Annotated in this window: 36 protein-coding genes (1 of these 36 running past the window's edge); 21 read left to right on the forward strand and 15 right to left on the reverse strand. The window is 41.8% G+C overall.

Annotated elements, in window-relative coordinates:
- Window positions 1-1559 carry the 3' portion of a TonB-dependent receptor gene (locus tag IH597_10940; protein ID MBE0662968.1) on the forward strand. Its footprint begins 793 nt before the window's first position, so only the last 1559 of its 2352 coding nucleotides appear in the window; the start codon falls outside the window, past its left edge; it ends in the stop codon at window positions 1557-1559.
- 11 nt (window positions 1560-1570) lie between these two features.
- Complete coding sequence (locus IH597_10945; GenBank protein MBE0662969.1) at window positions 1571-2452, forward strand: DUF4249 domain-containing protein; 882 nt, start codon at window positions 1571-1573, stop codon at window positions 2450-2452.
- 178 nt (window positions 2453-2630) lie between these two features.
- Here the strand turns inward: IH597_10945 and gcvP are convergent, their stop codons facing one another.
- Both gcvP and IH597_10955 read right to left on the reverse strand, forming a co-directional pair.
- The gene (gene gcvP / locus IH597_10950; GenBank protein ID MBE0662970.1) at window positions 2631-5513 is read right to left on the reverse strand and encodes an aminomethyl-transferring glycine dehydrogenase; all 2883 of its coding nucleotides are present in this window, start codon (window positions 5511-5513) and stop codon (window positions 2631-2633) included.
- Window positions 5514-5784: 271 nt separating this feature from the next.
- On the reverse strand, window positions 5785-8085 hold the full coding sequence (locus IH597_10955; protein MBE0662971.1) for a sodium-translocating pyrophosphatase: 2301 nt from the start codon (window positions 8083-8085) through the stop codon (window positions 5785-5787).
- Between the two features lie 480 nt (window positions 8086-8565).
- Here IH597_10955 and IH597_10960 point away from each other — a divergent pair, with 480 nt between their 5' ends.
- The 3 genes from IH597_10960 to IH597_10970 all read left to right on the forward strand — a co-directional run bounded on the left by IH597_10960 (window position 8566) and on the right by IH597_10970 (window position 11755).
- On the forward strand, window positions 8566-9156 hold the full coding sequence (locus tag IH597_10960; GenBank protein MBE0662972.1) for a bifunctional nuclease family protein: 591 nt from the start codon (window positions 8566-8568) through the stop codon (window positions 9154-9156).
- A gap of 204 nt (window positions 9157-9360) precedes the next feature.
- Window positions 9361-10797, forward strand: a complete 1437-nt coding sequence (locus IH597_10965) for a Na+ dependent nucleoside transporter (GenBank protein ID MBE0662973.1) — start codon at window positions 9361-9363, stop codon at window positions 10795-10797.
- 166 nt (window positions 10798-10963) lie between these two features.
- Entirely contained in the window at window positions 10964-11755 is a 792-nt protein-coding gene (locus tag IH597_10970; protein MBE0662974.1) for a thymidylate synthase, read from the forward strand.
- A gap of 15 nt (window positions 11756-11770) precedes the next feature.
- Here the strand turns inward: IH597_10970 and hydF are convergent, their stop codons facing one another.
- The gene (hydF, locus tag IH597_10975; GenBank protein MBE0662975.1) at window positions 11771-13006 is read right to left on the reverse strand and encodes a [FeFe] hydrogenase H-cluster maturation GTPase HydF; all 1236 of its coding nucleotides are present in this window, start codon (window positions 13004-13006) and stop codon (window positions 11771-11773) included.
- Window positions 13007-13010: 4 nt separating this feature from the next.
- The gene (locus IH597_10980) at window positions 13011-14456 is read right to left on the reverse strand and encodes an aspartate ammonia-lyase (GenBank protein MBE0662976.1); all 1446 of its coding nucleotides are present in this window, start codon (window positions 14454-14456) and stop codon (window positions 13011-13013) included.
- 219 nt (window positions 14457-14675) lie between these two features.
- Between IH597_10980 and IH597_10985 the strand changes: the two genes are divergently transcribed.
- The 4 genes from IH597_10985 to IH597_11000 all read left to right on the forward strand — a co-directional run bounded on the left by IH597_10985 (window position 14676) and on the right by IH597_11000 (window position 18201).
- Complete coding sequence (locus IH597_10985; protein ID MBE0662977.1) at window positions 14676-14966, forward strand: hypothetical protein; 291 nt, start codon at window positions 14676-14678, stop codon at window positions 14964-14966.
- 186 nt (window positions 14967-15152) lie between these two features.
- Window positions 15153-16307, forward strand: coding sequence for a hypothetical protein (locus IH597_10990; GenBank protein ID MBE0662978.1), 1155 nt, complete (start codon window positions 15153-15155; stop codon window positions 16305-16307).
- Window positions 16308-16378: 71 nt separating this feature from the next.
- Complete coding sequence (locus IH597_10995; protein ID MBE0662979.1) at window positions 16379-17635, forward strand: FAD-dependent oxidoreductase; 1257 nt, start codon at window positions 16379-16381, stop codon at window positions 17633-17635.
- Window positions 17636-17757: 122 nt separating this feature from the next.
- Window positions 17758-18201 (forward strand): OsmC family peroxiredoxin, encoded by a 444-nt coding sequence (locus IH597_11000; protein ID MBE0662980.1) that lies wholly within the window; start codon window positions 17758-17760, stop codon window positions 18199-18201.
- A gap of 101 nt (window positions 18202-18302) precedes the next feature.
- Here IH597_11000 and IH597_11005 read toward each other — a convergent pair whose 3' ends face one another.
- The 4 genes from IH597_11005 to IH597_11020 form a co-directional block, all read right to left on the reverse strand.
- Window positions 18303-19118 (reverse strand): class I SAM-dependent methyltransferase, encoded by an 816-nt coding sequence (locus tag IH597_11005; protein MBE0662981.1) that lies wholly within the window; start codon window positions 19116-19118, stop codon window positions 18303-18305.
- A 178-nt stretch (window positions 19119-19296) separates the two neighbouring features.
- Complete coding sequence (locus IH597_11010) at window positions 19297-19614, reverse strand: DUF2934 domain-containing protein (GenBank protein ID MBE0662982.1); 318 nt, start codon at window positions 19612-19614, stop codon at window positions 19297-19299.
- 389 nt (window positions 19615-20003) lie between these two features.
- Window positions 20004-20753: a PRC-barrel domain-containing protein gene (locus IH597_11015; GenBank protein ID MBE0662983.1), complete on the reverse strand. Its 750-nt coding sequence runs from the start codon at window positions 20751-20753 to the stop codon at window positions 20004-20006.
- Between the two features lie 122 nt (window positions 20754-20875).
- Window positions 20876-21427: a type 1 glutamine amidotransferase gene (locus IH597_11020; GenBank protein ID MBE0662984.1), complete on the reverse strand. Its 552-nt coding sequence runs from the start codon at window positions 21425-21427 to the stop codon at window positions 20876-20878.
- A 399-nt stretch (window positions 21428-21826) separates the two neighbouring features.
- Between IH597_11020 and IH597_11025 the strand changes: the two genes are divergently transcribed.
- Entirely contained in the window at window positions 21827-22030 is a 204-nt protein-coding gene (locus IH597_11025) for a dodecin domain-containing protein (protein MBE0662985.1), read from the forward strand.
- A 40-nt stretch (window positions 22031-22070) separates the two neighbouring features.
- On the opposite strand, the gene IH597_11030 is transcribed toward IH597_11025, so the two are convergent.
- The gene (locus IH597_11030) at window positions 22071-23411 is read right to left on the reverse strand and encodes a sigma-54-dependent Fis family transcriptional regulator (GenBank protein ID MBE0662986.1); all 1341 of its coding nucleotides are present in this window, start codon (window positions 23409-23411) and stop codon (window positions 22071-22073) included.
- A gap of 63 nt (window positions 23412-23474) precedes the next feature.
- Window positions 23475-25754, reverse strand: a complete 2280-nt coding sequence (locus tag IH597_11035; GenBank protein ID MBE0662987.1) for a response regulator — start codon at window positions 25752-25754, stop codon at window positions 23475-23477.
- A 223-nt stretch (window positions 25755-25977) separates the two neighbouring features.
- Here IH597_11035 and IH597_11040 point away from each other — a divergent pair, with 223 nt between their 5' ends.
- Window positions 25978-26832, forward strand: a complete 855-nt coding sequence (locus IH597_11040; GenBank protein ID MBE0662988.1) for a universal stress protein — start codon at window positions 25978-25980, stop codon at window positions 26830-26832.
- Window positions 26833-27146: 314 nt separating this feature from the next.
- Here the strand turns inward: IH597_11040 and IH597_11045 are convergent, their stop codons facing one another.
- Window positions 27147-27563 (reverse strand): hypothetical protein, encoded by a 417-nt coding sequence (locus tag IH597_11045; protein MBE0662989.1) that lies wholly within the window; start codon window positions 27561-27563, stop codon window positions 27147-27149.
- Between the two features lie 149 nt (window positions 27564-27712).
- Window positions 27713-27898, reverse strand: coding sequence for a CsbD family protein (locus IH597_11050; GenBank protein MBE0662990.1), 186 nt, complete (start codon window positions 27896-27898; stop codon window positions 27713-27715).
- Window positions 27899-28442: 544 nt separating this feature from the next.
- Between IH597_11050 and IH597_11055 the strand changes: the two genes are divergently transcribed.
- Both IH597_11055 and IH597_11060 read left to right on the forward strand, forming a co-directional pair.
- Window positions 28443-29576 (forward strand): AI-2E family transporter, encoded by a 1134-nt coding sequence (locus tag IH597_11055; protein MBE0662991.1) that lies wholly within the window; start codon window positions 28443-28445, stop codon window positions 29574-29576.
- A gap of 25 nt (window positions 29577-29601) precedes the next feature.
- Complete coding sequence (locus IH597_11060) at window positions 29602-31233, forward strand: hypothetical protein (protein MBE0662992.1); 1632 nt, start codon at window positions 29602-29604, stop codon at window positions 31231-31233.
- A 120-nt stretch (window positions 31234-31353) separates the two neighbouring features.
- On the opposite strand, the gene IH597_11065 is transcribed toward IH597_11060, so the two are convergent.
- The 3 genes from IH597_11065 to IH597_11075 form a co-directional block, all read right to left on the reverse strand.
- On the reverse strand, window positions 31354-31713 hold the full coding sequence (locus IH597_11065) for a hypothetical protein (protein MBE0662993.1): 360 nt from the start codon (window positions 31711-31713) through the stop codon (window positions 31354-31356).
- A gap of 598 nt (window positions 31714-32311) precedes the next feature.
- A complete protein-coding gene (locus IH597_11070; protein MBE0662994.1) occupies window positions 32312-32506 on the reverse strand; it encodes a lmo0937 family membrane protein in 195 nt (64 codons plus the stop codon).
- The gene (locus IH597_11075) at window positions 32496-32720 is read right to left on the reverse strand and encodes a hypothetical protein (GenBank protein ID MBE0662995.1); all 225 of its coding nucleotides are present in this window, start codon (window positions 32718-32720) and stop codon (window positions 32496-32498) included. The genes IH597_11070 and IH597_11075 overlap by 11 nt, the downstream gene beginning before the upstream one ends.
- A gap of 445 nt (window positions 32721-33165) precedes the next feature.
- Here IH597_11075 and IH597_11080 point away from each other — a divergent pair, with 445 nt between their 5' ends.
- From IH597_11080 to IH597_11115, 8 genes are all read left to right on the forward strand, one after another.
- Window positions 33166-34104, forward strand: coding sequence for an NAD(P)-dependent alcohol dehydrogenase (locus IH597_11080; protein ID MBE0662996.1), 939 nt, complete (start codon window positions 33166-33168; stop codon window positions 34102-34104).
- Window positions 34105-34332: 228 nt separating this feature from the next.
- Entirely contained in the window at window positions 34333-35454 is a 1122-nt protein-coding gene (locus IH597_11085; GenBank protein ID MBE0662997.1) for a hypothetical protein, read from the forward strand.
- 353 nt (window positions 35455-35807) lie between these two features.
- On the forward strand, window positions 35808-37379 hold the full coding sequence (locus IH597_11090) for an AbgT family transporter (GenBank protein MBE0662998.1): 1572 nt from the start codon (window positions 35808-35810) through the stop codon (window positions 37377-37379).
- 43 nt (window positions 37380-37422) lie between these two features.
- Window positions 37423-37878, forward strand: coding sequence for a DUF1801 domain-containing protein (locus IH597_11095; GenBank protein ID MBE0662999.1), 456 nt, complete (start codon window positions 37423-37425; stop codon window positions 37876-37878).
- Window positions 37879-37913: 35 nt separating this feature from the next.
- Window positions 37914-38342 carry a VOC family protein gene (locus IH597_11100; GenBank protein MBE0663000.1) on the forward strand — a complete coding sequence of 143 codons (429 nt, stop codon included), beginning with the start codon at window positions 37914-37916 and terminating at the stop codon, window positions 38340-38342.
- Between the two features lie 14 nt (window positions 38343-38356).
- A complete protein-coding gene (locus IH597_11105; GenBank protein MBE0663001.1) occupies window positions 38357-38815 on the forward strand; it encodes a hypothetical protein in 459 nt (152 codons plus the stop codon).
- Between the two features lie 83 nt (window positions 38816-38898).
- Complete coding sequence (locus tag IH597_11110) at window positions 38899-39666, forward strand: DUF1295 domain-containing protein (protein MBE0663002.1); 768 nt, start codon at window positions 38899-38901, stop codon at window positions 39664-39666.
- Window positions 39663-40613: a calcium/sodium antiporter gene (locus IH597_11115; protein ID MBE0663003.1), complete on the forward strand. Its 951-nt coding sequence runs from the start codon at window positions 39663-39665 to the stop codon at window positions 40611-40613. The genes IH597_11110 and IH597_11115 overlap by 4 nt, the downstream gene beginning before the upstream one ends.
- Window positions 40614-40891: the final 278 nt, after the last annotated feature.

A 40891-nucleotide genomic window follows, 5' to 3' on the forward strand; every position in this document is an offset into this window, starting at 1 on the left:
CATCATTCATTGTTTCCGGTCGACGAACCTATCTCGACGTGCTTGCCCGGCCTTTTATGCCTAAAGATGAAAAATTTGGTTATTATTTTTATGATCTCAATGCCAAAGTAAACTATACCATAAATAATAAGAATCGACTGTATTTAAGCGCTTATGCCGGTAGGGACAAATTCTTTGCCAGGTTCAAAGACTTTTATTCTACCAACGATGCGGGCATGTATTGGGAAAATGCTACAGCCACCCTGCGTTGGAACAATCTGATCAACCACCGCTTGTTTGCAAATGCATCGCTGATATTTAGCCAGTACAGGTTGAATATTTACGTGAAAGAAAAATACGACAACAATTGGTTTGAACTTTCGTATGCATCAGGCATCCGCGATCTATCGCTGAAATACGACCTGCATTACTCACCACATCCTAATCATACCATTAAAGCTGGCCTGATTTCTACCTTTCATCACTTCACACCCAGCGCAGTAGTTTTAAGAGATGATTACCTGCTGGAGTATGAGGAAAACGTTAAGGCTATTGATGTACTTGAATCGGGGCTTTACATCGAGGATGAAATAAAACTGGGTTCGAAAATACGTGCCAATGCGGGCATGCGGCTTTCGCATTTTGTTGATAAGGATGCCAGTTATATCAATCCCGAACCCAGGGTAAGTTTGAGTTATCTTTTACCAAAGGAAATTGCCATCAAGGCTTCCTTTGCGACTATGAACCAGTATGTGCATGTGCTTAGCAATACCGGTATTGGCCTTCCCACAGATCTTTGGGTTCCAAGTACAAAGAATGTACCTCCGCAGAAAAGCCGGCAGGTGGCGCTTGGTTTCGCCAAAGACCTTAAGGATCAGAACCTGGAAGTATCCATTGAAGGCTATTACAAAAAATCAGACAACACACTGGGCTATCGCGAAGGTGCCAGTTTTCTTTTAATTGGCGACCCTACTGGCGCCGAAGAAGTAAACTGGGAAAACGAGGTTACATCAGGACAGGCCTGGGCTTATGGAGCAGAGCTTTTAATTCAGCGTAAAACCGGGAAATTGACTGGTTGGATAGGATACACTTTATCATGGGCTGAGCTTCAGTTTGATGAAGTGAATTTCGGCAAAAAGTATTTTGCTCGTTACGATCGCCGTCACGATATTTCTGTGGTAGCCGTTTATGAGATCAGCGAAAAACTCATATTTTCAGGAACCTGGGTTTATGGGACCGGCAATGCCATTACTTTACCAATTGGTGAGTATTGGTCATATCCTCACTCGATGGGCCAATACGATGGTTTCAACCCCGGTTTTTGGTGGGGCAATGTGAACGATTATGGCGGAATAAACAATTTTCGGATGGCGCCTTACCACCGTCTGGACCTTGGCATACAATTTATCCAACAGTATGAAAACTGGAGGGGAACCTGGGAACTCAGCGCATATAATGCTTATAACAGAAAAAATCCGTTTTTCTATTATATAGGCTATACCGGTGCTGACGAGCGCGCGCTCATGCAGGTATCTATCTTTCCTATTATTCCTTCTTTATCTTATTCAATCAAGTTTTAAACACCAGCATTATGAGAACCAAGAGTCTATTATATATTTTTGCCGTCGGCATCATTTTTTGGGTTTCCTGCGAGGAGATTGTAGATAATGTAGATCTGCCTGAAGCCAAACCAAAGTTGGTTGTGTATAGCTATATCCAACCAGGTACTGATACGATTACTGCCCAGGTTTCGCTATCAAGGCCAATTACCGAACCATGGAGTTATGAACAGCCTTTCCTTGACGATGCTGAAGTAAGTATTAAAGTGGATCAGGGGCAGGAAATTGCGTTGCAATTTGATCCAAACACAAACCACTATTTCTCAGCCGTTGGCGCTTCATTTATTGAAGTGGGAAAAAAGTATGAAATAAATGTAAAATCAAGAGATGGCAAAGAAGTAGCTGCAGATTGTGTGATCCCTGCACAAAATACCTCTCTGCGGATCGTAAAAATAGATTCTGTAGAAATTGAAAACAGAACACGTTACCGCTTCCGGTTCGAATTTGACGATCCAATCGGAGCACCCAATTATTACCGACTTATTCCTAAAGCCATCATGAAATCTGAATGGGAAGGCGTAGAGTATATTTATGAATATGACGCCAACTTCAGTTACGGTGAACAATACATTGCTGTGAAAGAGAGAGATGGCGAAACTTTTATTCTTGAATGCGACATTGAAGTGTGGACCGATCCAGGCTGGAGCGGCGGTGAAAGGCTGGCAGGAGTTAAAACTTACCTTCTTTCAACCGATGAGCATTATTATCACTATCATCACTCCCTCGAAAACTACGAACCTGATAATCCGTTTTCTGAACCTACAATCATTTATACAAATATGAACAACGGACTTGGTGTGTTTGCCGGGTACAATCCGTTTGTACTGGAGTATTGGATGGATGGGCCGAGATAGTTTCACCAAACTATAAAAACGAGGCTGCCTCGAAATTTCTGCGTTTGCTGGTTTTTGTCATCCTGAGTGTAACGAAGGATCTGGTTTTGAAGCTAAGAAGAGATCCTTCACTTCGTTCAGGATGACAAGATTCGACCTTTTGAGACAGCCTCGATTTTAGATGAAACTGTTTAAAAATCTATTTCAACATTTCCGTTGTTGGTTCAAAGGTGCACACCAGGTTGCGGTCGCCAAAGGCATCGTCAATACGTGTTACTGAGGGCCAGTACTTATCTTTTTTAAGGTAAGGCGTCGGAAATGCAGCTTTCTCCCTTGAGTAAGTATGGTTCCACTCAGTTGCAACAACCATTTCACAGGTGTGTGGGGCATTTTTAATCACGCTGTCCTGTAAGGCAACTTTTCCATCTTCCACTTCGCGCATTTCATCACGAATGGTCATCATGGCATCACAGAAGCGATCGAGTTCTGATAATGGTTCGCTCTCGGTAGGTTCAACCATAAGCGTTCCGATAACCGGAAATGCCACGGTGGGTGCATGAAAGCCAAAATCCATGAGCCGTTTGGCAATGTCAATTACATTCACCCCGCCTGAACGGCTAAAGCAATTACAGTCAATGATCATTTCATGCGCTACCCATCCGTTTTTGCCAACGTACAATATCTTATAATCACCTTCAAGCCTGGCTTTAAGGTAGTTTGCATTCAGCATGGCGTATTTCGTAGCTTCGGTCAAACCTTCGGCGCCCAACAGCTTGATATAGGCATATGAGATTGTAAGGATCATTGCACTTCCATAAGGTGCAGCAGCAACAACCATTTCGTTTTGCTTATTGCCCATATCCACTACCGGATGCGTTGGAAGGTAAGGAACCAGATGGCTCGCCACACCAATAGGGCCGGCTCCGGGGCCACCTCCACCATGTGGAATTGCGAAAGTCTTGTGCAGGTTCAGATGGCAAACATCTGCGCCGAGTATTCCGGGATTGGTGAGCCCAACCTGCGCATTCATATTGGCGCCATCCATGTAAACCTGGCCACCGTTTTCGTGAATAATGTTTATAGCATCCAGGATTCCTTCTTCATACACTCCATGGGTGGATGGATAGGTGATCATGGCAGCCGCAAGATTTTCACGATATTTTTCTGCCTTTTCTTTCAGATCTCCAAGGTCAATATTGCCCAAAGGGTCTGTTTTAACAACAACTACATCCATGCCTGCCATGGCGCAGCTGGCCGGATTTGTTCCATGTGCCGAAGCGGGGATCAGACAAATATTACGGTGGCTTTCACCCTTTGCTTTAAGGTATTCACGGATAACCAGCAAGCCTGTATACTCACCGGCAGCTCCTGAATTGGGTTGAAACGACATGCGGGCAAAACCGGTGATTTCGCAAAGATCTTTTTCAAGTTGTTCAATCAGCAGGTGGTATCCTTTGGCTTGTTCAGCAGGAACGAAGGGATGTATTGATCCAAATTCAGGCCAGCTCATCGCAAACATCTCTGAAGCTGCATTTAGTTTCATGGTGCATGAACCCAGGGGAATCATAGTGCGGTTAAGCGCCAGGTCCCTGTTTTCAAGCTTTTTCATGAAACGCATCATCTCTGTTTCATTATGAAAACTATTGAAGTTCTCATGGGTAAGATATTGACTCGTACGTTTGAATTCCGAACCAAATGTTTCAATCTTTCTGCATTCAACCGGATCGCACACAAATGTTGTGAAAGGCTTTGCTGCTGCATTGGCAAAGATTTCGAGAATCTTGTTGATGTCCTCCAGCGTAGTTACTTCATCAATGCTAATTACCAGCATTGTTTGGTATATGTAGCGGAAGTTCATCTTGTTTTCAAGTGCAACTTTTTTGATTGCTTCCATCGAAACACCGCCAGGCAATTCAAAACACAGCGTATCGAAGAAATTCTGGTTGAGTTGTTTGAACCCATACTGCTTTGCTTCATTGCCGAGCACCCCGGCTAAAATATTGATATGCCTTGCAATCTCCATAATGCCCTTAGGCCCATGATATGCAGCCCACATTCCCGACATGATAGCCAGCAGTGCCTGTGCAGTGCAGATATTGGATGTTGCGCGCTCGCGTTTAATATGTTGCTCTCGGGTTTGAAGGGCCATGCGCAAAGCCCGGTTTCCATTGGCATCAACAGAAACACCGATGATGCGTCCCGGAAGGTGACGTTTATGATCTTCTTTGGTAGCAAAATATCCTGCATGCGGGCCGCCAAATCCCATTGGAAGGCCAAAACGCTGGCTTGATCCCACTACAACGTCAGCGCCCCATTCTCCCGGAGGAGTGAGCAGCGCCAGACTCAGCAGGTCGGCGGCAACGGCAACGGCAATTCCTGTTGATGCTGCTTTTGCAGCCAGATCGCGGTAATCATAGATTGCACCTCGTTCGTCAGGGTATTGAACCATGAGGCCAAACACTTTTTCATTCAGGTCGAAGTTTTCATGGTTGCCAATCTGAACCATGATATCAAGGTGTTGAGCGCGGGTTTTCAGCACGGCAATTGTTTGTGGGAACATCCTTTCGGAAACCAGAAATACATTCGCATTGCTTTTGACTTTGTCGCGTGGGCGGGCATTGTACAGCATAATCATGGCTTCGGCAGCGGCAGTACCTTCATCCAGCAGCGAGGCATTGGCAAGTGGCATACCGGTGATATCGCTGATCATGGTTTGGTACATCAGCAATGCTTCAAGCCTACCCTGCGAAATTTCAGCCTGGTAAGGTGTGTATGAAGTGTACCAACCCGGATTTTCAAGTATGTTGCGTTGAATTACACCAGGCATAATGGAATTGTAGTACCCCATACCAATAAACGACTTGAAAATTTTGTTTCGTGCACCCAAATCCCGCAGATGGTTGATGAGTTCAAACTCGTTGAGACCTGCGGGCAGGTTCAATCCTTTTTTTAATCTGATAGCGGCTGGTACCGTCTGGTCAATGAGTTCGCCGAGAGAGTTAAGCCCCATGAATTTAAGCATCCTGGCTGCTTCATCCTTGCTGGGCCCATTGTGTCTTTTCAGGAAGTTGTCTGTGATCATTACTGTGTGTTGATGTTTAAGAGAGTTGATGTTTTGAGGCTGTCTCGAAAGGTTGAATCTTGTCATCCTGAACGAAGTGAAGGAACTCTACATATCTGTATATTGGATTCTTCGCTGCGCTCAGAATGACAAAAAACGATAAATATAGAACTTATGAGCCAACCTTATTGTTATGTTCAAGTTTATAATCTTCAATAAAAGTAGTTCACTGTTAATTGCTCACTGCCAACTTCATTCGGAATTCCGGGTTTTGCGTTCTCGATCCTTTTTTTTATCCGAAAATCCTCTGAATCAATTCAACAATAAGCCTGTTAAGACCTATGGTGGTTCCAACAAAAACAATACTTACCATGCTCATAAGCTTAATCAGAATGTTGATACTGGGACCGGAAGTGTCTTTGAATGGATCGCCAACGGTATCACCAACAACGGCTGCTTTGTGAGGATCGCTTCCTTTTCCGCCATAAGCTCCGCCTTCAATATATTTTTTGGCATTATCCCATGCACCTCCTGAATTTGCCATCATGATAGCAAGCACAAATCCGCTGGTTAGGGCTCCGGCCAGCAATGCAATTACAGAAGCGGGCCCGAATAATATTCCGACAACAATCGGTGTGATTACGGCCATCAGCGATGGTGTGATCATTTCGCGTTGTGCTCCCTTGGTACTGATAGCAACGCAACGGGCATAGTCAGGTTTTTCTGTGCCAAGCAGGATGCCGGGAAATTCCTTAAACTGCCTTCTTACTTCTTCAACCATGGCTTGTGCGGCGCGGCCCACTGCTCCCATTGACATAGATGAAAAAACAAACGGGAGTACAGCGCCTATGAACAGACCAATCAATACAAGTGGATCCATCAGGTTAACAGTAAGATGCCATAACCCATCAGAAAACTCCAGGAAGGAATCATATCCTGAATCTTCAGCGCTGGCAATTGCCGCATCCCAGTTATCAACATTAACAGTGTTCAGATGGAGTGCTTCCATAATTTTGTGGCCATACTCTGCGAGCAGTGCGAGTGCTGTGAGCGCTGCACTTCCGATGGCAAATCCTTTACCTGTGGCAGCCGTTGTATTTCCAAGCGCGTCAAGTGCGTCGGTACGCTTGCGAACCTTTGGATCCATATGTGCCATTTCGGCGATACCACCTGCATTATCAGCTACAGGGCCGTAAGCATCGGTAGCAAGTGTGATTCCCAGCGTGCTGAGCATACCCACAGCCGCCAGGCCAATGCCATACAATCCAAACATTCCGGCACCTGCGAAATAATAAGCACCTAGTGTTGCGATCACAATAGTAATTACTGGAATAGCGGTGGATTTCATGCCTAGGGCAATTCCACCAATAATAATGGTAGCCGGCCCGGTCAGAGCTGTGCCGGAAAGATTTTGCGTTGGCTTATAATTATCGGATGTATAATATTCTGTGAAGTAACCGATTACGTTACCGGCAATCAATCCAACCATCATTGAACCCCATAACCCTATATTGTCCATTCCCACTATCCACCATACAATGAAGAATGAGGCGACGGAGATTATGGCAGTTGAGCTATAAATACCGGTGCGTAAAGCCTTGAGCAATGTTTTTTGGGTAGCATTATCATCTGCTTTTACAAGAAAAGTTCCTATAATTGAAGCCAGGATTGCTACTACAGCTATCATTCCAGGCAATAATATGTACTGATAAACCAGGGCTTCCCTGAGTGATTCTTCCCAACCGGAAGTTACAGCCAGCGCTGCAACAGCGCCCAGGGCCATGGTAGCTACTATCGAGCCTACATAGCTCTCGTAAAGGTCGGCGCCCATACCTGCAACGTCTCCTACATTATCGCCAACATTATCGGCTATGGTTGCCGGGTTGCGGGGATCATCTTCCGGAATGCCGGCTTCAACTTTGCCTACGAGATCGGCGCCCACATCGGCAGCCTTTGTATAAATTCCCCCACCTAAACGGGCAAACAGCGCCATTGCTGAAGCTCCCATACCGAAGGTAATCATGATGGGAGGTATTTCACCGAGAGGAACCACAAAAACATAACGCAGTAGAATGTACCAGATGGCAAGGTCAAGCAGGCCAAGGCCAACAACGGTCATTCCCATTACGGTTCCCGAGTTAAATGCAACCCTAAGACCTGCGTTCAAACTTTCGCTTGCAGCCTGGGCTGTTCTTGCATTGGCTTTGGTAGCTACCCGCATACCTATATAACCGGCAAGACCCGAAAAGAAACCACCGGTAATGAAAGCTATAGGTACGAACTCAGAAAGCCATCTTTCGCCGGTGAGAGCTGGAAGTACCCACGATATGAATCCTAATAAAACAAAAAGTACAAAGAAAAAGATACCAACAACCTTGTATTGCTGGCGAAGGTAAGCCATTGCACCTTCCTGAATGTAATTTGAAATTTCCTGCATCCGTTCAGTGCCCGGGCTTTTTTTGTTAACAGATTTTGCCAGAAACCAGGCAAATACCAGTGCAACAATCGAACCTATTGCGATCAAATACATCAGATCAAATCCTCCAATAGTTTCAGATGCTTGTGCGGAAGCAGCAAACGGCAGAATTGCCATTGCCATCAGTAAGAAGAGCTGCTTTTTACTCATAAGGTTTGGTTTAAATTGGTTAAAGGTTTACTTTGAATAATTTCGGTTTGGTTGTAAGTGTTTCATAAATATTGATGAATGCCGCTTTATATAGCCTGGCCATGAAACGCGGGCAAAAATAGCAAAGTATTTTATAAATTGTGCCTGGAACCCAACGCAAGTTTTTAAAAGATATTCAAACAGCCGGATGCCTTATGCACTATTCTAATTTATAAACAGCGAAGTCCTGTGCTGATATATGAAGGAACTTCTTTTTACGCTGCCATAATCATTAATAATCCACAATAGCAAAAAAATAAAAAATTTTTAGGGTCTAAAAGCGTTTCTGCAATATTGCTTACTTTTACAACCCTTAATAATTGCTGCGATGTTCAACAATTGGCCGTAACAACTTGTTTTGCTTGTATCGAAAAATCATTTTCCAGAATAATTTGTAAAGACAACAGGATGAGAAAGATTCAATTGGAAATAAAGGGAATGTCTTACAGCCAATCGCAAACAAACGCCTATGCTTTGATCTTAGGTGAAGTGGATGGTAACCGAAGGTTGCCAATCATTATTGGCGCTTTTGAAGCACATGCCATTGCCATTGAGCTCGAAAAAATTAAACCAGCCAGGCCATTGACCCACGACCTTATAAAGAGTTTTGCCTCCACATTCGAAATTGAAATGAGCGAGGTGGTGATAAACAAATTTCAAAAAGGCGTTTTTCATGCTGAACTGATTTGTTCAGATGGTAACCGGGAAATGTCTATTGATTCACGCACTTCCGATGCCATTGCCCTTGCCATCAGGTTCAGCTGCCCGATTTATACTTACGAATCAATCCTTAGCGAAGCCGGTGTTATTGTTGACGATGAAAACGAGGAGACAGCCCAGGAAGCAGAAAAAGAAAAGGAAAGGGCCACCCACGACCTCAGACAATTTAACCTTAGCGAATTAAAAGCCATGTTGCAGCAATCAGTTGAAGCAGAAGAATACGAGAAGGCATCAAGGATCAGGGATGAAATTAAAACCCGTAAAGGCGACCCTACATAAAACATATGCAATTACAAGCTTTAGCCGAAAGCCAACTAAGAGTTCGCAAACATGAATAAACCGGGTAAGATAAGAATAACAAATACCTAATTCAGTATTACATTTTAGTGATCTTACTCACCAATACCATCATTAACTAATTCTTAACCCGATCCTATGAAACATAACCGTAAAAGTTTGCCGCTTGTTATCGCGTTGATACTAATGGTAACTGTGGCTTTTGCCTCACAACAGCAGGACAGTATTGTTCAAATTGCTGATACGACAATTCAGGTGGATCAAATTGAGGTTTCGACTGGTTCAGAAACATCATCTATTTTATTGTCAGATGCCGAAGGCGTTACAGGAATGAAGCTCATTACAATCCTTCGTGGAATGCTAGGCCTTGTTGTGCTTCTTATTATTGCTTTTTTGTTGAGTTCGAACCGCAAGGCCATTTCCTGGAAACTAGTGGGTATTGGATTGTCTATCCAGGTTGTGTTGGCCATAGGCGTGTTGAAAGTGCCATTTATTATGAGCTTCTTTGAGTTTATAGGGAAGATATTTATAGTCATTCTTGACTTTACCCGCGTGGGAAGTGAGTTTCTGCTTGGTGGTTTAATGAATGTTGATGCTTACGGTTTTATTTTTGCTTTCCAGGTGTTGCCTACAATCATATTTTTCTCGGCTTTAACCAGTTTGTTGTTTTACCTCGGCATCATACAAAAAGTGGTTTACGGACTAGCTTGGCTTATGACCAAAGCTATGCGCCTATCGGGGGCTGAAAGCCTGTCGGTGGCCGGTAATATTTTTCTCGGCCAGACTGAAGCGCCACTTTTAATAAAAGCTTACTTGCCTAAAATGACAAAAAGTGAAATGCTGCTGGTAATGATCGGAGGGATGGCTACCATGGCCGGAGGAGTATTGGCAGCTTACATAAGCTTTTTAGGGGGGACCGACCCCGTGCAACGGCTCATGTTTGCCAAGCACCTGATCACTGCATCTGTCATGGCAGCGCCGGGAGCGGTGGTGGTAGCAAAAATGCTGGTCCCACAAACCGAAGATATTGACCGGACCATTGAAGTAACTAAAGATAAGATTGGCAGCAATGTGTTGGATGCAATATCGAACGGAACCGGCGAAGGCTTAAAACTTGCCGTAAATGTTGCAGCCATGTTGCTTGTGTTTTTAGCTTTTATTGCGATGGCAAATTTTATTTTACTCAAAACCGGCAATCTTTTGGGTCTGAACCCCATGATTGCAGAATTCAGCAATGGGCAATACAATGCTTTGTCGTTGCAGTTTATTCTGGGTTATGCTTTTGCTCCACTCATGTGGTTGTTAGGAGTAGCAACCCCTGATATTACCCTGGTTGGCCGCCTGCTCGGTGAGAAACTGATCATGACAGAGTTTATTGGCTATGTGAGCCTTGCCGAGCTGAAAGAGGCAGGAGCATTTGCTTCGGGTAAATCAATCATCATGGCTACCTATATTCTTTGTGGTTTTGCAAACTTTGCTTCCATTGGTATTCAGATTGGCGGAATTGGCTCCCTTGCACCAAACCAACGCGTATTACTTTCAAAATACGGGATGAAGGCGCTGGCAGGAGGAACGCTTGCTTCCTTGTTTTCAGCAACGATTATAGGGATCATACTGGGGTGAGGTTCCAGGTTCCAAGTTCAAAGCCCCAAGCCCCAAGACATAAGGAACAAGACACAAGACCAATAACCAGCAACCAGTAACCAGCAACCAGCAACCCGTAACCAGCAACCAGTAACCAGCAACCAGCAACCAGTAACCAGCAACCCGTAACCAGTAACCAGCAACCATGCACCAATACCTCAAACTTCTTGATCATATTTTAAAGAACGGAGTCAGTAAAAGCGACCGCACAGGCACAGGAACCTTAAGTGTGTTTGGTTACCAGATGCGGTTCGACCTGGGCAAAGGTTTCCCGGTTCTTACCACCAAAAAACTTCACCTGAAGTCAATCATTTATGAATTGTTATGGTTTTTGAACGGGGATACCAATATAAGGTACCTTAACGACCACGGAGTAAATATCTGGAATGAATGGGCCGATGCAAATGGCGATCTGGGTCCTGTTTATGGCAAGCAATGGCGAAGCTGGCAGGCTGAAAATAAAGTTATTGACCAGATTTCGGAAGTAATTGTGCTTATCAAAAACAACCCCGATTCACGCAGGATGATCATCAGCGCCTGGAATGTTGCGGAATTGGAAAGGATGGCTTTGCAACCCTGCCATGTCCTGTTTCAGTTTTATGTGGCGGGCAACAAGCTTTCGTGCCAGCTTTACCAGCGCAGCGCCGATGTTTTCCTTGGCGTTCCGTTCAATATTGCATCTTATGCCTTGCTTACAATGATGATTGCCCAGGTCACCGGATTAGAGGCCGGAGAGTTTATTCACACTTTTGGCGATGCTCATCTTTATCTGAACCATCTCGACCAGGCAAGGCTTCAACTTACTCGCGAACCCAGAAATCTGCCTCAGATGCTTATCAACCCCGATGTAAAAGATATTTTTGAATTTAAATTTGAAGATTTCCAGCTTACCGGTTACGATCCCCATCCGCATATCAAAGCCAGTGTTGCAATTTGAAAAGATTTTATTGCTTTACAGGTAGTCTGCTTTTTCGCTGTTTTCACCCAGAAAAGGTGCGACGGCACGATTATAAATTCCATGTACGAACGCTATGGCCATCCCGTAATTGGTTACAGGTATGCCAGCATCCACAGCAGGTTTGAGCCGGTTAATCAGTTGTTTGCGGGTGATCACACAACCACCGCATTGTATTACAATGGCATACTCATTGATGTTGCGGGGCAAAGATGAAAGACCGGCTACCACTTCGTATTCCAGTTTTTTGCCGCTGAAATTGCTTAGCCAACGCGGGATCTTCATCCGCCCGATATCATCGCAGGAAACATGATGGGTGCAGGATTCCAGGATCAGCACCCGGTCGCCATCCTTTAATTTAGCAAGTTTTGGCGTTCCTTTCAAATAATTTTCAAAATCACCTTTTTGCCTTGCAAGCAAAATGCTGAAACTTGTCAACGGAATATCCTTAGGTATCGAAGCATCCGCTTTAAGAAAAACCTGGCTGTCGGTGACTACCAACGCTGGTTTCGGGTTCATTCGTTTGATGAAGGCATCCACTTCGCGTTCTTTTACAACTACCGCTACGCCATCATGATCAAGTACATCGCGGATTACCTGCACCTGGGGCAGGATCAGGCGACCTTCGGGAGCTTCAATATCAATAGGTGTAATCAACAGCACAACATCGCCGTAAGAGATCAGGTCGCCAACGATTGTCTTTTTTAACAACGCAGATTCCGGCATCAACCTGCGCATCAGTTCCACCAGCATTTCTACCTGCCACTTATCGTTACTGGCAGCAATGAAATCCACAACTGTAACTTCGTAATCGGTTCTGATTTTTCCAATAAATACGGGATTCGCGGGAGCCAGATCTGATTTATTGTGAACCACAAAAAACGGGATATCATGTTCACGAAATTTTGCCACCAGGTTTTCTTCATGCTCATTCCAGGCGTTGTTAGCGATCACAAGAATAGCCAGATCAATGGTTTTGAGCGCTGCTTGTGTTTTTTCGATTCGCTTCCCGCCAAGTTCTCCGGTATCGTCAATACCGGCGGTATCCACCATGATCACCGGGCCGAGGCCATGAATTTCAATTGATTTTTTAACCGGGTCGGTGGTGGTGCCGGCCACATCGCTTACAATGGCGATATCCTGCCCGGCCAGCGCATTGATGAGCGAGCTTTTGCCATTGTTGCGGCGGCCGAAGATGCCTATATGCGGTTTGGTTTCCCTTCCTTTTGCCATGATCTTATTCGTCGCTTAAATCGTTCAGTGAGTAGCCAAGTTTTAGCAGGTTATCGGGTTTGAGGATTTGATGGAGCTTTTGTTCCGGAAGCAGATCAAGTTCCTGGTTCGCATGAAAAATATCCAGACCTTTCGTTTTCATTAGCTTTGCCAGTTCACCTGCTTTGTGATAGCCGATATAAGGAAGCAGCGCTGTGCTGATAGCCGGACTTTGCATCAGCCGCTTAATTGAAATTTCCACATTCACTGTAAGATCCTTGAGTAGGTTTTCCTTCAGGATCGAACCCATTGCAATGAGCAGTTTAAGGCTTTCGATCATTGCATGGCCGATAGCTGGTAAATAGGCATTGAGTTCAAGGCAGCCCTGAGCACAAAGATTGGTGATCAGGTTATCATTGCTGTAAATTCTTTGGGCGCTGCTAACCACAAATTCCGGAATCACAGGATTGACTTTACCTGGCATAATGCTGCTTCCGGCTTGTTTTTGCGGAAGGTTCAGCACAGGAGTTCCACTAAGGTCCGATCCCAGCATTCGCAAATCGGAAACCATTTTTTCTAGGTTCACAGCATGGGATTTGAGCGTGGCGTGCACTTCAACAAAGGCATCCTGGTTGGATGTTGTATCCGAAAGATTTTCGCCGCGTGTTACCGGCAAACCCGTGAGTTTTTGAAGTGTTGGAACTACTTCCATGATAAAAAAGCGGGGAACTGCCAACCCGGTTCCAATTGCGCTGCCACCCAGGTTTACCACCTTGATGCGTTCAAAACATTTGCTCACTCGCCACCAGTCGCGCGAAAGCGCTTCAGAGTAAGCGCTGAAAAGTTTGCCAAAAGAAGAAGGCACAGCTTCCTGCATTTGTGTGTAACCAATGCGTAGCACGTCACGGTATGCCTGCTCAAGCCGTTCAACCTCGGTTCGCAATTGATTGATAACTGTTTCCAGTTTATTGAGCAGCAACATTATCGCCACTTTCAATGCTGTGGGAACCACATCGTTGGTAGATTGAAACAAATTGGCGTGCTCGATCGGGTCAATAACTTTGTAATTGCCAGGTTTATGACCGGCTTTCATCAAAGCAACATTGGCAATGATTTCGTTCACATTCATATTGATGCTGGTTCCGGCACCACCACTAATGGCCGGAACAATAAAATTCTCAAAATGCTTTCCTGCAATTACTTCGGCAGATGCTTCTATCAGGTAATCAAGGATTTTATCATCAGGTAAAGTTATCGGGAGCCCTTTTTTGCCATAGCGTTCGCGAGCAGCATGACCAAACTGTTTTCCGGTGAGATAGCAGGACTGTTTCACAAATCCTAAGGCTTTATACCATTCCAGCGGGAAAGGGGTGAGATCGGGGAAATTATTTTTTGCCCGCAATGCATGAATACCATATAGGGCCTCTTCAGGAAGCTCAAGTTTACCGATGAAATCTTCTTCTGTGCGCATGTTGTTGCGTTTGATGGACAAAAGTAAGGATTATTGAGCGATAAGCGATTTGGGTTTACCACGCATAGGCTTTTTTGCAGAATCGCAAAATCACCTATGGTCTAGATAAGTACGAGCAACAGCTACAAATAGCTGCCCTTGTTTATCTGTTTTGTGATTTGTTTTGGTTCGAAGTTTGCAAAACCTCGCTGACAAACCTTTAACCAAAACTATATTGTTATGTTAAATTATCACGAACCAGTTGAAGAACTCAGCAAGGAAACCAGAGATTTTTCGAGGGCTTTGGTAAGTCTGAAAGAAGAAATTGAAGCCATTGATTGGTATCAGCAACGCATTGATGCTGCCGGTAACGAAGACCTTAAAGCTATTTTGGAACACAACCGGGATGAAGAAATAGAACATGCCTGTATGACCCTGGAATGGCTAAGACGTAACATGCCAGGGTGGGACGGACAGATGCGAACTTACATTTACAAAGAAGGAGAGATTATAAGTAAGGAACAGGTTTAGCCAGAAATCACCAGTAATCTGGAAATAGGGACACTAAAATAATTCGTAAAGGACCTTCTCTCTATTTGGCTTCGACTTCCAGGGATGATATCAGGTATTGTAGAGATTTCTACACAACTCAATATATCTGTTGGGGAAATTTTGCAACCTACGGCTTTGAAAATTGTTTCTTTAAAAACTACCACGATGGACAATATAACTATTGACAAATTCAAAGAACTAGCAACAGTTCACGAACCTCATTGCATTAGCATATTTATCCCGGCCCACAAAGCCGGGCAGGAAGTGAATCAAATGCTTGATAAGAAGAATATGAAAAATCAGGTAAAGCGTGTTCGCGCTCGGCTCGAATCGTACAAGCTTAAAAACCAGGAAATAGACAAGATTCTTCAGCCAGTAGTTAAACTGGTTGAAAACAATGGGTTCTGGAAACAGCAGTCAAACGGCTTGGCGGTATTCAGAAATGCTAGTCTCTTTCATTACTTTACATTACCTGTTGAGTTCGAAGAAAATATTTATGTAGCGGATCATTTTAATCTTAAACCTTTGATGCCTTATTTGAATGATAATGGCAGATTTTATATTCTTTCACTAAGCCTGGGAAGTGTCAAATTATTTGAGTGCCATCCTCACCGGATCGAAGAATTAGTGCTAGGGGAGATGCTTCCTAAAAATATGGAAGAGGTTGTAGGTTCTGATATGAAAGAAAAGAACCTTCAGTTCCGTACTGGTCAGACAGGCACAAACCAGGCATTGTTTCATGGCCACGGAGCTGGCAAAGAAGATGGGAAAGAAGAAATCATTAAGTATTTCAGGGCTATAAATGAAGGAGTGTTGAAGGTTCTGCAGCAGAAGAGCGATCCGCTTATTGTTGCCGCGGTTGACTTCCTTGTGCCTTTGTATCGTGAAGTAAATGCTTATAAAAATCTGGAAAACGAATTTATTGCAGGCAATCCTGAACATGAGCAGCCAACGCTGCTTCATGAAAAAGCGAGGCTTTTACTTAAGGATTATTTCAACAGCCGTAGAAAAGAAAAGTCTACGGCGTTTGAACAGGCAATCTCAAATGAAAAGGCATCCGTTAATGCAGCGGACATAATCCCTGCAGCAGTGCACCAGCGGATTGATACCTTATTCATCTGTAAGGGCAGCGAGATGTGGGGAACATTTGATGAGGCCAACAATGAGATTAATATTCAGGATAAGATAGCTGAGCAGAGTGTGTGCTTACTGAATATGGCTGCTGTGAACACAATACTGAACAATGGCACTGTGTTTTTTATGGATCCGGAGAAGATGCCTGATCCCAATACTGAACTAAATGCCATCTTCAGGTTCTAAAAAATATCCAAAGTATAATTTTCAGAACCAGCATTTGTGCCTTACTCTATAAAAATTTAAATATCAGACTGATGAAAAATTACAAATATATCATCATTGGCGGCGGAACTACCGCGGGATATGCAGCAAAAGAATTCGCTGAACAGGGTATTCAAAAAGGAGAGTTGTGCATCGTTTCAACTGAATCCATCCTGCCAATGAATCGGCCACCATTTTCAAAAGGCTACCTCAGAGATGGTAAGAATACTGAGGAAATTCTGATAAAGGAAAAGGAATTTTATCTTAAAAATGGGATTGATGTATTACTTGAAACAACTGTTAAAGCAGTGAACTTTGGACATAAAAAACTTGACTTAGGCGACGGTCAAGTACTCGGATATGAAAAATTGCTGATCGCTACCGGATCGCAACTAAAACGACTCAATATTGAAGGCAAAGATTTGGATAATGTTTTTTACCTCAGGAGCATTAAGCAATCCGACAACATAAGAGAACAAGCCGCTAAGGCTCAAGAAGTAGTTGTTGTGGGAGGAGGCTATATTGGCACTGAAACGGCAGCTTCTCTAAATCAAATGGGCCTTGATGTGACCCTTGTATTACCTGAAGAAAGACTGCTTTCAAAATTTGCATCGGCAGATATTGCTGCATTTTTTCAGAATGCGTTCGAGAAAAAAGGAGTGAATCTGGTATTTCGCGAAAGCGTAATAAAATTTCATGGAAATGAAAAAGTTGAATCGGTAGAACTTACATCTGGCAAAATGTTGGAAACTGATATGGTTGTGGCTGGCATTGGTGTGAGACCCAACATCAATATCTTTGAGAACTCCGGCCTTAACATTAACAAGGGCATTGTAGTAAATGAATTCTGCGAAACCAATATTGAAAATGTATATGCTGCCGGTGATGTCGTTGAATTTCCTGATTTGATTTTTGGGAAAATTAAAATTATTCAACATTGGGAACATGCCTTTGAACAAGGGCCTCATGCTATAAGGGTGATGACCGGTAAGCGGGAACCATATGTTTTCCTTCCATTCTTTTTTTCCGATGTTTTTGAGTATTCCTATGAATTTTTCGGTGACACCGAAGATGCTGATGAGGTATTCAACAGAGGCAATCTGGAAACCGGCGATTTCAGCACCTGGTGGTTCAAGGGCGACAGGCTGGTAGCCGCCTTTATAATGAGTTCGCGTCCTGAAGAAGAAGGTAAGTTAGCCCGTGAATGGATCACCAACAAGAGAGATGTTGATAAAGTTAAAATCATGGATAGCGGTTCTGAAATGAATAAACTCGTTGTAAATACCGGTTTGTATGAAAATGAATTTTGATTTTCCACATCGGCATTTATGGTTCCATTATACTTAGGAAATGTTTTAATTTTATCGGTGAACCCAATAAATCGGATTAATATCTAAATATTTTAAAATCAATTAATTTAAAAAGTGAAATTATGAGTAAACATTATGCAAATGCCAGTTGGAACAAGACCCTTGTACAGGGCAACGGAAACTTCAGGCTCAAAACCAGTGGATATGAAGGCAGCCTCAAATTTTCTTCGCGTTTTGAGGATAATAAGGATGCGTCGAGTCCTGAGGAATTAATAGGTGCAGCCCATGCAAGTTGCTTTTCAATGGCGCTTGCCCACGCCCTCGACAAAGCCGGTTTCAAACCCGTAAAGATAGAAACCGAGGCCGTAGTTACGCTTGCCAAAACAGGAGATTCTTTTTCTATAACCGAAATCCTGCTTAAGACCAAAGGCAACGTTCCTGCTATTCATAAATATAAATTTGAAGAAATCGCTAAAGATGCCAAGGAGAATTGCCCGGTATCAAAAGCGCTGAATTCAATAAATATAGTGTTGGAGGCTGAGCTAATCGTTGCTAAAGATACCTAGCCTGTTGATTCTTTATCTCTCTCTCGCTAAGAAGGCTAAGGAAGTTTAGAGTGTTTAGAAGTTTAGAGTTTAGGATGTTTAGAAAGTTGAGCAACTTGAATTTATTCCGGTTTTCTTGCAACACTCAATAGATGTTTTGCTTGGTTAACCATGTGAATATCCTCGCAATGTTTAATAATGAAATTCATCCAGGGCTTTTTGAGATCCTCATCAAGCTGATGATATAATTCAAAGCGCTCACCAAAAATGCCTTCGACCCCTGCCAGGTGCAGGGGTTCGAAGCCAGTTTGCTCCATGAGTACGTTCACCTCTTCGGGATGTACGAAGTATGCATTCGTAAACAACTCGGTATCTTCCACGAAACGATCATCCGATCCGGTTTCCCAAAGTTTTTTAGCTCCATCAGGATAGCGCACGCCCATCGGATTATGTTTCAAACCATAAATCATTGCGCAAATTCGGGTCATAAAGGAAGAGAAAACGAACCCACCCGGTTTGAGATGTTGAAAGGCCAAATCAAGAACCTTCAATCGCTTCTCTTTACTGATCAAATGATACAAAGGGCCAAGAATAAGAATCCCATCCCATTGTTTATGATCCCATTTTTTACTATCCAAAGCATCCGACCGGTTAATGAAAAGCAAATTCCCGTGGCTGTTCAAACGTTGCTTCACAAGCTTTATATTGTTGTCTGACAAATCATTGAGCCCCAGTGAATATCCCTTGTTCAGCAGTATCTCAGCTATGCGTCCCGTTCCACACGCTACATCAAAAATTGAATCTCCGGGTTTGAGGTATTTATTCACAAAATGCATGGTTACCGGAATCTCAAAAGGATGTTCATCGAGGCGGGCATCTTCGTCCTTAACATGTTCATTGTAATAGTCCCTTACCTTGTTTTCAGTTTGTTTCGGCATAATTTTTTTCGGGTTGTATAAAATAAGCTGGTTGAGAAAACTGCGAATTTAAAGCAAAGACACAATTACAGTGTAAGGCTTGGTTTATCCTCAATTACCCTGAAACTACCAGGTCTTAATATCTCAGGGATTTTAGCATGCTTATCCTCTACTGTTAGGAAAGTAAATACAGTAATGATTACAAATTTTGAGAGTAATTATCTGTTTTCCATTTATCATCCTTGATTTCTCTTTCAGCCTGTAACCAATTTTCCATTTCAGAATTGGCTGCATTGTCTTTCTCATGAGAAATCTGATGAGCTCTTTGGCGAATTTTTTCCTCTAAATCCACCTGATGTTCGCCGGTTGGAAATACACTCTCAGCAGTTGTATCCTTGTTGCCACTTTTCTTTTTCGAACCAGTTGGTTGCTTAGTAGGTTTCATTGCCTTTGATTGTGTATCTGCGACGGATGGTTTTTGTGAAGCGGATTTTGTAGCATTTGATTTGCGTTCCATATGAATAAGGATTTAGTGTTAATTTGTAAGATCATTGATGTTAATGATTTCTGCTTCCTTTGGAGAAATCCATTATCTCCTTATGGTAGGAAAGACAAATGTTATACCAACCAAAATTATTAATAAGAAGATAAAAGATGTAATTGTTCGGTAAGCATTGTTTACAGCAAAATCGCTGTTTATCTATTAAACAGTGCTTGTATTGGATGATCACTATTGTGGATTTCCCGGCTAAAATGTAGAAGCAACGCTACATTTCAGTAATAAAGTGAATTTCATTTATGCCAGGAAAGCAAGGGAAGAATACCAGATAATGCCTGTGTATAACATTTGCTGATTACTGGGGCATATCTTATCCACTATAAAAACCTGGGGTTATTGCAGGATATTTACATTAGCCTGTTTCGCTGATAATATTCTGATAGTTCATGTTCATACGACATTTCGATCGGCTGGTCAGAATCATAATCCGGAGCGTCTTTGATTGTATCAGTAGTCAGATTTATTTTGACTTCCCGGTTCGCATAGCTGATTTCTTTCATCCAGTCAACGGCAAGCATTACCTTTTTGCTCCATGGCAGCCAATTGCTTGTATCCACAATCAGGTATACAAGCTGCCAATCGGCATCGTCAACAATAAGGTCTTCAACGTGGCCGAGGGTATCATCAGTTGCCCGGATATTATATCCTTCAACATCCTTGAAACTTCTGAGACTTGAATTCATAGCTTTCTCACTGATTTGTTTATTTTTGGGCACGTTCAGTGGCCTGGCCGGAAAATATGCACCTGAAGGCAAAGGAGGAACATACCCTGCACCCCAATACATCGGATAGCCATAATGTTCGTAAAGCTTCTGTTCGTATTCACGCGAAATTGTTGGTATTTCAGCCGGCGCGGGACTGAGTCCGATCTTTTCTTTTGAGGTATTCAATAGAATTTGATTATTCTCCCAATTTGGGTTAATGATAACATCAACCGGCAATATGACTCTTTTGTCGTTAAAGAAACCTCCGAAGTCAGCCTCAAGATATCTGACTGCCCAGTTGTCTTCATCAAAAAGGAAATCCTTAATTTTCCCTTCCATTCCATCATTTGTTTCAATGGAATAACCTATTAGATTTTTCAAACTGTGTTTCATTGTATTACGATTTTAGGTTTATGAAATTTATTTTGATTGAGTAAAATCAGGTTTCAACGCTTGTGAATGATTGCTGATGAGAAAGGTTTATAGTTATCAGTCATTCATTTTTGTCGCAAACCTCATTCGTCTTTCGGTCTTAAGTAGGAAATGATATGGTCTGCAAAATTCGAAACATCTTCCGCACCCATGGCCGTAATAAAGTTGTTGTCATTTGCAACGCTGTTGCCCTGGTAATCGGCTCCGGCATTGATCATATCCGTTTTTATAGCATGGTGTGCAGTCATTTTCCTGTTTTTTACCAGGTCTGCTTCTATCAGTAATTGTGGTCCATGACAAATTGCAGCAATCAGTTTCTTTTCCGCATTAAATTTCTTAACAATCTCAATTGCTGCTTTATTTCTCCTTAAACGATCTGAATTGATAACACCGCCCGGCAAAATGAGCGCATCGTATCTGCTGGGATCTGCATCATCAATCAGGGCATCCGACTTAAAATCTCGACCCCATTGTTTTTTATTCCATGATTTTAGCAGGGAACCTTCGGCAAGTATATGAACTGTGAAACCATGTTTTTCAAGTTCTTCTTTAGGAACCGTTAGTTCAACTTCTTCAAATCCATCGGTTGCCATGATAGCAACACTTATTTCTTTCAAGTTTTCTTGTTTTGTCATATATGATTGAATGCTTTCTTTGACGGGTAATGAAATAATCATTCCAAAGCTCGCCAACTTGCCATTGTACGACATGTGCCAATAATTACAGCGTATTCGGCCAAGTTCTCAGAAAATAAAATGAGATTCGCCCATTAAATGATGTAAGAAGAATAAACACCCCTAAAGACTGGTATCATAAAAAAGAGAAAATTATTTCAGTGTAAAAGGTTTGCCACGATTCACACAATTCAATGTTGAAACATTTCTACAAGAGTGTTGAAAATAGTATTCAACTCCACATAATCTTTTCCGGCAACAGTTAAATAGAGCAGACTTCCATAGAGTTAAAGTCGCTTTAGGATTTATGGCACGGTTTTGCAACAAAGCCTGAAAGTATTAACCAAAAAAGTAGAAATTATGAAAATGGTAAAAGTAATTGAAGTTATAGCTTCATCGGATAAAGGTTTTTCTGAAGCAACTCAAAATGCTGTAGATGAAGCCGGGAAAACCTTAAAGAACATCAAATCAATCTATATTAAGCATATGCATGCAAACGTTGAAAACAACCGGATTGTGTCCTATGCTGTGAATGCAAAGATTTCTTTCGAGATTGAGAAATAGAACTTAGCTTTGGGCTGAGGGCTTGGGGCTTGGAGCTTGTTTAAAGTTCAATCCCAAACCGGCGGAGCTTATTATAAAGTGTTTTTCTGTCAATGTTTAATAATTTGGCGGCTTCTGATTTGTTATAGTTCGCTTCTTTTAGCGCTCTTTCAACCACCAGCTTCTCTGCTTTTTCAGTAGCATCTTTAAGATCAAGATATGCATCATTCGATTCATCAGTATGATCTGATTCTTCTTGATGTGTGCTTAATTCCAAAGGCAAACAGCTTAGGTCAACGACTGAATTGCGGGTCACAAGTACACTGCGTTTTACTACATTGCGCAATTCGCGAAGATTACCATACCAAGAGTATTTTTTAAATACAGTAGCCACCTCATCGTCGAAACCTGTCACTTCCTTTTTTAAATCGCGGTTAGCCTCTTTAATAAAGTGATTTGCGAAAATTAAAATATCATCGCCACGTTTACGAAGCGGAGGAAGCTCAAGTTTAAATTCGTTGATCCTGTGATAAAGGTCTTCACGAAAGTTCCCATTGCCTGATGCTTTCAATAAATCGCTGTTGGATGCTGAAATTATGCGAACATCAACATCAATAGTCTTGCTGTCGCCTACGCGGGTAATTACCTTATGCTGAATTGCCCGTAATAATTTTACCTGGGTTTCGTAGGTAAGGTTGCCAATCTCGTCAAGAAAAATGGTACCGCCATTGGCTTGTTCAAAGTATCCCGATTTATCGGATATTGCACCGGTAAAGGAACCTTTTATATGACCGAAAAGCTCACTGGCTGCAAGTTCGCGGGGTATGGCACCACAGTCAATAGCCATGAATTTTTTATTCTTGCGGCTGCTGTTTTGATGGATTAACCTGGCTATATATTCTTTTCCAGAACCGGTTTCACCCTGTATCAACACCGACATATCTGTTGGAGCCACCAGCCTAGCCTGGTCAATCACCTCAAGCATTTTGGTACTTTCACCAGTAATAAAAACATCTTCAGTTGCTACCTGATTACTTACTTTTACCTTGATGGCACGCCTTATTGTATTGCTTATCTCTTCAGGTTGAATAGGTTTGGTAACATAATCAAAAGCTCCGGCCTTTATGCTTTCAACTGCTGCCCGAATTTCGGCATAAGCTGTCATCATAATAACCATTGTATCAGGCGATCCCTGGCGGATAAATAACAAGAGTTCTGTTCCATTGATGTCAGGCAAGCGTATATCGCACAAAACAACATCAATTCGCTCAGCGTTTAGAATTTTAAGTGCCGGTTTTCCTCTTGAAGAAGTAAAAATCTGATATCCTTCTTTCTTAAAATAGTTTTCTAGCAAATTAACAATAAAAGGATCATCGTCTATAATTAATATTGAGGTTTTCATTGCCAGGGTTATTAAAAGTTTATTTGTAAAGGTAATACTATAATTGCCATAATAGTTTTTAAATCAACGCATTTCATTTCTGGCCTTTCGTATAACTGCTATTCCCGCCTCTATTTTACTCATCGCATTTTCAATAAGAACAGGATCGTGGCTGGATACATTCCTTAAATATCGGTTTTCTATTGCTTTAAGCAGTGAAGTGGCTTCTATAAAACCTAACTGCTCGAAGGCGGGTGCAAGACGATGGGCCGCTTCAGCAATAGATTGGTAATCATTGTCTGCGAATGATTTTTTTATTTTTTGCAATAGGGTTTCTCCATTATCAAGAAAAGTGTTGAACATTAAAATTATAAATTCTGTATTCCCTTTGGCGATTTTAAACAATTCACTCAAGTCAAATTCTGAAGCCCCTTTTAATTTTGGTATGCTTGCATGAACGCATGAGGCTGCATCGTCCGTGTTATTCGAATGGATCAGGATTTTTTCATAAAATTCATCTTCTTTGAAAGGTTTAAGTATTACGTCGTCCATACCTGCTTGTATATACTGTTCTATATGCCTTCTAAGCACATTGGCAGTCATAGCTATGATAACTGAAGGTCGGTGGTTTTTGAACTTACTCTCTATGTTTCTGAAATGCAGGGCAACATCAATACCGCTTGTGCCAGGCATATTGATGTCGAGAAAAACCAGGTGATAGCGACCCGGGATGAATAGTTTGATTGCTTCTTCGCCTGATGAGGCAAAATCGCCCTTGATCTTATTGTTGCTAAGGATCACGCTTCCCAGCAGGCGGTTCGCAGGATCGTCGTCAACAAAAAGAACATTGACATGACTGAGCGAAATCCGTGGCAATGAGGTTTTTTTGTTCCGAATTTGATTGTATGGTTTGGTTGGCCTCTTGAATGTAAGTGAAAACGAAAAAGTTGAACCTTCACCCAACCGGCTTTTAACGCTAATTGAACCACCCATGGATTCAACAAGATTCTTGCTGATTGTAAGACCCAAACCTGAACCAAAGTAATTGCGGCTGATAGAGCCATCACCCTGCTGAAAGGGATTAAATATCCTTTCAAAATTCTCTGGTGCGATACCAATCCCGGTATCCGTAATTTCAAAAAGCAATGTTAGTTCCTCAAGGCTGGCACTAATGGTTGAGCAACCGAGCGTTACACTTCCTTTTTGGGTGAACTTTAGAGCGTTGTTTAAAAGATTGATGAGAACCTGCCGGAGTTTGGCAGGATCACCACACAATACTTCATCCAAAGATAGATCTGAATGGATTTGAAAGTCCAGGTTCTTCTTTTTTTGCCGGACTTCAAGTACATCGGTTACAGCATTAATCACTTCTGAAAGCCTAAATGGTTCATCTTCTACTTCAATCTGGCCTGCTTCAATCTTTGATAGAATGAGGATATCGTCAATTAATGATAGCAGATGCTGTGATGAATTCTTCACCACATCCATATAAGAGGATTGTTTTTTTGAGAGTTTAGTTCTCCCCAACTGATCAGTAAAACCAATGATTGCATTGAGTGGCGTTCTGATTTCATGCGACATCTGTGCTACAAAATTGCTTTTGGCCTTATTGGCAGCCTCTGCTTCTTCTTTTGATAGCTTTAACTTGTTTTCTACAATCTTGGTTTCAGTTATATTCTGCAGAATAATTACACACAAATTCTGATTTTCATAATCTAGCAAGGGCGTTAGTTGCACTGAATAAAAGTGAGTTCCATGATTGAATTCCCTGCTCACAGATGTGCCATCAAAAGCTATTTCGAGAAGTGGCAGCAGTACGTCAATAATACTCTGTGGAAGCCGGTTCAAAAGATTTGTAGTTTCGCTGTGAACAGAAAACTTTTTACGTTTCCATCTCTCATCCCCAACACTGCACTGTATCTCCATACTCTTATTAACCAGCAACATCATGAGGCCGGGAACATTTTCAGCCAGGATTTTGTAATAGTGCAGTTTATTAAGTTGTCGCTCATTTTGTTCAAGAGCCTCGTCCAACAAAAAACCCGATTCAATATATCTGAAAGTAACATGATCCTGTACATGTTCAAGTATGCTGAACTTGGATATCAGCTTAACAGTTTTGCCATTGTTGCCTAAGTGCTCGATCAACTGTACAAAGAACCCTTTTTCCTCCTTTTGCAGGATCCGGCTTAAATGCTTCGCAATTTGGCTTTCGTTAGCAGGTACAATGCTACGTATGGATCTGCCGATCAGTTCTTCAGCCGTTGTATAGCCCAACTGTTGAACCGCAGATGCATTGATTTTACTTATTTTCCACTCTGAATCATAAACGATCACCGGGTTGGGTAATACTTCAAGATCCATGTGTCTCATAATAGAAGTCCTTCAGGGAAAATAACACTCTGCACTATTGCCTCGCTATATTAACCCGTGAATGTTGAAATTGTTCTACAAAAAGCATCATCACTCATTATAAAAACCAGATTTAACACACAGGTATAGAGCAATCTACATACGTTGTGAACAAATCATTTTATGTGGTACAATATTAGCAGCTATTATATCAACACGTTTTAAATATAAATTCATGGACTTGAAGAATATACTAATTCTAACAGAGCTTGACGCATTATCAGCAAAGGTTACCGGTTTTGCAATCAATCTGGCCGTACAAATGAGTATTCCGGAAATAGTGCTTTTAAATGTGATCATACCGGCAAATACCCCGGCTTTTTCAGCATCAGGTGATGTTTTTACGTCTGAAGGAAATATGGCCGACCATTTCAATCTGGCTTTGTTGGAAAAGCACCAGCGACTTGTGAATGAAGAAGCAGCCAGGCTCACAAATGAAATGGTTCAGGTAAAACCAATTGTAAGATTTAATAACAGCAAAACCGATCTGAACGGATATATGGAAGAATTTCAGGCTGGATTATTAGTGTGTGGCAGCCGGGATGAAAACACTTTTCTGGAAAAGCTTTTTGGTTCAGATAGGGAAAAGATCATCAGAAAGGTTGATTATCCTGTGATTTTCTTAAAAGAGGATACAGATACCGACGAAATAAATAACATACTTGTGGCCATTGATATTGACGAAGAAGATCAAAGCGGCCTGAAAGAAATAGTAGGTTTTGCCCATGCCCTCAAGGCAAGGATGCAACTACTTCATGTGCTTACTGATGAAGCCAACTCATCGGAATATGCCATTGAAAGACTACGTACTCTGGCAATTAAAAATATGTTTGGCCATTACGATATCAATGTGGTGAATAACGATAGCCTCGAAAACGGAATTCGCAACTTCGTGAGGAAAAATAACCCGGAAATGATTGCCGTGCTATCGCAGGGGAAAGGAAAGATCAAAAAATTGATCTTCGGCAGCAACACCAACAATATCATTAAAGAATCGGACAAACCGGTTTTTGTGAGTAAGCTAAACTAAAGTGAGAACTTCTCAAAACACCTTGCTCTGCGACTTCCACCCTGTCAAATTGCAATCATTGTTTCGCAATATCTTTATGCCAAGCAGGCTAACAAGAAAGTATACCCGAGAATGTAAGGATCCAATATTTTGAAGAAGCAGAAACGGCCTGGGACTGGCTGAGTTCCTGATTACAAACTATTTCCTTAACGCAGTACTGTCAAATACGGTCAGGAAGTTAAATAAAATAGCGAAATTCTGATCCAACATATGGAACAGAATTCCGCTTTGGTGCTTAGATTTAAATTGGTAAACCTCCGTAGATCTGCTAATGGCTATTCAAACCATTGCTCGATATCCTGGATGGTTCTTTGAAAGCCATCTCTTACTGAAGCATATGTATTCTCAGCTGCAGTACTCACATCATCCCAGGTATCATTAGATGCTTCTCTCAAATCATCCATGGCTTCCTCAAGTTCCGATCTTTCATTTAACAATTCTTCTCTCGCATCTTCAAGCTTTTCCCTTGCCTCTGCTGTTGCGCCTTCCATTCTCCTGTCAATTTCTGCAATCCGCGCATCAATTTCATTTTTCAGATTTTCATATCTGGCTAACAGTTCATCGCGCTTTTCCGCACGTTCTTCCTCCATTTCAGATGTTTCCCTGCCTTTTTCGTTTTCAAAATTACACGATGACAGTACGACGGCTGAAATGATTATGAGCAAAATGCTTAATTTACTTATGGTTTTCATTGGTAAAGGTTTTTAATTATTTACTGTTTTAAATATGTTGGGGATGTCTCAAAACTTTGACGCTTTTGTAATCCTGATCAGCCGCAGCGGATCAGATGACAAGAATCGCCTTTTAAGACATCCTCCGGCAACTTAATTTCTCAAAGAGATTAGAGCGATCTTACTTCTTTGATAACTTCGTCACGTGATTTGCCAATTTTCTTCTGGAGTTTTCCCAAAAGCTCATCTTCTTTGCCTTCGGCATACGTAAGATCATCGTCTGTAAGGTTTCCATACTTCTGCTTAAGCTTGCCTTTCAGCTCATTCCAGTTTCCTTTGATTTCTAACTTGTCCATAATTTCAGAATTTTAAGTGTATAATATTGACTAATTTTTTAATCCGGCTTTAACTAATTGAAAACTCTATGCCATAAGTGATGATAGCGATTTGCCCTAAACATATAGTCGCCTGATTACAGTGTGTTTTCATCCGTTTTCAAAAGACTGTGCTTTACAGCCTCTTTAATTTGTTGAGGACTATATTCTACATGATAGGGGAGATAAGTAAACAAATAAACAATGTCAGTATGCGAACCGTTTATTTAATTATTGACTACCAGGTGAAAGCAAGCGTTCAAGGGCAGCATTATTCTATTATTCAGGCTTGATAAAGTTCTTTGTAAGTATTCCGTTTTCAAAAGATTATATCAAATTGGCTTGTGTTTTTCAAAAACTTCTCTGAACCCTGCCTGAAAAGGGAAATAACTTCATGTTTCGATCTGCATGTTTTTCAGCCTGATTTTTATTGCAGGCGGTAAATAACAAACCAATGATCATTAATTGTAAGATGACTGGTTATGAACTTCAAGAGTGACACGCAAAATAACTTCACCCGAATATCATGAATACACTGATTGATTCTGATAGCAATGAAAAACGCTATTTGATAGCAAGAAAAATTACCTACTTCTTTTTGGTTATAATCCTTTTTATATATGGTTTGATCGCCATCCGCAACTTTCTCTACCCAGTTGCCTTCGGATTATTATTTGCATATCTGCTTTATCCTATGGCTAGGTGGCTCGAGAAAAAAAAGCTGCCACGCATATTGGCCAATATGATTGTGATTATTGGCTCTCTGGCTATTTTGGGTACCCTGATTTTATTTGCTTATCGCATGGTATCATCCGTTGCCAGCGAACTACCGGAGCTTTTTGAAACCGGAATTGAAAATCTCTCGGAAATGCTTGCTGATATTGTATCTTATTTTGGCTTCGACAGAGTGAATACACAGAAACTAATACAGGATCAAAGTTCCTCTTTGTTTGAATCGAGCGGGAAATATCTGGAAACTGTTTTTAATGCAACTAGCTCCACCATCGTGGCTATAGGATTAATGCCGGTGTATATTTTCCTGTTCCTGTATTACCGGACAAAGTTTATGTATTTCTTAATAAAGCTTGCGGGAAATTCATTTAAACCGAATATGATTGGAATCTTACGGGAAACAGCCACGGTAATGGTTCAATACATCTCAGGCGTTTTTATTGTTGTTCTTATCCTTTGTGTAATCAATTCTTTAGGCTTGTGGATCATTGGTCTAAAACATGCAATTGCACTGGGCATTATTGCAGCACTGTTCAATTTCATTCCCTATTTCGGAACCCTTCTGGGTGGCATTGTGCCTCTTTTATTCGCGTTTCTTATTGAGGGGAATCCTGGTATGGCCTTCAGGGTGGTTTTGCTTTTTATTTTTATACAGTTTATTGAGAACAATTTACTCACTCCTAATATCGTTGGTGGCAATGTTAAGATCAATCCATTTTTTGTAATTACAGGTCTTTTTGCGGCCAGCATGGTGTGGGGTATTCCCGGAATGCTTCTGGTTGTACCTTTCCTGGCAATTATGCGTATTATCTTCTCATATAATGATGCATTAAGGCCGTACGCATTTCTACTGGGAAATGAAGGAACCAATAATTATTCAATTACTTTAAGCAAGATCAAGACTGTGTGGTCGAAAAAAAAGCAATAAAAACCTTCTTTTCTAATCATCACTTATGAAAAAATCAAAAATATTACTTCTGGTTATCGGCAGCCTATTCGCCTTGGTGCTGGTAACGATGCTTCTGTTACATGCTTTTCTACCGGGAATATTCTCTGAGAAAATTGAAGAAAAAATCAGAACGGCATTGAGCCCGGAGTCAATTGATCTTTACGAAGTTAACGCAGGTACTTCAAGTTTCAGTACTTTGTTTCAAACAACAATTATTTCAAGTATCCGGATTATCCCTAAAGCCATAGCATTTAGTGAAAAAGACGCAGGTTTACTTCCGAACCAGATATTTGAAACAGAAGTCCACAACCTCAGCATTTCTTCGGTGACTTTGATTTCTCTTGCACTTGGAAGGAAAAACGTGAAGGTTAACCGATTCTCCACCGATAGTATTTTCTTAGTCGTATACACCAATGAAGCTGGGAAAAAGGAATCTAATTCTGCGCAAAGTAATAAAATGGAACAACTCTCCCTGAAAAATATATGCACAGGTAAACTCAGAATAGAACAACAATCAGTAGCTGATACATCAAGGCAGGTTCTACAAACAGGCGCAGTTGATTTCGGTGCTGTGATCAACTTCTACGATGAAGGTCAAAATTATTTTTTGAACCCGGGGATAACGGAACTTTCCTTACGGATATTGGATGCAACCACTTTCTCATCCACCGGTTTATACAGCTTCAGAATTGACAGCATATCCTTCGATGGCAACGGTCAAACCACTGAGCTGACTGGGTTGAAAGTTATCCCCCGTTATAGCAAACAAGAATTTTATAAACATTTGCAATTTCAAACCGATCGCTTCGATATTGGAATAAATCATATCAAAATTTCAGGTTTCAAGCCGGATGAATTTATCCAGGATGGCGCAATAGTGATTTCAGAGATTGAAATGAATGGAGGGAACGTGGAAGTTTTTCGTGATCGCAAGGCACCTTTTAATGAACAGCAGCGCCCGGTTATGCCTGTAAGCCTGATACAAAATGCAGATTTTGGGCTTTTTGCAGGCAAAATTCTGTTCAATGATTTTGATATTGTATACGCAGAACTTCCAGCCGATTCAGATTCAGAAGGCAAAATTCCGTTTGAGCAGCTAAGCGCTGTAATCAGTAACATATCCAATCTCAAGGATTCATTGGCTTCAGACAGCAGCATGACCATTCATGCTGAGGCTTTGATCTTTGGCGAATCAACGCTCAGCGCAGAGTTTAAATATAGTCTTACCGATTCTACGGGCACTTATGAAGCAAAAGGAAGATTGGCAGCACTCGCTTTTAAGGTAATTAATACGGCAGTTTATCCCCTCACAGGTGTGAAGATAAAAGCGGGCATGCATCAGAATTCATCGTTTCACTTTTATGGAAACGATGTTAGGTCGGTTGGAGAACTCAGGTTGAAATATTCAGATCTTGAAGTTGAGTTAATTCCGGATGGAAGAAAAGTGTTTCAGGGCATTGTAGGTTTTGCAGGCAGAAAGGCCTTATATCATCCGTCAAATCCGGGAAAGAACGATGAACTTAGAATCGGCAGGATTGAGTTCGAACGCGACGTCAGTCGGTTCGTGTTTAATTATTGGTGGAAATCTTATCTTTCGGGGATAAAGAATTCTGTGCTAAGGGATCTTGTAAAATAAATATCAGTCAAATTGATTTTCCGGCAGAGCCTTCTAATTTTCAGGAAAATGCAACGGATCAACAATATATGGTAAAAAAAAGAGCTGAAAATCAACTCCTTTTTTACGTTTAAGCGAACATTAGTCCTGCTTGTGGTTATTGTTATCCTTATCTTTCTTAAAGAGTTCGCCATTCTTATCAAGTTTTACGGTACGTGTTTCGTCTGTACCTGGCCTGGTCAGTGTAATTTCATAATATTCACCAGCACCATCTTTTTTCGTGACAAGGTATGCGGTTTCCTGAACTACCCAGCCTCTGTAATCTGTGCCGGTCATAGCATCTCTTACTGCCTGTGGCAGTTCCGCGTATTTTACTTCTGTTCTTTTGTCACCATCCTGATCAAGGGCGATGATATTAGCAGTTTGTCTGAAATCATTTTGGATTCCAAAAGCACTTGTTATAACTGCAAAACTGAATGCTACTAAAAATAGGGTTTTCATAATTATTAAGTTTTAAATGTTTAAAAATAAGAACTACTTAACATAACTCAATAGGGATGCCAAAAACCATATGATTGCATAAGTATCAGTAAGTCTGTGTGATATGGAGTTATTGCTCAAAAATGAATGAATGTAATTGTTGGGGACTTCTGCAACAGTTGCTGGTGATTTTCTACAGACTTGCGAACCTTTTGATGTCAATCCGTGCTATCTTACTTTGGTAAATAATTGGTATTTAATATCTTGACTTTCATTACTTAGTATAACATTGCCTTGCTCTTCTATTGGTTCAAGACCCTGGCAAATGACCTCCCAATCTTGTTCCCAGGTTTAAAAAGAAATGTTCAAATGTTCTATGGTTCAACTGTTCTATGGTTCTATTGTTCTATTATTCTACTGTACTATTGTTCTATTGTTTGTACTGTCGTTTTTTTCTCACCGTAACCATCCTAAACGACCCTATAGTTAAAAAAAGAGGTTCCTTTCCTCATTATCAGGAAAGGAACCTCAGGAATTTGGGTTGCTAACTAAGGAGGGTTATATAGAAGTTAGATTCACCACAGACATTTATGTTTCAAGACTTATCACTGCCTTAAGGTTAATCTAACCGGTTATGTTTATAGCCTGGCAACACTTCTCTTCCTCTGATCAATCTGCGTAATATCGAAATTACTGCCAGGATTAATAGAATATGAATAAGTTGTCCCAGCCCGAATATGAGGAATCCAAGTGCCCAAAACAATATGAGCAAAACTGCAATGAAATATAGAAATCTGATAACATCAGGTTTTATTGGTTTTACGTCTAAGTCCGGCAAGGTAAACAATGCACCCTGCCATGAGTAAAGCTACACCCGACCAGCGTGGGCAAACGAGGCCGCTTTCTGTTTCTTTAACAATTTCTTCATTCATGTCATCATACGTGGTAACTTTTCTCTTAATAGTTAAACCAGACATGATGTTAAGAATGTTGCCGATAACGATAAGAACTATTCCTGTTTTTTTCATAATCGCTGTATTTTTTATATGGTTATTAATTTTTGTTTTTATCGTGTTAAAGAAGGGTGCGCTTCGAACCCGTCCTCGATACTGAAATTTGTTTCGTGGGATTTTACAACACCTGAAAACACAAGTCCGGTAACTAAAATTAAAAAGCCTATCGTCGCACTTCTCATAACAATTGATTTTGTGTTTAACAATAGTGCAATGGTAACGTAGTTAAATACTATGCCAGATTGTTATAGCTGTAAAATACTATAGAACCCATGATCCTCAAATACAAACGTATAAAGGCGGTTCGTGAAGAATTAACGATGATGTGGTATTGATCTAAACGTGGGAAATATTCTACAATCCTGCCACAATTTGAGGGGCCTGGTTCGGAATATCTCCTTAATTACACTGTTGTGAGGCCACTTCCTCCTATCTTTACAATCAATTTAAAACTTAAAATATGAAAGCTTTAGTTATCAATCGCTTTGGCGAACCAGAAGAATTACAGATTCAGGAACTCGGAATACCCATGCTCAAAGCGGGAGAAGTACTTGTGCGTGTGCATGCTGCCGGGATCAACCCAGTGGATTACAAAATACGAAATGGCTCAATGAAACTAATCACCGGTAAGAAGTTTCCACGTATCCTGGGTGGCGATGTTGCCGGGGTGGTGGAGCAGGCCGGGGAGAGGTCGGCATTCCGCCCGGGTGACAAGGTTTTTGCCATGCTCTCAATAACTGGCGGGGCTTATGCTGAATTTGTTTGTGTGAAAGAAAACCAGTTATGCCATATTCCTGAAGGTTTCAGTATGGTTGAAGCAGCCGCCGTGCCACTGGCTTCACTTACCGCGTTGCAGGCATTCTGGAAAGGCGATGGGATCAAACCCGGCGACAGCGTGCTTGTAAACGGGGCTTCAGGTGGTGTGGGCTCTTTCGCCGTTCAGATCGCTAAAGCGTTGGATGCCCGTGTAACCGCTGTTTGCAGCACAAAGAATGTTGATTTTGTGAAGAGCCTTGGCGCAGATAAAGTGATTGATTATGAAAAAGAAGACTTCAAAAAGCTGGATGAAAAGTTCAGTGCCGTATTTGATGCCGTTGCAAAGAGTTCGTTCAGAAAATGCAAAAAGTTGTTGACCGATGATGGCAAGTATGTTTCTACGCTTCCCAATAATGGGCTTTTCCTGAGTCAGGCGTTTAATTTTACAGATAAAAAGAAAGCCTATTTCATTGGAACCAAATCATCAGGCCATGACCTTGCGATTATTGCCGGTTTTATGAAAAAGCATTTGTTAAAACCATATATTCAACAAAGCTTTCCGCTTGCCGATGGCGCCGAAGCCCACCACCTGATCGAAACCGGAAGGGTGAGGGGCAAGCTGGTGTTGAAGGTGATTGAATAATTGGGATGGATGGATTGCCATCAATTGTAGCAGACCAGAATATTTGAGTTCCATTCAAGCATCATTGATAATCGCGTCAGATTTGCCAGCGAATTTTCAGCAGAAGTTATTTGTACATTCATAGTTGGCTTTGGAGATTGTAAGACAGACGGACATGAAGCAACAAAAAGGTTAAAGAATTCTGATAAGAAAATTGGAATCATTGATTAACCAAATAATCTGATTGAAATGAAAGTAAAATTATTCCTGATCGCATTTGTGATGTTCACTTTGAATTCCATTTGCCAATCGTTTGAATTGACGTTTACGGCAGATTTCAATAATTCTTACGTCCAGCTCGATAGTGTTAAAGTCCACAATCTGACTCAGCAAACAGAATCAATTCACATCTGGCCAGATACTGTTTATTACATTGAAGTCTTTTCAGGGGATGAGTTCTTATTGATTGGCTATTCAGATGATTTTAATGTTGGCCTCCAGGAATATGAAATTGATTCTGACAGGTTTACATTGTTCCAAAATTTTCCGAACCCTATGGTTAATTCTACAATAATCACATTGTATATTCCAGGAAAAGGTGACGTTTGTCTGGACATTTATGATATGCTCGGAAGAAAATTAAATTCTTACAACCGGACTTTAGACAAGGGAACGCATAGATTTAAATTATCATCCATTTCCGAAAAAATGTTTTTTGTTTCTGCACAATGGGAAAACACAGTACAGAGTATTAAAATCCTGTCACTTAGCCCGCAATCTGGAGCAAACTCCCTGTTAGAATTTGTCAGCAGTAGCGGGAACGTTCCTGTATTCAAAACAAAGCCACTGAACCAAGGTATCTCAATAGAGTCCGGAATTTGGGATATTCCTTCACAGAGTAAAACCTATACCTTTCAGTTTGCAAAGAATATACCTTGTATAGAGCACCCGACGGTTTCCTATGAAGGTAAAGTCTACAATACTGTTCAGATATTAAGCCAATGCTGGTTGTCAGAAAATCTAAATGTTGGTTCAATGATAAACGGAGATCTGGAACAGACTAACAATGGTGTAGTAGAAAAATATTGTTTAAACAACGTGGAAGACAGTTGTAGCATATATGGCGGTCTTTATCAATGGAATGAAATGATGAACTATAATCAAGCCGGTGACACCAATACTATATGCCCACCGGGTTGGCATGTTCCAACCGACATTGAGTGGCAAATTCTTGAAGGGGTTGCAGATAGCCAGTATGGAATTGTAGATTCCATTTGGACATCTAATTGGTTGTACAGAGGATTCGATCAGGCTTTGAACCTGAAATCTACAACGGGATGGTATAGCTATGGTAACGGATTGGATATATAAGGATTCTCTGCCAAACCGTCGGGGTCACCATATCCACAAAATTATATGTATTATGCTTCGTTTTGGAGTTCTTCAAAAAAGTGGAATTACTATTTATATTGGTTTCGCAGGTTCGCTTATTTCGAGAATGGTTTGCACAGAGGTTCTACCTCCGGGCAAAATGGATTTTCGGTTCGATGTATAAAAAATCAATAAGTAAATTTTCTAACCCAACTGAACCAGCCTTACATTTTGTGGTTATTAAACATGTATTTTGTTCGATCTGTATGATCCTGCGAATATGTGTTTATAACCAGGACGCCTTGCTCAGCATTGTCTGAGCGCCTTGGTTTCACCACAAAACCCAAACCCGGATGACTGAAAAAAAGGAGAAGAAAGATTTCGTTAAACGTATGCTCGATACACTGGAGGTTGTCGGGAATAAACTGCCTCAACCTGTTACACTTTTTGCCATACTGATGGGCGTCACGCTGCTGCTGTCATGGATATTCGGTGGCATCTCCGTAGATCATCCCGGCAAGGCTGCTGGTCTGCTTGATCGTGATGGAAATCCGGTTGGCGCTATCGAAGTAATAAACCTTTTATCGCGCGACGGTTTCCAGCTAATTATGACTAGAATGGTAAGCACCTTTGCCAACTTCCCGCCACTGGGACTGGTGCTGGTAGTGATGCTTGGCATTGGCGTAGCCGAATACACCGGCATGATTTCGGTGGCTTTGCGGCTTTTTGTTTCAAAGGTTCCTCGTTCGGTCATCACTTTTTCCATTGTTGTAGCCGGCATGCTTAGCTCTGTGGCTGCGGATGCAGGTTATGTGGTGCTGATACCCCTGGGTGGGGCCATCTTTCTGGGTTTGGGAAGGCACCCGCTGGCAGGCATTGCAGCGGCATTTGCCGGTGTTTCGGGCGGCTTTGGCGCCAATTTTATTCCCACCGGCCTCGATCCTATGATTGCGGCTTTTACTGAACCTGCCGCCCAGATCATTGATCCGGATTATACTGTGAACCCACTTTCAAACTATTACCTGATGGCTGCCTCTGTGCCACTGATAGGCCTTGCAGGAACCTGGATCACAGAAAAGATCCTTGTGCCACGACTTGGCGAGTACAAGCCACCCAAAGATGTTGTTATCGAAGAACAGCCTCCGATTACAAGCCGTGAGCGCAAAGCCCTGACATGGGCCATTTTTACAAACTTCCTACTTTTTGGTGTTGTATTGCTAACTATCATTCCGGCTGATGGACTGCTGCGCGGCGATATCAACCCCGAAACAGGTTCCCGCAGCATGCGCCCCTTTTACGACTCGCTGGTACCCATTATGTTTTTCCTCTTTCTTTTCACCGGAATGGTTTACGGGATCGTGGCAAAAACCATCAAAAGCGATAAGGATGTTACAGATATGACCGCCAAAAGCATGTCAACCATGGGCATGTACATTGTGATTGCGTTCGTGGCTTCGCAGTTTGTGGCATATTTTAACTGGTCGAACCTTGGGAGTGTATTGGCTGTAGAAGGCTCGGGTGCGCTAAACGCCATTGGTTTTACGGGCGGGCCATTGCTGGTAGCATTCATCATAGTGGCATCAATGGTAAACCTGATCATGGGCAGCGCTTCGGCCAAATGGGCCTTGCTGGCGCCGATTTTTGTTCCCATGCTGATGCTTACAGGATATTCCGCTGAAACCGTGCAGGCAGCCTACCGTATCGGCGATTCTTACTCAAATATCCTTACGCCGCTGATGCCGTTTTTCCCGTTAGTCATTGTGTTCGCACAAAAATATGTGAAGGATGTGGGCATAGGCACGCTCATTTCAATGATGCTGCCCTTTGCGATTGCTTTTGCTTTGATCCGCATTCCAATGTTGTTGTTATGGATTTGGGCGGGATTGCCATTGGGTATAGAAGGGCCAATATACTATACCCCATAAGATTCTGAACAATTGCTTTGATCAAACAATTTAATTTTGTTTCATGAAGATAACTACAAACACCGTTGACGAATACATCAACCAGTTGCCTGAAGACAGGCGGCAGGTATTGAGCAAATTGAGGCAGGTTATTCTTGAGAACCTCCCTGATGGCTTTGTTGAAGAAATAAATTATCGCATGCCAAGCTATGTTGTTCCGCATTCCATTTATCCTGCAGGTTATCATTGCGATCCTAAAGTTCCACTGCCTTTTATAAGCTTTGCTTCCCAAAAGAACCACATCTCATTTTACCACATGGGTGTTTACACTGACCCAAACCTGCTGGAATGGTTCGCACAGGTATTTCCAAAACACAGCAACAGCAAACTAGATATGGGCAAAAGCTGCATCCGGTTTAAAAAACCGGAGCATATTCCCTTTGGGTTGATTGCTGAACTTCTTGGTAAGGTAACGCCAAAAATGTGGATCAAAACTTACGAAAGCCAGCTAAAGAAATAATTTTATTTTTGCTATTCACAAAAACTAGAAATCTTATGAAAACATTAAATACATACCTTACTTTTAATGGGAATTGCGAAGAGGCTTTTAATTTCTACAAATCAGTGTTTGGCGGTGAGTTTTCCTATCTGGGAAGGTTTGGCGAAATGCCGGACGCGGAAAATGTTCCTGAAAGTGCGAAAGACAAGATCATGCATGTGTCACTTCAGATCAGCAAGGAAACCCTGCTGATGGGCAGCGATGCATCCGAGGAATATGGAACGGTAGTTACTTTCGGTGACAATATCTCACTCTACCTTGGCGCTGATACCCATGAGGAAGTGAAAAGCATCTTCGAAAGGTTGTCATCGGGTGGAACCGTTACGATGCCACTTGAGAAAACCTTCTGGAGCCCCTTGTTTGGCATGCTAACTGATAAATTCGGCATCAATTGGATGCTGAGCGTGGAAGAAGAAATGCCCTGAAAAACTGTAGTCTTATGAAAAAAATACTGCTTGTATTCATGCTGATTGCAGGAATTGCCTATGCAAATGCCCAGCAACCAAAAGCAGAATATGACCCGGAGCTGGCCAAGGAACTTGGAGCCGATGATTACGGCATGAAAACCTATATGCTTGTAATTCTGAAAACCGGTTCACAGGTAATTGAAGATAAGACGGTACGCGACAGCCTGTTTGCAGGGCATATGAAAAATATCTACCGCCTGGCAGATGAAGGTAAACTTATCGTGGCCGGGCCACTTTTTGCTAATGAGAACAATTACCGTGGAATTTTTATCCTTGATACCGATTCAATTGAATTGGCAAACGAATGGGTGCAAAGCGATCCGGTGATCCGTGAAAAAGTGTTGGATGCAGATATTTATAAATGGTATGGCGCTGCTGCTTTGCCATCTTATCTTGAGGTTCAGGAAAAGGTAACGAAAACAAGTTTTTAATTTCGAATTCCAATTCCGGGAAGCTTTTCCGGTCGAAAATACTATTCCACATCTTTTTCGTTTATAGTTGCAAATTTGTAAACATGGCACTCAAAGAAGAATTTGAAAAATCCGGAATCTGGCTTTTCAGGCACAGAAGTCATTTGCCACTCCTGGTCTTAGGGGTTGGCGCTGTTATGGTAATCCGGACAGAGGTGTACCCCGAAACCTTTATTCTGGAAGAAACGCCGTATGAAATTTACTTTGAGATGTTTTGCCTAATGGTCTCTATCTTTGGCCTGGCAATCAGAATTTTCACGGTAGGTTATACACCACCGAATACTTCGGGCAGAAATGTGAAAGGACAAGTTGCCGAAAGCCTCAATACAACCGGTATTTATTCAGCGGTGCGACACCCATTGTATCTGGGTAATTTCTTCATGTGGCTGGGTATTGCCCTCCTTACAGGAAGTTTATGGTTTGTTATCGCATTCATCCTTTTTTATTCGATTTATTATGAAAGGATCATGTTTGCCGAAGAGCAATTTCTTTCAAAAAAGTTTGGTATTGCTTATGATACATGGGCAAGCCGTACACCCGCCATTATCCCATCTTTCAGGAAGTTCGAACCCGCAGGCGCTAAGTTTAACTGGAAAAAAGTCCTGAAGAAAGAAAAGAACGGCTTACTGGCCGTATTTCTCATTTTTGCAATGTTTGATGTTATCGGCGAATTGATTGAACACCGTGAAGATTTTAATTATTTTTTAATGCTCATGATGTTGTTTAGCACCCTTCTATATTTCATTGTCAAATTACTCAGAAAACACACTTCCTTGCTCCAGGAAGAAATGTTATCCCAAAATCAAGCATGATAATACAGTTGCTTTTGTTGGTAGCCGGCCTTTTACTGCTGGTGAAAGGCGCCGGCTGGCTGGTTGACGGCGCGACAGCGCTGGCTAAAAAATACAACATCCCTGACCTGGCCATTGGTTTAACCATTGTAGCTTTTGGCACTTCCGCCCCTGAATTGGTTGTAAATGCATTTGCCGCATCCAACGGATTTGACGGTATCGTTTTCGGCAATGTAATTGGCAGCAACAATTTTAATCTTTTTGTGATCCTTGGCATTTCAGGACTGATCATGCCACTTGCGGTTCATTCCGGAACGGTTTGGAAAGAAATTCCTTTGTCGTTGCTTGCAGCGGTGCTGCTTTTCCTGCTTGCAGGCAATTTTAGTTTGGGGGCCGGCATACTTTCCCAGATTGACGGACTGATACTCTTATGCTTCTTTGCGGCCTTCCTGTATTATGTTTACAGGCAATTACGAACCGACCCTGCAAACATTGAAATCAAACATAAACATGTGGCCGGGCATATTATTTTCTTTCTGCTGGTAGGCGGCCTTGCCGGCCTGGTTGCCGGAGGAAAATTTGTTGTTGACAGCGCCGTGAAAATAGCAAGCGAGCTTGGCGTTGAACAGAAGATTATCGGCCTCACAATTGTAGCTGCCGGAACCTCCCTTCCCGAACTTGCTACATCCGTGGTAGCAGCCCTGAAGAAAAACGCTGACATTGCCGTTGGCAACATCATTGGTTCCAATATTTTCAATATTTTCCTGATCCTCGCAGTAAGCTCACTCATCCGCCCGCTGAATTACGATCCTGCTTTCAATAAGGATTTACTTTTACTCAGCGGGGGAACCATTTTTCTTTTTATCGCCATGTTCACCGGCAAGAAAAAACAACTCGACCGCTGGGAAGCCGGAGTCTTACTGCTTGCGTTTGCCGGCTATATAACATACATGCTGCGAACCGTGTAGTTCAGTAATTTTTCTTTCAGATTTATTGCAGCTTAATATTTTCTATATTAGCTGGGTGAAATAAACCGTACTGTGAGGTTGGGCTACACGGCCAGCAGTAAGCTGTATAACCCAACCTATGGTACATATATAAACGAGTTACCGCCAAGTGTAAAAAGAGAAACGATTGACATAATATTTAACAGTGTACCAGTTAGAAAGCAATTAAAATATTAATTAGCTATGACTTCAAACACAATAAATCGGACAATTGAATCATCAAATGCAATTACTTTTAT

The organism is Bacteroidales bacterium, from assembly GCA_014860575.1.
Lineage (GTDB): Bacteria > Bacteroidota > Bacteroidia > Bacteroidales > JAAYJT01 > JAAYJT01.

Coding starts and splice junctions, on each gene's coding strand:
- IH597_10955 (MBE0662971.1), bottom strand. CDS start 8,085: ATGGCAATTCTGCCGTTTGCTGCTTCCGCACAAGCATCTGAAACTATT.
- IH597_11030 (MBE0662986.1), bottom strand. CDS start 23,411: ATGAAAACCTCAATATTAATTATAGACGATGATCCTTTTATTGTTAAT.
- gcvP (MBE0662970.1), bottom strand. CDS start 5,513: ATGATCACAGACAACTTCCTGAAAAGACACAATGGGCCCAGCAAGGAT.
- IH597_11110 (MBE0663002.1), top strand. CDS start 38,899: ATGGCACTCAAAGAAGAATTTGAAAAATCCGGAATCTGGCTTTTCAGG.
- hydF (MBE0662975.1), bottom strand. CDS start 13,006: ATGGCAAAAGGAAGGGAAACCAAACCGCATATAGGCATCTTCGGCCGC.
- IH597_11010 (MBE0662982.1), bottom strand. CDS start 19,614: ATGGAACGCAAATCAAATGCTACAAAATCCGCTTCACAAAAACCATCC.
- IH597_11060 (MBE0662992.1), top strand. CDS start 29,602: ATGAAAAAATCAAAAATATTACTTCTGGTTATCGGCAGCCTATTCGCC.
- IH597_10985 (MBE0662977.1), top strand. CDS start 14,676: ATGTTAAATTATCACGAACCAGTTGAAGAACTCAGCAAGGAAACCAGA.
- IH597_11115 (MBE0663003.1), top strand. CDS start 39,663: ATGATAATACAGTTGCTTTTGTTGGTAGCCGGCCTTTTACTGCTGGTG.
- IH597_11050 (MBE0662990.1), bottom strand. CDS start 27,898: ATGGACAAGTTAGAAATCAAAGGAAACTGGAATGAGCTGAAAGGCAAG.
- IH597_11000 (MBE0662980.1), top strand. CDS start 17,758: ATGAGTAAACATTATGCAAATGCCAGTTGGAACAAGACCCTTGTACAG.
- IH597_11055 (MBE0662991.1), top strand. CDS start 28,443: ATGAATACACTGATTGATTCTGATAGCAATGAAAAACGCTATTTGATA.
- IH597_10970 (MBE0662974.1), top strand. CDS start 10,964: ATGCACCAATACCTCAAACTTCTTGATCATATTTTAAAGAACGGAGTC.
- IH597_11040 (MBE0662988.1), top strand. CDS start 25,978: ATGGACTTGAAGAATATACTAATTCTAACAGAGCTTGACGCATTATCA.
- IH597_11095 (MBE0662999.1), top strand. CDS start 37,423: ATGAAGATAACTACAAACACCGTTGACGAATACATCAACCAGTTGCCT.
- IH597_11020 (MBE0662984.1), bottom strand. CDS start 21,427: ATGACAAAACAAGAAAACTTGAAAGAAATAAGTGTTGCTATCATGGCA.
- IH597_11090 (MBE0662998.1), top strand. CDS start 35,808: ATGACTGAAAAAAAGGAGAAGAAAGATTTCGTTAAACGTATGCTCGAT.
- IH597_11105 (MBE0663001.1), top strand. CDS start 38,357: ATGAAAAAAATACTGCTTGTATTCATGCTGATTGCAGGAATTGCCTAT.
- IH597_11045 (MBE0662989.1), bottom strand. CDS start 27,563: ATGAAAACCATAAGTAAATTAAGCATTTTGCTCATAATCATTTCAGCC.
- IH597_10965 (MBE0662973.1), top strand. CDS start 9,361: ATGGTAACTGTGGCTTTTGCCTCACAACAGCAGGACAGTATTGTTCAA.
- IH597_11075 (MBE0662995.1), bottom strand. CDS start 32,720: ATGAAAAAAACAGGAATAGTTCTTATCGTTATCGGCAACATTCTTAAC.
- IH597_11080 (MBE0662996.1), top strand. CDS start 33,166: ATGAAAGCTTTAGTTATCAATCGCTTTGGCGAACCAGAAGAATTACAG.
- IH597_10990 (MBE0662978.1), top strand. CDS start 15,153: ATGGACAATATAACTATTGACAAATTCAAAGAACTAGCAACAGTTCAC.
- IH597_11015 (MBE0662983.1), bottom strand. CDS start 20,753: ATGAAACACAGTTTGAAAAATCTAATAGGTTATTCCATTGAAACAAAT.
- IH597_11035 (MBE0662987.1), bottom strand. CDS start 25,754: ATGGATCTTGAAGTATTACCCAACCCGGTGATCGTTTATGATTCAGAG.
- IH597_10945 (MBE0662969.1), top strand. CDS start 1,571: ATGAGAACCAAGAGTCTATTATATATTTTTGCCGTCGGCATCATTTTT.
- IH597_10995 (MBE0662979.1), top strand. CDS start 16,379: ATGAAAAATTACAAATATATCATCATTGGCGGCGGAACTACCGCGGGA.
- IH597_11100 (MBE0663000.1), top strand. CDS start 37,914: ATGAAAACATTAAATACATACCTTACTTTTAATGGGAATTGCGAAGAG.
- IH597_11005 (MBE0662981.1), bottom strand. CDS start 19,118: ATGCCGAAACAAACTGAAAACAAGGTAAGGGACTATTACAATGAACAT.
- IH597_11025 (MBE0662985.1), top strand. CDS start 21,827: ATGAAAATGGTAAAAGTAATTGAAGTTATAGCTTCATCGGATAAAGGT.
- IH597_11085 (MBE0662997.1), top strand. CDS start 34,333: ATGAAAGTAAAATTATTCCTGATCGCATTTGTGATGTTCACTTTGAAT.
- IH597_10980 (MBE0662976.1), bottom strand. CDS start 14,456: ATGCGCACAGAAGAAGATTTCATCGGTAAACTTGAGCTTCCTGAAGAG.
- IH597_10960 (MBE0662972.1), top strand. CDS start 8,566: ATGAGAAAGATTCAATTGGAAATAAAGGGAATGTCTTACAGCCAATCG.
- IH597_11065 (MBE0662993.1), bottom strand. CDS start 31,713: ATGAAAACCCTATTTTTAGTAGCATTCAGTTTTGCAGTTATAACAAGT.